This is a genomic window from Mucilaginibacter calamicampi, assembly GCF_042676765.1.
Taxonomy (GTDB): Bacteria; Bacteroidota; Bacteroidia; order Sphingobacteriales; family Sphingobacteriaceae; genus Mucilaginibacter; species Mucilaginibacter calamicampi.
The window spans coordinates 228,794-286,464 of sequence record NZ_JBHTHU010000002.1 but is presented as its reverse complement, the minus strand read 5'-3'; the positions used below and the strand labels follow the sequence as shown (position 1 = coordinate 286,464).

The window sequence follows — 57,671 nt, the reverse complement described above, 5'->3', positions numbered from 1 at the left end:
GAAAGTTTACGTATTGGACAAAAACTATATCCCGGTGCCCGTAGGTGCCGAGGGGGAGTTGTATATAGGCGGCGCGGGCTTGGCGCGTGGTTATCTGAATCGCCCCGAACTGACAAATGAACGCTTTATACCAAATCCCTTTGCTACGGCGGATGACAAGGCAAAAGGTAATAACCGGATGTATAAAACCGGTGATCTGGTGCGCTGGACCGAAGAGGGGCGGTTGGAGTTTATCGGTCGCAACGATGGGCAGGTAAAAATACGTGGCTTCCGCATAGAGTTGGGCGATATCGAATCAGCGCTGTTAGAGGTAGACGGAATACGGCAAAGCTGCGTACTGGTGCGTGAGCGTGAAGGGCAGGACGGTGCGCTGAAGTATCTGGCAGCCTACTACACGTTGCAAGCGGGAAGAGCTTCGATCGATGAGGATAGCATTAAATCTGTTTTATTACAGAAACTGCCTGAGTATATGATCCCGCTTACTTTCATAGAAATGAAATCGTTCCCGCTAAATGTTAGTGGTAAGTTGGACAGACGGGCACTGCCGGAGCCGGGATTGATCTATCAGCCGGAAAGCTACTTAGCCCCGGAGGATGAAATGGAGATAGCATTTTGCCGCATATGGCAGGAGGTATTAGGGGTTGAACGTGTAGGGATAACAGACGACTTCTTCCGTATTGGCGGCGACTCGATGTTGGCTATTAAAGTGGTAAATCGTATGAATAAGGAAATGGGAACGGACATAGCGCTGGCCGATCTGTTCAGGCTAAATAACATAAGAGATCTGCTGGGCGAAAGCAGCGTAACGAAGTTAAATCCCGAGAACGAAGAGTGGGAAGCGTAACACAAAGTACCAAACAAAGCATGGAAAGTATCAGTGATTTTTTGAGCGAAATAAGACTGGATAACGGTGCCATCTGGCTTGCCGACGAATCACTTAAATTGTTTACGTCTAAAAAAATGCAAACCGATGAAACGCGGCAGTTTATATCCAATAATCGTAGTAGTCTGATCAGTATTCTTCGTGATAATTGCATTCTTTCAAAAGAAAAATTCGCGGAAGTAACTATTCTGCGCAATGATACAGAAAGCCATTACCCGTTAAGCGCCGCCCAGGAAAGATTGTGGTTCATTGAGCAACTTGAAGAGGGAACCAACGCCTACCATATTCCCACAGTGCTTGAACTTGGCCCTGGTACTGAAGCGGAGGGAGTTAAATATGCGCTGCAACAAATTGTTTTGCGCCACCAGGTGCTGCGAAGTACAATACAACAACCGGAAGATCTGGATTACCCTGTACAAAAAGTTAACAACCGACCCCTGGTTTTTGAAGAGACGATATTAAGCGATGCCGGTAATTTAAATGCACTCATCCGGGCTGATATTAACAGGCCGTTTGATCTGAGCGCAGAAAATCCTTTAAGAGCAAAATTTTATAAAGTTATATCGGTAGATGGCGAAAGCCGTACTATTTTGCTGATCAACATCCACCATATTGCTGCTGATGGCTGGACGCTGGATATATTCAAAAATGAGCTGTTTGCCTATTACGAGGCTTATATGGCCAACGATCATGAATTTACCTTACCCGCTCTTGCTATTCAATATAAAGACTTTGCATTATGGCAAAAAGCTTATCTGAAAAGAGAAGTTTTACAGGGACAGCTAAACTATTGGAAGAACAAACTCTCGGGCTTTCAAACACTTGATTTTCCAGCTGATCATGCCCGTCAGATTAAGAACGATTACAGGGGCGCTAGCCTGCAATTTACAATAGGTGCCGAAGCAAGCGCCAATTTAAGGGCGTTGGCACAAAGCACCGGTACGACACTCAATAGTGTTTTGCTGAGCGGCCTCAATATTTTACTGAGTAAGTATACCGGGCAGCAAGATATTGTTACCGGCAGCCCGGTGGCCAACCGGCACCTTGAGCAACTTGAGGGTCTGATAGGCTTTTTTGTGAATACAGTAGTTAACCGTACTATTCTTGGTAGAGAGCAAACCTTTCGCCAACTGGTTACGCAGGTGCATAACGAACAAGTGCAGATGCAGAAACACCAGGATATCCCCTTTGAAAAGTTGGTTGAGGAATTGAACGTAGAGCGCGACCCGGGTAGAAACCCGGTTTTCCAGATTCTTTTCAGCGTGCAGAATTTTGGAGCAGGCGAGGATATAACCCAGGCAAAAACCTACTTCCGCCCGTTTTCTGTTTTTGATTTTTACGATGTAGAAAAATTTGATCTTTCATTTACAATAGATAGCAGCAATGTGGAACTGCAGGGCCGGATAAGTTATTCTACATCATTGTTTGAGAAGAACACGGTTGAAAGTTTAGCTGCTCATTACGTAGGCTTGTTAACCCAGCTTTCGCGAACGCCGGATGCGTATTATAGCAAAATAGGACTGCTGGGTGCCCAAGAGTACAAACGGGTTATATACGACTGGAACGTTACAGAAAAGGATTTTCCGCGGGATAAAACCATTAACAAATTATTTGAGGAACAAGCCCGCCGCAATCCCAATAGTATTGCGTTGGTATGCAATGGTCAACAGTTAACTTATGCTGAACTGAACACGCACAGTAACCAATTGGCCAGGCGCATAAGGGCTGAATATTACAAAGCAAACTCGGTTCAAATACCTGTTGATACGGTCATTGCGCTTTACCTGGACCGTGGCTTCGAAATGATCATCGGCATATTAGGCGTATTAAAGGCCGGCGCGGCTTATGTGCCTATCAATATAGATCATCCTAAAGAAAAAACAGACTTTATACTTGCTGATACAGGGGCGCAAATTATCCTTAGTCAGCAGCGGCTATTGAGCGATGAAAAATTACCTGCGGAGAAAGTGATGCTGATCGATCTTACAGAAGGTTTTTATCAAACAGAGAGCGACACTAATTTAGAACCGAATGCCTGCAGCACGGATCTGGCATATGTAATATATACCTCAGGCACTACCGGAAATCCGAAAGGTGTAAAGATCGAGCATCATTCGGTAGTGAACAAAATCAGTTACTTTATAGCTAATCATGGTGTGAATGCAGCGTTTAATATTGGCGCTAAAATTCCGTACAGTTTTGACCCATCAGTCAGGGAGATCTTTATTGCACTGCTTTCAGGAGCGCGACTGACCATTGTAGCTACCAACCTGTATAATACTGATGAACTGATCGGTATTATACAGCAGCAGCAGATCAATCTACTGATATTTATACCTAGCCATCTCAATTTATTTTTGTTGAGTTTGAAGAATCATAGCAGCTACAGTGAGGCGCTGACATCTTTAAAAATCATCTATTCCTGTGGTGAAATACTTCCAGGCAGCCTGGTACTCGAGATTAAAAACCATCTGCCTGATGTAAAGTTGATCAATCAATACGGCCCTTCAGAAGCTTGTCTGTGCAGTTTTGAGTTTGATACCAGCAAAGTGGACAATATCAACTTAAGCCGTTCTGTTCCGGTTGGAAAAATAATCGATAACGGAAAAGCGTATGTGTTAGACACTGATTTCAATCCTTCGCCCATAAACGCTGTAGGTGAAATTTATATCGGGGGGGATGGGTTATCCCGTGGTTATTTGAATCTGCCTGAGCTGACGGAACAACGATTTATAGCCAATCCTTTTGCCACAGAGCAAGATAAAAAAAACGATTATACGCGTTTATATCGCACAGACGACCTGGGTCGCTGGTTACCAAATGGCGATCTTGAATTTATAGGCCGGAATGACGACCAGGTTAAAATACGCGGTTACCGGATTGAAATGGGTGAGGTAGAAGCCGCTTTACGACGCGTTGACGGTGTAGGGCAATGCTGTGTGATTACCAGGGACAGGGATACCGAAACCGGCCCGCTCAAATATCTTGTTGCGTATTATGTGACCAAGAAAAACAGCACTTTTCAGATTAACCCTAAAAGCATAACGGCAGAGCTGCAAAAAATGCTCCCCGAATACATGATTCCCGACGTTTTTATTGAGTTGGATTTTTTACCGCTTACCACTAACGGTAAGTTAGATAAACGCGCACTACCCGTTGCAAGTATTTCGCAGATTACTGAAGGATATGTTGAGCCCGTAACAGATAAAGAATTGGTATTGTGCGCTGTATGGAAGAACGTGCTGGGATTAGATCGTGTTGGCCTGACGGATGATTTCTTCAGAATTGGGGGTAATTCTATGCTTGCGCTGCATGCCTCAAGGGGAATGGCTAAGGCCCTGAACCAGGATTTTCGCGTGGCGGATCTTTTCAGGTTCAAATCTATTGGCGCTATTTTGAAAAACAGCGCTTTGCAACGGGATAATTTTAACGGATTGGCCAAGGAATATCACCCGGGTAGCGGAAGCGAACTCGAAAAAATGATTTTCGTACATCCGGGCGGCGCAGGAGCCGAAGTGTACCAGGACCTGGCGGATTTACTGGCCCAACGTTTTAAGTGCATCGGAATTGACAATTATAACCTGCATGCTGCCAACAGGATCACTACCCTGCATGAAATTGCGAAGCTGTATCTACGCGAAGTGGAACAAAATTATGTTTTAAGCCAACCTGTAAATCTGTTGGGCTGGTCGTACGGTGGATTACTGTCTTTAGAAATGGCATCCATATTAGAGCAAAGAGGCTTCAGCAACATTAACGTGTTTCTATTGGATACAATATTGAAAGACGCGGTTATGTGGAGCATACTGGATAGTGAAAATAAAGATGATGCGCGCTTGGAGATGAGCCTCGAGCTTAAAACAAATCTTCCCGAAGGTGTTAGCGAAAGTGAAATAGAACGATATCTGTCGTGCTTTGAAACCGACCGTGAAATTTCGCGCGCAAACATAAGCAACAGGTTGCAACATACACACGTTCTGTTGTTTAAAGCTTTGAAAGATAACCCGGTACGCAATGCCAGTTTAGACGAACCCTACAATCAGCATAAACGACGACTCGCTTATAATAATGTAGAACTGGTTGCAAATTACCTGCGGGTAATTAATTTAGACTGTCATCATCATGATATTTTGGAGAGTGCCGTTTTAATTGCGGATGCTTTATTAGAAGCATAAGTCAGCCACATGTAATTAATAAACATTTATTTAAATATGACCGTTCGGTCATTTATATTTGTACTGTAATTAAAGCAGATGACAAAGGCAGAAAAAACCAGGCAGTTTATTATTGAGAAGGCAGCGCCTATATTTAATACAAAAGGTATGGCCGGTACTTCCATGAGCGACATAATGGAAGCTACCAAACTGGCTAAAGGCAGCATGTACGTACACTTTGAAAATAAAGAGGACTTGTGCAACGCCGTTGTGGATTATAACCTGGATAGTTTATCTAAAAAAATATCGGCTGCTGTAAATAAGCAAAAAACAGCAAAAGGTAAGTTATTTGCCTATTTTGATTTTCTGAGCGACCCGCTTAACCCGCCAGTACATGGAGGGTGCCCGATGCTTAATTTTGGGATGGAGGCCGATGACACCAACCCGGTTATCGCTCAAAAAGTTAACAAAGTATTACAGATATCTATAAAAGGAGTGGAGTCTGTCATTCAGCAGGGCATAGCGGATGAAGAATTTAAAGCAGACTGGAACGCAAGCGAGTTTGGAGTAAAATCAATTGCTATGATTCAGGGCGGCACGCTGATGTCGCGTGTTTCGGGTAGTAACGCGCAATTGCAGGTCATTATAGAACTGCTAAAAAGGGAAATAGAAGAGCATATCAAATAATTTCTTTTAATAAATAAATGACCGATAGGTCATAAATAAACTCACAAATAAACTTAAGACGATGGAAAATCAAAGTATCGAAAAAGTGTTATACACCGGCAAAGTGCATACAACAGGTGGTAGAGAAGGCGGCTCAGCTCAAAGTTCTGATGGCCTGCTAAATGTTAAATTAGCGGTTCCCGGCAGTAACGGAGATGGAACTAATCCTGAGCAGCTTTTTGCGGCAGGTTGGTCGGCCTGTTTTTTTAGCGCGATGAAGATCGTAGCTGGTCAATTAAAAGTAAGGTTCCCGGCAGACGCTGCTGTTGACGCAGAGGTTGACCTGGTTAGCGGTACCGAAGGCTATGCATTGCAAGCCCGGCTCAATGTAAACTTGCCGGGTATTGAAAAAGATGTGGCCCAGGCTATTGCAGACGGTGCCCATCAAATCTGTCCTTATTCAAAAGCGACACGTGGCAACATCAACGTTAAAATAAAGCTAGTTTAAGCAAAAAGCCTGTAAATTTAAATTTACAGGCTTTTTAGTTTTATTGGTTGGGCCATTTTAGCTCTGTTCAATCTCTTTTAAACTATCCATTTTTTTATAGGCTAAAAACCCTTTAATATCCTCAAAATGTTCGCGAACCCGCTTGTGTCCAAATTCAAATACTTTCTTCACCAGTCCGTCTAAAAAGTCCCGGTCGTGCGATACCAGGATCAGGGTGCCATCAAAATCCTTCAGCGCATCTTTAATAATGTCTTTGGTTTTCATGTCTAAATGGTTGGTGGGCTCATCCAGTATCAGCAAATTTACAGGTTCCAGCAATAGTTTGATCATGGCTAAACGGGTTTTCTCTCCGCCAGAAAGCACTTTTACCTTTTTTGTAGTATCATCACCGCTAAACATAAAAGCACCTAAAAGATCCCTGATCTTGAGGGAATTGTCGGTTAAGGGAATCTGGTCAATCGTTTCAAATACAGTCAGATTCTCATCCAATAACGCGGCCTGGTTTTGGGCAAAGTAGCCGATTTTGGCGTTGTGGCCAATCTTTAAGCTGCCCTCAAAATCGATCTCGTTCATGATGGCTTTGATCATGGTAGATTTACCTTCGCCATTTTTACCAACAAATGCAACCTTTTCACCTCGCTCTATCACCATAGATGCATTTTTGAACACTAGGTGATCGCCGTAGCTTTTGGTAAGATCCTCTACCATTACGGGATATTGGCCCGAGCGTGGCGACGGCGGGAATTTCAGTCGCAAAGCGGATGTATCCACTTCGTCTATCTCAATAACTTCAAGCTTCTCCAGCATTTTTACACGCGATTGCACTTGCAATGTTTTGGAATAAGTTCCTTTAAAACGGTCTATAAATTCCTGGTTATCTGCAATAAAGCGTTGCTGCTCCTCGTAAGCCTTCAATTGATGGACGCGACGATCAGCACGTAGCTGCAAATAGTGGCTGTATTTGGCTTTATAATCATAAATACGCCCCATGGTAACTTCAATGGTGCGGTTGGTTATGTTATCGACAAAAGCACGATCATGCGAGATAACCATCACAGCTTTAGCAGAATTGACAAGAAAATCTTCCAGCCATTGTATACTTTCAATATCCATGTGATTTGTTGGCTCATCCAGCAGGATCAGATCAGGTTTTTTCAATAAGATCTTGGCCAACTCAATCCGCATGCGCCAACCGCCTGAAAATTCAGAAGTTTTGCGGTTAAAATCATTCCGCTCAAAGCCCAGGCCTTTAAGCACCTTTTCTACCTCCGCATCATAGTTGGTCTCTTCTACACTGTAAACTTTTTCGCTAAGTTCTGATACTCTTTCGATGAGCTTCATGTAGTCATCGCTGTCGTAATCGGTACGAATTGTCAATTGCTCGTTCAACTCATCCAGTTCTCTTTCCAATTTATTAGCCTCGTCAAAGGCCTTCATGGTTTCTTCAAAAACTGTCAGTTTATCTTCTGTGAGCAAATGCTGCGGCAAGTAAGCAATTACCGCCTCTTTGGGTCCTGTAACGTTACCCGTTGTAGGTTTGGCTTCGCCGGCAATTATCTTAAGGATGGTGGATTTTCCGGCGCCATTCTTTCCCATCAGGGCTATCTTGTCGTTCTCGTTGATGGGGAATGTTACATCACTAAACAGGGTTGTTCCGCCAAATGAAACGGAAATGTTATTTACATTGATCACAGTATACTAATATTGAAATGAGCGGCAAAGATAGCAGATATTAGCGCCAGCCCAAAGCCGGAGCGATATGTTGTAAAATAGCAGAAAGCACATGTACATTGTAATCAACACCTAAAGTATTCGGAATGGTCAGCAAGAGCGTATCCGCCTCTTGGATTGCTTCGTCCTGTGCCAATTCCTTAACTAATTTGTCTGGCTCGGCGGCGTAACTTTTGCCAAATACTGCCCGTTTTTCGGGTTCGATATAACCAAAACTATCTGTTGATTTACCCTGTTGCCCAAAGTAATATCTGTCCTGATCATTTATCAGCGCAAATATAGACCGGCTCACAGATACCCGGGGTTCGCGAGCGTGCCCGGCCTTTTTCCAGGCTTCTTTATATATTCTGATCTGTTCTGCTTGCTGAATATGAAATGGTTTGCCGTTTTCATCAAACTTGAGGGTTGAACTTTGTAGATTCATACCATTCTCTGCAGCCCAAACAGCGGTAGCATTTGAGGCCGCTCCCCACCAAATGCGTTCCCGCAAACCTTCTGCGTGTGGCTCCAGGCGCAACAACCCCGGCGGATTAGGAAACATAGGATAGGGGTTAGGCTCAGCAAACCCTTCACCATCCAGTCTTTGTAAAAACTCCAATGCCTTTTTACGTCCCATGTCTGCATCGTTTTCTCCTTCATCAGGTTTGTAACCAAAATAACGCCAACCCTCAATAACCTGCTCCGGCGATCCACGGCTAATGCCCAACTGTAAGCGCCCGCCTGATATAAGGTCGGCAGCACCGGCATCTTCTACCATGTAAAGCGGATTTTCATAGCGCATATCTATAACGCCCGTACCAATTTCTATTTTGCTCGTTTTAGCCCCTATAGCGGAAAGCAAGGGAAAGGGCGAAGCCAATTGACGCGCAAAGTGATGCACGCGGAAGTAAGCGCCATCTATACCTAATTCTTCTGCGGCAACAGCCAGATCTATTGATTGCAATAAAGTATCACCAGCCGTGCGGGTGCCATACGAAGGGTGGTCAGACCAATGCCCGAAGGATAGAAATCCTATTTTTTTCATAGTTCAAAGTTAGTATCAATGGCGCGACCTATTATCACGGTTTTGTCTGATTAAAACAAATGCATAATTTGTTTATTTTGACAATGTATGAACCGCAGACTTAAATTGATAAATTGGGTAAAGGCGCAGCATGATGGGCAGTTGATAAAAGATACCAATGCGCCATATTTTGATCATGTATTGGCAGTCGCTAATCATGTGGCTGGTACAGGTGCTCTAAATTACGAGATTGGGCTGTGCCATGATCTGCTGGAAAAAACAACAGTTACATCTATTGAATTGTTAGCACAAATAAAGGGGTTTGGCTATGAAGAGGAGGAAGCCGGACATATAAACAGCTGCGTTAACGAACTGACGCGTCAATTTACAAAGGCTGATAACCCATTACCCAAAAAAATGCGTAAGGCTTTAGAAGATGAGCGCTTATTGCAGATAAGCCCCGATTCGCAAACTGTTAAATATGCAGATTTTTCTTATAACGCAGGTTGGATGATGACACACGACCGCCACCACGCCAAAGACTATCTTACCAGACATATTGAATTGATAAAAGAAATGACAGACGGAAACACCGGTTTGCGCGAAGAAGTATTAAAACAATTATATAAACTATTAGCAGAAGTGATTTAACTTTCGGCGCAGCAGCCCCACCGCCAGATACAACCGGCTCAATAATTTTAGTTCAAAGCGTAACGCCGCACTTTACTCATAAAATCGGTCAAATCAAACGGCTTGGCAATATGATCATCTGCTCCACATTCTGTTTTGATCTTTTCCAGATCGCTGTTGGCAGATACCAGCAGTACAGGTATGTGCTTTAGGTCGTCCTGTCCTTTAATGTATTCGCACATGGCAAGGCCATTTTCACCTTTAAGTGTCAGATCAAGGAGAACCAATCCAACATCACCATTTTGCACTTTCTGCCTCGCTGATCTCACATCCGCTAAACTTATCACTTTTAATCCTTCAGTTTCCAACAGAATACAGATCATTTCGGCAATGATCGGTTCATCTTCAATTACAAGTACTTTTTTATCCATACCGCTACTCTGCAAAACAAGCGCCAAATATGTGTAAAATGATCAGCGTGGGAGAGCTTATAATAAAATCTGCATTACCAACCACCAAACTGTTACTGTAGCAAAACACAATAACATGCCTATACCAATAACAAGGTTAGCCAAACCGGGGTTGAGCTTATACTCACCGGCTACTATGCTGGCTGACATTAACGGAGGCATGGCCATTTCAAAAATGGTTACCTGTGTTACTACTCCGCGTAGCTGAAAAGCAAGTGCAATTAAAGTAAGAACGGCAGGTGCGATCAACAATTTGTATAACAGCGTTGCGGATATGTGTTTCAATTGATTTTTATAGCCCTTAAAACTTAATTGCAAGCCTATTGAAAACAAGGCCAATGGAGCTACCGTTCCTGCCAAACGATCAAACAGCGGGTCAAGTGCCGATATATCAATAAAGCGTGGTAAAATTAAAGCAAGGCCACAGGCCCAAAATGCCGGAAACGAAAGCATTTTTTTTACAAACACTTTAGGAGATACCTGCTGCGATGCAGATGACGAATGTATAGCTAACGCCACACCAAGTGTAGTTAATATTATAAAGCCAATCTGGTCGCATATAACGGCTATAGCAATATCCTTGTCAGAAAAAAAGGCGGCCACCATAGGGAAACCCAGGAATGATGTATTGCTTATTCCGCCTGTTAAGGTTAATCCTGCGGCAGTAGATTTGGACAGTTTTGCACGTGCCGAATAAAAGCGGATGTACGCGTAGGCACCCACCCAGACCAGTACCGGCGCTAATAGCGGAAAAAGTAAATGCAAGCTCCATTGGATGTGCGGCAGGTATTTAAAAGAAACTGCCGGCATAGCCAAATAAAGCAACCACGCATTAATGCCCTTGTGTGCATCTAAAGGTAAAATGTTTAATCGTCTTACAAATATTCCGGCAATTAGGCATATGCCGATTATTAAAAAGTTGGTCACAGACGGGAAAATACTATCTGCAAATTTAATAATTAAAATACTTATTGCGGCGTAGCCTCAGATGCAATAAATTATGCTTCAGTTCTATGTAACGACTTATAAAGCTTTTTTATTTTTTTAGCATCCTTTTCCAACTTTTCAACCAGATCATGCACATCGTTGGTCTTTATGCTTTTTAGTTTAAAGATTATCTGGTCTTTGGTTTCGTAAAGCGGGCGCAACTGATTATTATCATTATAAAATTCAACGCCTGCAAAAAACTTAGCCAGGTGGTCTTGATTTTTGTTACGAAGCCTGGTCTGCTCTTCGGCAACAATTACGTTTGTTATCAAACGGTCATAGTAGTCAAAATGGGCAATGAGGTCTGATACCTCCAGTGCCACCACATTAAAATCCATATTATTTCATCTAAAGCAGGCAATATAAGCATTGCATCAACAATGTAAACCGCCCTAACAAAAACTTAATATTGGCTTTAAGTAATCTGTTATTTCGCGATTATTCTTTCCCCTGCAAATAACTGTTGCTATAATAACTGATACGCTATTACAAAATAATTTGTTCGGGTTTATACAAACGAACAATAATTTTCGTCGCTACGTGTAATATTGTATCAAACTAAGCCACTAACTAAATAATATTAAAAAGGTGTAACAGAGTACTATGTTATACATCTAACTTATATATTAACTGGTTACGTTGTGTTTAAAAATTAGTTTATATTAAAACTTATACCCCTTACCGCAATTAAATGAAATTTACATTTTGGGCATTATTAGCCATTTTTCTCTTCGCGCAAACATCCTTTGCGCAAACCTCGCACACTGTGAAGGGCGTTACTATCGATTCCGTCACGAAAGCTAAATTTAGCGGCAGTGTAAGCGTTCTTAACGCCAAAGACTCGGTTTTACGCAAATTTACTTATGCTGATGATAACGGTGCTTTTAGCATAAGCGGGCTGCCGGCCGGCAAGTACCTGTTGTTTGTTACTTACCCTGGCTACGACAATAAAATGAGTCAGTTTACCCTGGCAGCACCCAATGATGTTAACGATCTGGGGAATGTTGGCATGAGCGTGATAGCAAAGACATTGGGTGAAGTAACCATAAAGAGTACCCCGCAGGAAATTAAAATAAAAGGAGATACGCTGGAGTATAACGCTAAGGCGTATGTTATACAGCCTAACTCAAAGGTAGAGGATCTGATAAGACAGATGCCCGGTGTAGTGATAGATAAAAATGGTAAAATTACTGTGAATGGGCAGGCCGTACCAAAAGTACTGGTGGATGGTGAGGAGTTTTTTGGTGATGACCCAACCCTTGTTACCCAAAACCTGCGTGGTGATATGGTTTCTTCTGTGCAGATATACGACAGGAGGAGCGATCAGGCATCATTTACCGGGATAGATGATGGACAGCGGATAAAAACCATAAATGTTAAACTGAAGGAAGACAAGAAGAGAGGCATCTTCGGCAAAATATCGGCGGGCGCAGGTACCGATGATTATTACGAGGCACAGGGCATATTTAATAAATTTACCGCCAGAAGTAAATTTGCCGCTTATGGCACCTTTGCAAACACCGGAAAAACCGGCCTGGGCGCAGCGGATAACAGCAGGATTGGCTCATCAAACAATTACGCGCAGATAGCCGATAATGGGGGCATATTTGTACAGGGCGGAGGCGATGATGATCTGGATGCCAGCTCAGGCAATTACAATGGTAACGGTTTGCCGGAAGTTCAGGCAGGCGGAGCGCATTATGATACGAAGATAAAAAATGATGCTACCTTAAACGCTAATTATAAAGTGGGTACGCTTGATGTAAAAGGCGTATATAACTCATCAACGCAGGTAACTATACCGGGTAATAAACAGGATCAAACCGCCTACCGCGATCTGCACAACAACACGTTCAGACAAAAGGCTGATCTTACTTATTTTACTAAGTTGGACACTTCATCAACACTGAAAATAGGTGTGGATGCAATAACAAAGCACTTAAGAGTTGATAATAACCTGTTAACAACCATAGTAGGCGAAACGGGTAATATATTAACGAATGAAAGAAGGATAACCAGTTCTGACAATCATCAGAAAGGGATAAATTTAAATGCCTTATACACCTATAAATTTAAAAAGCCTACGCGTACTTTTTCATGGGCAGTGTCTCAAACCTATGCCGAGAATATAGCAGAAAACTATTTGTACTCGGTACAGTACAGGACTAATAAACCTGATAGCGTAACAACCGACCAGTATAAACCAATTACCGCAAAAAACACATCATTTAGCAGTAACATGAATTATACCGAGCCCTTGTCAAAATACCTTGCGTTACAGCTTAATTACGGCTTGGGTATAAGCAATACAAATTCTGATAAACCAACCTTTGACAAATCAGGATCAGGGCTGTATAACAGCTTTAACAACATTTATAGTAACGACTTCAAGATAAATACATTGACCAACCGTTTTGGAGGTATATTCAATTACCGTAAAAATAAAACCATTTTAAACTTCGGTACCCGCGCATCGCTTGTTGATTATGAGCAGACTGAACGATATAGCGGCAGGGTGTTTAAACGCAGTTTTGTTAACTGGTCACCTCAGGCAACTTATCAATATCAACCGTCGGCACAAAAAGTGTTTTTACTTAGTTATTCAGGTAACATGTCGCAACCAAGTGTAGACCAATTACAACCGATACTTAATAACAGTAATACGTTAAACACAGTTATTGGTAATCCTGATCTGAAGGCACAATTCAGTCACAGTTTACAAACCATATATCAATCACAAAAAATTATAACAAGGCAGTCGCTGGCGTTGGTTGCTTCAGGTAATTTAACTGAAAACCAGATAGTGCCCAAAATAACCAATGACCCTAAGACAGGTAAAACAGTTACCCAATATGTTAACCTAAGTAGCGAAAGGCAATACAATGTAAACTTTACAGCGCAAGGAAGCCAACGCATAACCGGCACAGAGGTAGATATACGCTTAGCCCTTAACGGAAGCAGAAGCGCAAACTATAGCTTTATTAATGATAGCTTAAACCGGGTAGACCAAACCAGCTTTACGGTACAGGTAGGGATGCAAACCGTTAAATTTCAAAAATACGAATTGCAAGTTGGCGTAGCGCCTACCTACAGTTTTAATAAAAACTCGTTAATACCGCAAAATAATAATAACGCTGCGGGTTTGAATGTTAACGCGCGGGGCGCTCTTTATCTACCTCTGAAATTTATCTTAAATTCTGATGTGAATTACCGTTATTCTGCAAAAACACAGAATATTCCGGCTATTAATATGACCATATTAAATGCTTCGTTAAGTAAAACACTTCTTAAAGAAGACAAATTGAAATTGACGCTATCGGGTATAAATCTGCTGAATGCCAATCCAACGCTAAGCAGGAGTGTAACGTCAACTCAAATCTCGCAAAGTAGCTTTAACACCATAATGAGATACTTTTTGCTAAGCGTAAGCTGGGACTTTACAAAATTTGGAACATCAGCAGCAACAAACTAATTATCATGAAAAAGACAATCATAACGCTCATCACTATATTAATTACAGGCACTACTTTATTTGCGCAGCAAAGCGTTCGTTTTGTTACCAGCGGAACTATTGAGTATCAGAAAAGGGTTAACACTTTCCAGGTAATGGGGAACGTAGTTGCACCATCTGCCGATGCAAACATAAAAGCAAGAATAACACAGGTTGTAGATCAGTACAAAAAAACGCAATCACAATTTGCAACGTTTAACAGCAGCTTAAGCTTTAGCGGTAATAAAACCTTACTTACGCCTATTCTGCCTGTTACACCTTACCAGAGCTTTCAGTTAAACCCGATAACTGCCGAATCTAATACCATTTATACAGACCTTGCTGCAAGCAAAATTGTGATGGAGAAAGATGCCATGGGCGAGCAGTTTTTGCTAAGTGACAGCACACGTAAAGTAAAATGGAGAATAACTAACGAGACCCGCGATATATTAGGTTACAATTGTATCCGAGCTAATGGGATAATATCAGATTCTATATACGTTGTAGCGTTTTACGCAGACAAAATAAGAGTTAGCGGCGGGCCTGAACTGTTTACCGGCTTGCCGGGCATGATTTTGCAGTTAGCCATACCGCATGAGAATGTATCATGGGTAGCTACCAAAATAGTTGATTCGGAACCCGCTAAGGCAATAGCGCCTCCAAAAAAAGGAAAGCCGGTTACTACCCAGCAATTGATAGCCACCATAAAAAAAGGGATGGATGCCTACCGGGTAAGCGGTATAAATGTGGACTATTACCTTAAAATACTAGGACTACTGTAAAAAAAAGTGCCGTTAGTTATAACGGCACTTTTTTTTGACTGTTTCATCAGCGTTTTATAATTACAAGTATTGCCAGTAAGGCATCTATATTGGTTCTTAAATACCTAATGGCCTTGGTGAGATGGCTTTCGACTGTCTTTTCTGAAATTTGCAATTGTTTAGCTATCTCTCTGTTTGTTTTATGCTGATTGCGACTAAGTTCAAAAACCGATCGGCATTTTATCGGAAGCTGGCTAACAAACGCGTCAACGGTTTCTTTTAGCTCCTTATAATTTATATAGCTTTCGGTCGGGTTTTCAAGTTGATTGTCGTTTACAACTAAAAGCGACTCGTTATAACTGTTTTTTACAGCTTCTGCGCGCTTGTAATTTAATACTAGATATTTGATAGACGTATGTAAATACCCCGTTAACGAAGTGTGTATTTTTAGCTGGCGACGATTTATCCAAAATGTGGTAAAGAAATTTTGAACAATTTCCTGCGCGGCTTCCCTTTCTCTTAGTCTTTTATAAGCAGAGCTATAAAGCTCAAGCCAATAGCGGTTGTATATTTCTTCAAACGCCGCAATATCTCCACTTTGTAAAAGCGCTATTAATTCATCGTCTGAAAGGGCAGCTAACTTCGTCATTTTATAATTGAAGCAATTTGCTTTAAGCAGCAGTGTCTAAAAATTTCGGTTTGCGGATATATAATTAAATTCAATTTAGCTATTTATTTTAAATAATTGTTAATGTAACATTTATAAAAAAATATTTTGATAAAGACTAAGGGTAAGGCGCAGGTTAAGGTACATGCTTACATAGACCGATTTATTTCTGTATTAAAATTCTTCATGAAAAAAGACCTATCTGTAGCTCTACTTGAAAAATATTTCAAAGACGAGTGCAATGAAATTGAAATTGCCGAGATCAATTCATGGTATGATTCGTTTGATTCATCAAGCGACGATATCTCCCAGCTTTCTGAACAAGAACAACAATTGTTTAAGCAGTTAATGTTAGGCAATATTCTGGAAAATATCGGATATGGTGAAAAAGGGAAGGAGCGGAGTTTAGACCAGGTAAAACCCAGCCGCGCAAGAGTAGTTTTGTTTGCTACAAGTATAGCTGCTGCTGTGTTGTTGTGTTTTTTTCTTATCAATAACGGGGCACAAAGGAGCCTTAATGTAGCCGCAAGTAAGCAGCAACATGCTAATAATAACGTTGTGGCAAATAACATAACCAATGCCATCCAAAAAATTGTATTGTCAGATGGTAGCAGGGTATGGCTTAGCCCTAATTCAAAACTAACCTATCCAAAATCTTTTGCTGTACACAACCGGCAAGTGTCAATGACAGGGGAAGCCTTTTTTGAAGTAACTAAAGACAAAAAAAGGCCATTTTCAATTTTCAGCGAGAATACCGTGACCAAGGTATGGGGAACAAGCTTCCGTATAAGGGCCTATAAGAATGAATTGACCAAGGTAAGTGTGGTAACCGGTAGAGTGTCTGTAAGTGTTGCCGTTCAGCCTAAATCCACATCAGATGTAAAGCAAGTTGCTGTTACCGCTGTAAGACAGGAGCTGATGCTGACTCCTGATCAGGAAGCGATATACGACAGGAAATTAAACTTCCTTAAAAAGAACGTGGAAATTACCGATCCATCTATCAGCATTTGGAAAAACACAAGTATATCCTTTGAAAATACACCCATGCCGGAGGTGTTTAGAATACTCAGCAAAAAATTTAAAGTTAATATATCATCAACTGATAGTAAGATCAACAGCGATTATTTGAATGCCGATTTTACTAACGAAAGCCTTCCATCAATTATGGAAATAATAAATAAAAGCTTAAATGTTAGTTATACCGTAAAGGGTAACCAATTTATTTTACAAAGCAATTAATATCAGCCAATTATAAAAAAAACCAGTTATAAAATCAGTTAACCTAAATTAACCCGTATGGATAAAAAAATAAGCTAAATATTCTTTTACTAAAAAAAAGGAACAGGAGTGCTGGAGACACTTCTATTCCTTAAAGTTTAGACCCTGTTGAACGCCTTTTTCAAGGTGAAGTGGTCTTTTTTGTTTCATTTTTTTTAAAAAACTAACATTTAAATGTATGAAAATTTATTTACCAAATAATTTTTCCTGGAAAATTATGAAAATCACTTTTGGTCAGATTGTACTAATTCTCTTTTTTACAGGAATGTCCTATGCAAATCCAAGCATAGGGCAAGCTTTGTTAGAGCGGCGGGTTGATTTTAATATTCAAAACTCAAACCTTAAAACCGCTTTAACGCAACTGGAAAAGCAAACCAGCTATAGATTTGTATACCGCAACAGCCTTGTTGAAAAGGAAGCGCAAATATACGTCGAAGCAAAAAACGAAAAGCTTGGGGATATCCTTGCGAAGTTGTTAGTACCACGAGGCATTGCATTTGAGGTAATTAGCAACCGTATTGTATTGAGTAAAATTAAGGTTGATGGAGCCTCTGCAGCAGAAAAGCCCGGTTCAGTAATAGTAGAGCCTATTGCCGTAACTGTAACTGGTAAGATAACCGACAGTAAAGGCGAGCCACTTGTTGGCGTTAGTGTATCTGAGCAGGGTACATCAAGCGGAACTGTTACCAATCAAAATGGTAATTATAGCATTGCGGTAGCCGGCAACAACTCTGTGCTGGTGTTTCAATATATAGGCTACGAAAGCAAAATCGAAACTGTTGGGGCCCGCACTGTTATAAACGTTGTATTGCAAACACAAACAAAAGCCCTTGACGAAGTTGTTGTAACTGCTTTAGGCATAAAAAAGGAATCTAAAAAGCTGGGCTATGCAGCAACCTCTGTGAAAATTGACGAGATAACCCAAAACCGCACTACCAACGTAATGACTTCTTTAGAAGGTAAAATAGCTGGTTTGGATATCGCTCCGCCGGCCGCGGGTGCCGGTGCAAGTAATCGCATTCGTTTGCGTGGGCAGTCGGGGTTTTCCGGTCAAACCAATTCGCCGCTAATAGTTATTAACGGTTTGCCAATGGATCAAGGTTCGCGTAGCGCAGAGGGTGCGCCGGGTATAGATCAGGGCGACAACCTGCAACAAATAAATCCGGATGATATTGAGTCTATGACGGTGCTCAAAGGTGCAACATCTGCTGCGCTATATGGCTCACGAGCCGCAAACGGCGCGATTATTATAACCACCAAAACAGGTGCTAAAAATTCAAAATTCGGTGTAGAGATCTCTTCAAATTTTTCATCTAACCAGGCGTTGGATTATACTAACTACCAAACTGTATATGGTACAGGTGTTGGTGGCAACCGCCCGGTATCGGTGTCAGATGCAGTAGCAAACGGCAGCCAATCATGGGGTGCAAAATATGATGGCGTTCCAACAATACAATATGACGGTGTTTTGAGACCATATTCGCCCGATAAAAACCGCATAACAGAATTTTACAGGACAGGTAATTCGCTCACAAATACAGTAGCCCTTTCTGGCGGAAATGCTTCAACAAGCTTCAGAATTTCGTTTTCCAACCAGGATGCTAACGGTATTTCGCCTAATAACGATTATCATAAAAAGATATTTAACCTTGGCCTAAACAGCAAGATAACTGAAAAGCTATCACTTGTGGCCAATATTAATTATACACACGAAGAAAACAATAATCCTCCGATGGTTGGTGTTCAGGGCATTGGGTTTTCAAGCTTTCTTCACCGTATGCCTTTAACACTTTCTAACGAGACGCTGAAAGCGAGTGCTGTTGGTCCTGACGGTAACCTATATCCGAATAACCCTTTTGGCGCGCTATTAACCAACCCTTATTATCTTATTGGCAGAATGTTCAATTATGCTAAAAGAGACCGTTGGCTGGGCACCATTTCGGCCAGGTATGATTTTACTAAGTGGTTGTACCTGCAGGGACGTGTAAACGCAGACTTAGGCTACAACACCAACGAAAGCAATTTGCCTCACGGCGTAGGCGTTCCGCTGCGTAACAGTACAAACACGGGCTGGGCCGGAACTTACAATATTAACACCGGTTTTAACAGGCAAATGAATATGGATTTCCTGTTAGGAACCAGTCATAAGATCGGCGACTTTTCAATAGACGCGAGTGTTGGTGGTAATATGTATACAGTTAATAATAACAACACTACCCAAGGGGTAACAGACTTTATTGTGAAAGACCTCTATAGTATAGGTAACGGCGTTACTAAAACCCAAAACTACGGTATCAGCAGATCGCAGGTAAACTCCGCTTACGCGTTTGCAGATTTTGGCTATAAAGATTTCTTGTATTTGAATGTTACCGACAGGGTTGACTATTTTTCGGTACTTACACCACCAAGTTCAATAGTGGCTAATCCTAAAAATTCGTTCAATTACCCATCTGTAAGTGCAAGTTTTATTTTTTCTGAATTGTTGCCCAATATCACATGGTTAAACTATGGTAAATTAAGAGCAAGCTATGCAGCTGTAGGTAATGCCAATGGCGTTAATCCTTTTAGCAGCCAGCTTACTTATTCAATAGCGCAACAGCTTTTCGGAACCTATCCTATTGGAAGCATTGCTAACGGAAGCAACCCGAACCCATATATAGCGCCTTTCAGTGTTACCGAAAAGGAGATTGGTTTGGAAATTAAAACCCTAAATAGTCGGTTAAACTTTGATATAGCCGTTTACGACAAAAGAACTAATAACCAGATATTACCGGTTGACTTGTCTCCCGCTTCGGGCTATGGCAGCACAATTGTCAATATAGCAAAACTGAAAAACACCGGTTTGGAAGTTGCAATTGACGGAACTCCTGCAAAGAGCTCAAATTTCTCGTGGACCATATCAGCCAATGCCGCTTATAATACCTCAAAGGTATTGGAACTAAACCCGGGGCAAACCCGGCAGACAGTGGTGTATTTTAATGGCACAGGCAACGAGTTTCTGGGCAATTTAACTTACGATGTAGGCAAGGAGATGAACCAATTGGTCGCATACACCTATCTGCGTAACGCTGCCGGGCAGATCATGTTAAGTAGCTCCGGCAAACTATTGCAATCAGCTAACATGGTAAATTTTGGTAGCGCAAATTCAAAGGTAATTGGCGGCATATCAAATACTTTCCGCTACAAAAGCCTGAGCTTATTGGTGAGCATTGATGGTAAATTTGGCGGTAAAATGTTTTCGTCAACAGCCCTGAACGGCTTAAGATCGGGCATGAGCCAGGCATCTTTAGTGGGCCGTGACGGTGTTGTTTTTGATGGCGTGTTACCTAATGGCAATAAGAATAATGTATCTGTTGATCCCAGAATATTTTACGCTGATTATCGCACCCTGCAAATTGCAGATCCATTTGTATTCAGCAGCGACTTTATCAAGTTAAGAAATATTACCCTTACCTACGATTTTACCAAACTAATGAGCAAAAATGTAAAGTTTGTTAAAGGGTTATCCGTTTCTGTTTTTTGCCGGAATGCAGCATTATTGATGAAACGCATACCTGATGTTGATCCGGAAGCCTTCGCGTCAACAAGCGACAGCCGCTTAGGATATGAGCAACATACCGAACCAACTACCCGCACATTAGGGCTTAACTTAAATGTAAAATTTTAATAGCACAGATCATGAAAAGAATTAGTCATATAATCTCCCTTATAACAATACTTTGCCTGGTAAGTTGCACAAAGGGCTTTGTAGAGAAGAACCAGGACCCATATGCCATTACAAAAATAGATCCCGGTTTGTTATTTACCGGTGCGCAACGCGGGATGAATGCAGGCGGCTGGGATGGTGAGCAAACCATTGTACAACAATACATGACTGCTTATAACGCGGGCGCAACGTCAGGTTTTAATTTTAACGAAGATATAGATGGAGTTAACAGCCCGCGTTGGGGTATTTATAACGGAGTAATTAAGCCCTTGGTACAAATTATAAGCCTTGTTAAAAATGATGCGGCCAGTAAAAATCTGTACCAAATGACACGGATTTGGAAAGCGTACGCCTTTATGACCCTGGTTGATACTTATGGCGATGTGCCTTATACAGAGGCAGGTAAAGGTTACCTTGAAGCGATAAATTATCCTAAGTACGATAAAATGGCCGCTATTTACACTGACCTTTATAACGAACTTAAATCTGCTACTGCCGCCTTGTCTACATCAGGCGAATATGTAACCAGCGATTTGTTTTTTGGTGGTGCAACGGCCTCAAGTCCGGCGCTGATATCAGCACAGATAGACCATTGGAAAAAAATAGGATATTCGCTAATGCTGCGTTTAGGTATGCGCTATTCAAAAGTTGACCAGGCCAAAGCGACGAGCATTGTACAGGAGGCATTTGCAGGCGGTGTAATACTGTTAAACAGCGATAATGTTGTAGTTACTCAGTATAGCGCTGCGGTGCCCAACGGTTTTTCTAACTTACAGCGCACGGTTAGTCCGTATTTTTATTACCTGGCCGAACCTTTTGTTAATCAGCTAAAAGGAACTAACGACCCCCGTTTGAAGTATATAGGAGCCAGCTATGCCAAACCGCAAGATTTTACAACTACGCGTGATACTATAACTGCCAACCAATACGGTTTTCCGGTGGGTTATGATCAATCAACAGTTGTAAATTATCCGGGTTACAGAGGCGTTAAAGAGGGCGGGCAAAACTATACCCAACTTAATTATGGTGTAGTGGCAAATAGTGTTGCGCCGGCAGTGTTTATAACCGCTGCACAAAGCCAATTATTATTAGCAGAAGCTAAATTTAGAGGGTGGATAACCGGTGGTTCAACACCTCAGCAATATTATGAGGCCGGTGTAAGGGCATCTATGGATGAATGGGGTTTATATCCGGGCGTGCAAAGCCCTGCGGTTTCTGAAGCTTCTAAGAGTTCTTATCTACGCCAGCCTGCTGTTCTTTACAATGATGCAAACGCGCTTAAGCTTATCAATATACAATACTGGATAGCAAACGTAACAAATGGCCCCGAAGCATTTGCTAACTGGCGGAGAAGCGGATTCCCGGTATTGCAACCCAATATGTACAACGATAAATTAAAGGGCGGCTTCGCCAGGCGTATGGCTTATCCAAACGCGGAGGAATCTCAAAACCCTGAAAACTATAAAGCGGCGGTTGCCAGCATGGGCGGTGATGGATTAACACAACGCGTGTTTTGGGATATACCGTAAAAACACATAACATTTCATAACACAAAAAACCCGGATGGCTTCCGGGTTTTTGTGTTATGTTGGGTACATTATTTTATTAAAATATTCTCAGATGCTATCATTTCCAAAAGAGCATCTTCTTTTAATATCCGGATATGTTTACCAATTAATTTTATCAGGTCAGCCGCAACCAACTCATTTACCGCCCTAAAAAGACTTTCATACACTGTACCCGAAAATGACGCCAGATCCTGTCGTGAGAGCTCAATATTAATACAGCCCTCATTATTCACCCCAAATTGCTTTTGAAGCGTGATCAGCGCTTGCGCCACCCTTCCTTTAACAGGCATGTGAACAAAGTTGCGCATACGTTTTTCTGATTCATGCAATTCATTCGCAAAAAAACGCATTAGCTTGGTGGCAAAACCATGGTTTATATTAAGCGTCGCTTCAAAGAAAGCCATCGGTATGTAGCAAACCGTAACCGGCTCTATGGCGGTTGCAGAAACGGGGTAAGCGGGTTCATCGCCCAGGCCCAAATGGCCTACAATATCTCCGCGCTGTGCAAATCTCAGTATGATCTCTTTTTCGTGATCCCACCTTTTATGCACTTTCAACTTTCCGCTGTAAACAAAGAACATTCCTGTTACCGGGTCGCCTTCTTTAAATAATGTTTGCGATTTTTTGACAGTAATGTTTTTTCTTTCCTGGCCTATTACCGATACCCATTCAGTTAAACAGGAGCTGCAAAGAAAGCAACTTTTTAGATCACATAAATTTGGTTGGCTCATCCTTTTTTATTTGAAATTCTTATTTACCTATTGCTATATATTGTTTGTGCAATATAAATTATCATATTTAAGCTATAAAATTATATATTTTTATTGTTTAAGTTATATAATGCATTAAAAACATATAAATTTGCAAAAAAATCTACCTGTTACTCATGGAAAAAATTAATAACGCCGCCGGCATCCCCATATCTCCATTGTTAGCCAATATGGAAAACAGTTTATCTGCGGATAATACAATGCAGTTGGTTAAGCAACGCCTCTTAAAGATATGCGTATTATCTGTAATTGTGTCTGTAGCTATCAGTTTGATCGCTAAAGTTTTGATAACCCTCATCAATATTGTAACCGGCGTGGCTTTTTTTGGAAAATTTATGACGGATTACCACAGTCCGGCAGAAAATCACCTGGGATGGTGGGTTGTAATTATACCCGCTATAGGTGGTCTGTTAGTTGGCTTTATGGCGCTATACGGGTCAAAAGCAATTCGCGGCCATGGCATACCAGAAGCAATGGAACAAATTTTAACTAATCAAAGTAAGATCAAACCATCCATTACTTTTCTTAAGCCGTTATCATCAGCTATAGCAATCGGCACGGGTGGGCCTTTTGGCGCGGAGGGGCCAATTATAGCAACAGGCGGTGCCCTGGGTTCAACATTGGGGCAATTGATGAATATTACTTCAAACGAACGAAAGATAATATTAGCTGCCGGTGCCACCGCCGGGATGTCTGCTATATTCGGTACGCCAATAGCTGCCGTGTTTTTAGCTATCGAATTATTACTTTTTGAATTCTCGCCACGGTCAATACTACCGGTGGCACTTGCCTGCATTACGGGTGCGGCCGGCCATCATATATTGTTTGAAGCTGGCCCGGTATTTCCAATGCCAAATATTGAACTTCCATCAAATGGTGCTTTGGCTATTTACAGTGGAATAGGCTTAATTATCGGTTTTATTTCTATGGGCGTCACCAAAATAGTTTACCTTATAGAAGACGCGTTTGATCACCTTCCTATCAAATGGCAGTGGTGGCCGGCTATGGGCGGATTGGCCGTTGGATTGATAGGCTATTTTGCACCGCATACTTTAGGGGTAGGCTATGATAACATTGTTAATGTTCTGTCCGGAGCAACGGCCATACTTATCGTTTTACGACTGTGTCTGTTTAAGTTCCTTTCCTGGGCCATCGCTCTCGGAAGTGGCACATCGGGCGGAACACTTGCTCCGCTGCTAACCATTGGTGGAGCAGCAGGGGCATTGTTGGGCTATGTTGTGCTGATGTTATTCCCGGATAGTGGTATTAATCTTCCGCTTGCGGCGCTTATAGGCATGTCTGCTATGTTTGCCGGGGCTTCAAGGGCTTATTTAACCAGTATTGCCTTTGCATTGGAGTCTACAGGTCAGTTTAACGCGTTGCTGCCATTGCTGGGTGGATGTACCGCTGCGTACATAGTCTCGTTTTTTCTGATGGAAAACACCATCATGACAGAAAAAATAGCACGCCGCGGTGTAGTAACGCCAGATTCGTACGAACCGGACCTGTTAGTTAAGATATCTGTAGGGCAGGTTAATAACACAGCAATTAATATCCTAAACCCTGAAAATAAAATAGCAAACATCAGGGACATGATCAGATCGGGACAGATTGGTGCAGAAGAGTATTTTGTCGTTTCAGATGACAACGGTAACTACGTCGGTATTGTCGGTCTTCATGATATAAATGATCATCAAAATGAGCCGGAATCGATATTAGAGGACATAATACAACATGTTAATTTATATGTAAGGGCAAATGATAGCTTAAGAAAAGCAGTTGAAATTATGTCAGCAGAAAATTTAAAAGCTATACCGGTACTTGCCGATGAAAGAATTGTAGGGCTGCTTAGCGAAAGTGACATTATTCAGGCCTATAAAGACGAGCGTAAAGAAAACGAACAGTCAACGGTTCATATCTCATTAAAAAGACAAAAGTTAAAAGTTATGAGCCGCGGAAAGAACATGTTCAAACCGCAATCTTAACTGAGCTTTACACTTATTATTAATCTAAGTGTATTGTTTTTTAATGGCTATCTTTTTTATTAGGCACAAGTTACCTTGTATGGGCAGCTATTGAATTGCAATTGATGTTTATATTAAGCATCTTTAAATACAATCATTCAGTACCTGATATTCTCTCAAAAAATGAAAAGATATTTATTGCTTTTGCTGTGCACAACTATGGCTATTAATACATGGGCGCAACAGCCCGATCCTAATTTTGAGCTTTATATATTGGCCGGGCAGTCAAACATGGCGGGCCGGGGGCCTATAACCGATGCCTATGCAAATGCCGGAAGCGAAAAAGTGTTGATGCTTAATAAAGAGGGCAAATGGGTGCAGGCCAAACATCCCTTACATTTTGATAAGCCTACAGCAGCGGTTGGACCGGGCCTGGCCTTTGGTTTGGAAATGTTGAAAGCTAATCCAAATGTTAAAATAGGGCTGATACCAACAGCTGTTGGCGGATCGCCGATAGAAAGCTGGTTACCCGGCGCGTTGGATGCTGCCACCGGAACGCACCCTTATGATGACGCGGTTGCGCGTATTAAACTGGCCATGCAGTCCGGCGTGATAAAAGGTATTATATGGCACCAAGGCGAATCAAACAGTAACAGGCCCGAGCAGGTGAAAGCTTATCTTGAGCAATTGAAAGAACTGATAGGCCGTTTCCGAAAATTAACGGGCAATGACAATATTCCCTTTGTGGCCGGTGAGTTGGGACGCTACGCCACGTTTGGCAATATTAATGACGAGATAGACAAGTTGCCGTCGGTAGTGCCTTTTACTGCTGTGGCTACTACAGAGAATTTGGTGCATCGCGGTGATAACCTGCATTTTGACAGCTCATCAGCAGATGAATTGGGCAAAAGGTATGCTGCTAAAATGTTGATGTTGCAAAAAAAGAAATAGCAATAAAACACAGTCGCGTAACATTTTTAGGCTGGCCGTATCTAACCCCGCATTAAGTAGATTTGACAACACTTATGCAGGATTTTGAGACCATTTATACACTTTATTCTCCCCAGATTTTCAGGGTATGCATGGGTTATGTTAACGATAGTGAGCAGGCCAAAGATCTTACGCAGGAAACCTTTATATCAGTTTGGAAAAATCTTTCTTCATTCAGGAACGAATCAAAAATAAGCACCTGGATCTATCGTATCGCTACCAATAACTGCCTGCGGGCGTTAGAGGTGGGGAAGCGGATGGTTAAAACTGAACTGCCTTTACATCTGCCCGATATCCCTGATGAAAGCCCGGAAGAAAGATTGAGATTTTTATACAGGGCAATTTCTGAACTGGAAGAAACCGAACGCATTATTATTTCGCTGCTACTGGAAGACCTGCCGCAGGGTGAGATTGCGGATATTGTAGGCCTTAACCCGGGAACGGTGCGTGTAAGGATACATCGCATTAAAGAAAAATTAGCTATTAAATTCAGGGAGCATGGACAATTTGAATGAACTGAAAGCCATTTGGCAAACGGCAAAAACCGATGGACTGCCTACAACCGCAGAAATAGTTGAGATGGCTAAGAAATTTCGCTACCAAAAGCTTCGCAATAAAGTATTGTCAATAGTGGTAGGAGTGGGCGCTATAGTTTTGATGTTTGCTTTTTACCTCAATAAGCCTGACCTGGCAATAAGCACTATTGGAGGGATAATTTGTACCGTATTGGCATGTTCGATATTGATTTATACCAACGCCCGGTCAATGAAACGGTTTATTGATATGCATGATTTAAGTAACAAGCAGTTTATTGAATTTTTAGAGCAAACCCGCCACAATCAATTGTATTACTACAAATATACCCAGGTGTTTGGCTTGCTGTTCAGCTCAATAGGTTTGCTGTTATTCCTGTATGAATTTGTACAGAAAAACACTGCAATGTCTGCTGCATTTTATACGATAGCTGTGTTGTGGACATTATTTATGTGTTTTTACATGCGACCGCGTAATTTCAAAAAGCAGTCTGCAAAAATGGAAAGAATGTTAGCATCATTAAAAAAAATAAACGATCAGCTTCAATGAAAAAAAGAACTTTAAACTTGTGGCTTGTTTGCACATTACCATTAGTTCCGTCTATTGTGCTTTTGGTAAACATCCCCGATTTTTTACGCGGGGCTTTAACCGGCGTTTGCATCGGTTTGCAATTGATGTTTTGGATTCTGTTGAAAAAGAAAAACATTAATTGCAGAACAAATGGAAGCGGATTGTTTTAAGGATATTAAAAGCAAAAACTTTTATAGTTTTGAAAATTGCTTTTAATCAATGTGCTATGAAAAAGATATTTATAACTGCCCTTATTTTTTCGATATACACAGCAACGCTTTTTGCGCAGGTCACCAAATCTTCAAAGATGGTTAGTCCGCAATGGTCAAGGGCCAAAGCCGAGGGCTGGTACAAACAGCAGGCGTGGGTAAGGGGTGCCAATTTCATCCCCAACACCGCGATTAATCAGTTAGAAATGTGGCAGGCGTCGACATTTGATCCTGCAACAATAGACAGGGAGTTAGGATGGGCAGAAGGTATCGGTTTCAATACCATGCGCGTTTATCTTCACAGCTTAGCCTATCAACAGGATCCCGTGGGTTTTAAAAGCCGGTTAAATCAATACTTGGGTATCGCTTCAAAGCATCAAATTAAAACCATTTTCGTTTTTTTTGATGATTGCTGGAATCCTGATCCTAAAATTGGAAAACAGCCTGAACCTAAAACCGGAACACATAACTCCGGTTGGGCACAAGATCCGGGCAGGCATATCACTACAGAAGCTGATTTTGCAAAACTTTCTGTTTACGTTAAAGATGTAATGACAACGTTTGGGCATGATAAACGAATCCTGCTTTGGGATTTGTATAATGAACCGGGCAATACAAAAAAAGGTAATGAATCATTAGAATTGTTAACAAGAGTGTTTAGCTGGGCGCGCCAAACCGTGCATGATCAACCTATTTCATCAGGACTTTGGGCGTGGAACCTAACTGATCTGAACACTTTCCAGGCTTTAAATTCTGATATTATTACTTACCACGAGTACGAGGACCCGGATCGTCACCTTCGTATCCTGAATTTGTTAAAAACACATGGCCGCCCTTTAATATGCACAGAATATATGGCAAGGCGCAATAACAGCTTATTCAGTAATGTCTTACCAATGCTTAAAAAGCAAAACGTTGGTGCCATAAACTGGGGATTGGTATCAGGCAAAACAAATACCATATATGCTTGGGACACGCCGATAGCAGATGGTAGCGAACCGCCCCTATGGTTTCATGATGTGTTTAGAAAAGATGGTACCCCTTACAAGCAGGAAGAAGTGGATGTTATAAAGGAACAAACCGGGAAGAAGTAAAAACACCTCAGATTAAACTTATTGGAGCGCCATATGTCATAAATACATTAATTCCAATAATTTATGAAGACAGCGGTAAAATATTCCACCTTTTTATTTCTTGCTGTAGTAATAGTATTCTCGTCGGCATTTATTTTTATGCCCGGTGCAGACTTGCAGGCTCCCGTATTTCCGTATAAAAAAGCAGGCTTAACACAGAGGCAGGCCGCTGCGCATTTATTGAATAGATTTACTTATGGCGCCACACCCGGCGAGGTAGATAAAGTGGTAAAAATGGGCATTGAGAAATGGTTCATGCAACAACTGGATGGCAATTTACCCAACGATTCATTAAACCAGATTTTAGATAAATACGATGCGCTTAAGCTATCTAATACCCAAATTGTTGCCCAATACCCAAAAAACGCCGTTGTGTTACGCATGGCTGTGCGGGATGACGTCGTTGATAAGGATTCTGTAAAAACAGATCGTAAAGAATATCAGCAAGTGCTTCAAAATTACATGCAGCAACATGGGCTTAAGCCTGAGCAGGAGCTTTTAAGGCAACTATTTAATCAAAAAGTTTTACGTGCAGCTTATAGCAATAACCAACTGCATGAGGTTTTAACTGATTTTTGGTTTAACCATTTCAATGTTTCTTTAACCAAAAATCAGTCTGCCCAGTTCATAGCTAACTATGAGCGCGATGCCATTCGCCCCAATGTTACTGGCAATTTTGATGCTTTATTGTTGGCTACTGCTAAATCCCCGGCAATGCTATATTACCTTGATAATTTTAACAGCACAGGCACAAATGTTCAGCGCCCGCGTGCGTTAATCAGAAACGCCGCTAATAATAAGCCCGCGAAAAAAGCGCAGGGATTAAACGAAAATTATGCCCGCGAAGTAATGGAACTGCATACGCTGGGCGTTGATGGCGGGTACACGCAGCAAGATGTAACACAAGCAGCAAGGGTTTTAACAGGATGGACGGTTTTTCCGATGGGTGCATACGGCAATGCCGACGCTGTACAGAAACTGGTTGATAATATAGGTGAAAAAGGGCTTAAGCAACGGGGTTTTGTACATGATGGCGATTTTTTATTTACGCCTAACAGGCATGATAACGACGAAAAAATTGTTTTAGGTAAAAAGTTTGACGAGGGGGGCGGATACCAGGAAGGGGTTGAACTGCTTGAATTGTTAGCGCATCACCCATCTACTGCGAAATTTATCACCAGAAAACTAGCTATCCGCTTTGTTAACGATGATCCGGCACAAAGTTTACTTGACAAAATGGCTAAGACTTTTACGCAAACTAACGGTAATATTCGCCAGGTGCTGATCGCTATGGTTTCCTCGCCTGACTTTTGGAGCGCTAAAGCGCTTCGCCAAAAAACTAAATCGCCGTTTGAGTTGGTTATAAGTTCTGCACGTGCATTAAATGCGCGAATAGATCAGCCTGTCCAGTTATATAACTGGGCCAATAAAATGGGGCAGCGTATGTATGCCTATCAGGCACCTACCGGTTTTCCTGACAGGTCGCAATATTGGATCAACAGCGGGGCGTTACTTAACCGGATGAATTTTGGCCTCGCTATGGCTACAGGGCGCGTTCCTGGTGTTAAGGTTAATCTGGCTGCGCTAAATAATAATCATGAGCCTGAGAGCCCCGAAGCAGCATTAGCGACCTATAGCAAGTTACTAATGCCTGAGCGAGATCTGAGCGCTACCATAAAACAACTTACCCCAATGTTGAGCGAGAAGGAGTTGGTTAATAAAGTAGAAGCAGCCGCGGCCAAGGTCCCGCAGGCCGGTAAGGGCGATGATATGATGATGGAAATGAATGATGCTCCAAAAAAGAACGCCAAAAAGAGCGTTGCGCGCACTAAAACAAACGGTAATAATAGCATGCTGGCGCAGGTAGTGGGCGTTATTTTAGGCTCGCCCGAATTTCAGAGGAGATAATTAACAATAAGGCAATGGTAACAAGAAGAGGTTTTATTAAATCAGGTGGGTTGGCTTTACTTGGAGTAGGGTTAATGGGCGGCATACCATCGTTTTTGGCAGAGGCCGTTGCCAGCGAGAAAAGTCGCGCACTTTACTCAAAAAAGAAGGTACTGGTTTGTATATTTCAGCGTGGCGCTATGGATGGCCTTATGGCGGTTACACCATTTACCGATAAATATTTGAAAGCGGCCAGGCCAACGCTATTCATGTCGGCCGCCAAAAATCAAAATACTAATTCGTTAATAGATCTTGATGGGCACTTCGGTCTGCATCCGGCCATGGCGCCCTTTGCCGATTTGTTTAATCAGAAGCAATTGGCAATAGTTCATGGTATAGGTTCGCCCAATAACACACGCTCACACTTTGACGCGCAGGATTATATGGAATCGGGCACGCCGTTCAATAAAGGCACGGCAAGTGGATGGCTCAACAGGGCGGTTGGTTTGTTGGGTCATGATGCTACACCTTTTCAGGCGGTAAGCCTTACATCATCTTTACCACGCTCTTTTTATGGCGATAACCCAACGTTGGCTGTTAGCAGTCTGCAGGATTTCGCCATACAAATGCGCGGCAATCCCGGCGGAGCAAATATAGCTGCAAAAAGCTTCGAAGATCTTTATCAGCAAACATCGTCATCGCTACTTAAGCAAACCGGAAAAGAAAGCTTTGACGCTGTTAAAATGCTGCAAAAAACAGACATCAAAAACTATAAGCCTGCTAATAATGTAATTTATCCTAACACACCTTTGGGTAATTCGCTTAAACAAATAGCGCAATTGATTAAAATGGATGTTGGGTTGGAAGTTGCATTTACCGAATCAAACGGATGGGATACCCATTTTAACCAGGGAACGGATAAAGGCTTATTTGCGCGTAACGTAGCTGATCTTAGCGCTTGTATTGCCGCTTTTTGGAATGATATAGGAGCTTACCAGGATGACGTTACGGTAATGACCATGACTGAGTTTGGCCGTACAGTAAAGCAGAATGGCACGGGTGGTACTGATCATGGCCGCGCATCATGCAATTTTATTCTAGGTAATGATGTAAAGGGCGGTATGGTACACGGGAATGTTAAGCCCCTGGCAATGGAAAACCTGGAGGATGGGCGCGACCTCGCCGTTACAACAGATTTTAGAAGTGTCTTCAGCGAAGTAGCTGACAGACATCTGAAATTGAATAATGACCGTGTGTTGTTTCCTGACTGGAAAGGAGATAAAATAGGGGTAATGCGCACTTAATGTTTAAGTATGGCTATTTGAAGCGCTTTGCTCAAAATATCCTCAATGTCTGCTAATGGCAAATCAACATTAGCATCAAACAGCATTATTTTCATGCGTGCGCGTTTCTCCATTATCAATGCCGGATGATCTATCAACTTACCATCAACAATACCCAAATAGGGCTGATGTAAGGTTTTATGCACCCACAAATAACACAGCATTTTGCCTTTGTAGCAAAACATGGGCATACGGTACTTCCATTCAGCCGTTATGTTTTTATCCTGATTTAAAATGATGGTCCGCAAGGCCAGCAAACAACTTTTAGTTGGCTCTGGCTGCTTAAGATAGAAATTGTCGAGATCGCCTGCCATAATAAAATGCCAAATATTGTTCCCCCTTCAGGGGGCTAGGGGGCTCAACCTTTGTCTTATAGCTTCGTATAAAATTACACCCGTAGCTACCGAAACATTCAACGATTCGATCTCGCCATACATAGGTATTTTGGCCAGATGGTCCGCTATGCGAATGATCTCATTACGTACACCATCTTCTTCAGATCCCATTACAATGGCTGTGGGTGCGGTATAGTCGGGTTGGTAAATATAATCTTTGGTTTTCTCGGTGCAGCAAACCAATTGCAGACCCGATTCCTGAATAAAACGAACCGTTTGTATAAAATTATCATGCCTGCAAACCGGGATCTTATACAATGCACCGGCGGAGGTTTTTATAGCATCGGGATTGATCTGCGCTGAGCCTTTAGCGGGTACGACAATAGCGTGCACTCCGCTACACTCAGCAGTACGGGCTATGGCACCCATGTTGCGTACGTCGGTAATAGAGTCCAGTATCAGTATAAGCGGTGTTTCCCCTTTTTCAAATATCTGCGGAATGATGTCTTCTATTTTTTGATAAATAATAGGCGATATAAAAGCTACAACACCCTGATGGTTTTTCATGGTGAGGCGGTTAAGCTTTTCAACAGGAACCTGCTGCGCAGTAATATTGTAGTGGTTAAGCAGTTCCTTTAGTTCGGCCATTAAGCCGCCACCTACACCACGCTGCACATAAAGCGACTCAATTTCTTTGCCAGAACGGATGGCTTCTATCACCGCGCGGGTACCAAATACCATTTGATTGCTTTCTCTGGGCTCCCTGCTCTCCCGGTTATTATACATCATTTTTTTATATAACTATCTGAAAAACAAAAGTAGCTATATTAATTGATTAAGCCTTTATTGAAGTGTTTTAACGGGACGTTGGGGGCTTTGGTTAACATGTTAAAAACGTTATCCACATTATATTAAGTGCCTGAATTTCAGAACGAAATTTTGCTATTCAACAAGTTATTAACAATGGGTGTTAATTAAAATCATTTAAAACGATATCAAAAATGCGGTTTTAATTTTATGGTGTTAACCAAATGTTAACGATAGTTGTCTATTTTTGATACATGATTTTTGAGAACGAAAATTCCAATTACAAGCCGAATACTAACGAAAAAAGAAGCCGGATAACTAACCCCACTCCTTACAGTGGATTAGGCAAATTACCGCCGCAAGCAGTTGACCTTGAAGAGGCTGTTTTGGGTGCTTTAATGTTGGAAAAAGATGCGCTTTCATCTGTTATTGATATTTTAAAACCCGAAGTTTTTTATCACGATAAACATCAGCGAATATTTCAGGCTATCCGTACGCTTTTTGAAAAGACATCCCCGGTTGATATCCTTACCGTAACCGCGCAATTACGCACGTTAGGCGAGCTGGAAATGATAGGGGGTGCTTACTATATTACTGAACTTACCAACCGCGTTGCGTCTGCAGCTAATATTGAATATCACTCGCGTATCATCATTCAGAAATTTATTCAGCGCGAATTGATCAGGATATCTACGGAGATAGTAAACAGCGCGTATGAGGATACTACGGATGTGCTTGACCTTTTAGACAAAGCCGAAAAGAATTTATTTGAGATAGCTCAAAATAACCTTCGCCGCGATTCACGTAAAATGGACGACCTGTTGCACGAGACGCTAAAGGAAATTGAATTACTTAAGGATAAAAAAGACGGTCTTACAGGTATAGCATCAGGCTTTACCGAGCTGGACAGGATGACCTCCGGCTGGCAAAAATCCGATCTGGTTATTATTGCAGCCCGCCCTGCGATGGGTAAAACAGCCTTCGTTTTAAGTTGCGCACGCAATGCCGCGGTTGATTTTGATAAGCCAGTAGTAGTGTTCTCGCTGGAGATGTCATCTATTCAATTGGTTAATCGTTTGGTATCCGGCGAGACTGAAATTGAACAGGAAAAGATAAGAAAAGGCACGTTGGAGGAGTGGGAGTGGCAACAGATCCACTCAAAAGTGGGAAGATTGGAACAGGCCCCGCTGATTATTGACGATACACCGGCATTGAATATTTTTGAGTTTCGCGCCAAATGCCGCCGTTTAAAATCACAGCACGATATCCAGCTGATTATAATTGACTACCTGCAATTGATGCAAGGTAAAGCCGACGGAAAGGGTGGGGGTAATCGTGAGCAGGAGATAGGTAGCATATCAAGGGCATTAAAATCGGTAGCTAAAGAGTTAAATGTGCCCGTTATAGCATTGTCTCAATTAAGCCGTGCGGTTGAAAACCGCCCCGGAGGTTCAAAACGCCCCATGCTGTCAGATTTACGTGAATCGGGATCTATTGAGCAGGATGCGGATATGGTATTGTTCCTGTACCGTCCGGAATATTACGGATTGGAAGTTGATGAAGACAATAACCCAACACAAGGCGTTGGTGAGGTTATTATAGCCAAGCACCGTAACGGTGAAACTGGACGCGTAAGACTTAAATTTGTGGGTAAATACGTTAAGTTCACCGACCTGGAAACTTCCGATAGCTTTGAAGCTCCAAGTCCGTTTGCGGGCCTTAATCCATCTCAAAATTTTGACAAGCCAAGCAATTTCATAATCCGGCCATCCAGTATGAATGATATGGAGGATGAACCACCGTTTTAATTGCTTATAAACCGTAACTAACTGACAAAGCCACCTTTTTGGGGTGGCTTTGTCAGTTAAAAGAATCTTAAAATCTTTTTATCCTACTAATCCTGGTCTAGTCCTGGTTAATAAAAGAACGCAGCATCCAGGTGTTTTTCTCTTTATACTGCATAAATTTATTGATCATGTCGTTGGTGCCATCGTCACCCGCTTTTTCGCTGATCTCCATTATTTCGCGTTCCAGCTCAATCAATTTAGCCATATCATCTATAACTGCTTTAACCAGATTGGAATCTTTAACGCCTATGGTATTTATCTCTTTTATTTCTGAAATTTTAATGTATTCGGCAAACGTGCTTACAGGTGGTTTGCCAAGCGTTAAAACGCGTTCAGCAATTTCGTCAATGGTTACCTGAGCTTGCGTATACAACTCTTCAAATTTAATGTGAAGGGTAAAAAAATTGTTCCCCTTAACGTTCCAGTGGCATCCCCGTAGCTTTTGATAATGAATATGGTAATTGGCCAACAGATCATTTAAATGGTCAACAACCGGTTTAACGGCTTTCTCGGTCAGGCTTATTTCTTTAGCGTCCATGATGTTTTTAGATTATTGTGATTTAACAGGGTTGTGGATGTTTTGTTTAATAAAAATACCACTCTTTTTATTAATAAAGGCATATTTGCATTTCTTATGACGCAGCTTTTACCATTCATCAGCAAGCAATTTAACGGCATAATCTGGCGTATGGAAATTGACGAAATAGGCGATACTATTTACCTTGAAGTGAGAAAAACTGAGGATAAACTGGTATCCTTCGCTGCAGTCGATCTTTTGTCAGGCCAAACAAATTTTGAAGACATTACTCTCCCTGAACGATGGCTGGCTGGTATTGAGGCAGCTTATAACAATATATTATTACTACATGGTTACCAAGGGCAAAATGCGCCGGTACACAGGGGGTTAACTGCTCTCGCCGAAGATGGCTCTGTGTTGTGGAGCAACTACAGCATAGTGTTTGATCACCTTAGCATAAATGGGCCGGTTACCTATGCAACGCAAATTCAGCCACGCAAACTTTTTTTAACAGATGTTGGCACTGGGGCCAATATCCGGCAGTTCGACAGCTTGTCGGACAGTGAGTACATTAATAACATTGTATTTCCGCAGAGTGTTAACGATAGTGAATTAAACTTTAAGCTCCCTGTAAAGTCGTATGACAACGTTGTGGATTATCTTACATACAATAATTATAGAGTTGTATCTTTGCACACGCTTAACGGGGAGCAGCTTGTACAAGTGATGTATGTTTGGGACGGCGAAGTTTTGGTTTACCAGGATATATTGAACGATAACATACAAAAAATGCAACCCGAGGCGTTTATCCTATGTAAAAACAGAATAATTTATATAAAAAACAAGACCGGTTTAAAGGTTATTTCTTTATAATTATCTGAATAATAATTTATTATGAAATTAAAAGGTTTGTTGTTAGTTGTACCTATGCTATCGTTGTCGGTACCGCTATTTGCGTTAGCACCGGTGGATTCGGTAGGGGTTGAAAACCTAAATGGCAAAAAAGTTGTGCTGCATAAGCTAGATCCAAAGGATAACTATTTTTCTGTTGGTCGCAAGTATAATGTAGCACCTAATGCTATCATCCAATTTAATAACAATATGGCGCTAAAGGTTGGGGGCATTATTAAAGTGCCAACAGAGCAGCCATTTTTAGCGCCTGCCGCACAGGCGGTGGTATCGCAAGGTGCACCGGTAGTATCACAAGCTACCCCACCAGCCGTTACTGCTGATGCTAACGTTCAGCAATACAAAGTGTCAGCAGGAGAGACCCTGTACTCCATTTCCAAGCGCTTTAACACTACTGTTGATGATCTTGTTAAGCTGAACAATCTCCCAAATACCAACACCACGCCAGGGCAACTTTTAAAAGTAAAGCTTAATTCGGCTAACGTGCCTGTACCTGTTCCGGTAGTTACAGCTCCAATGGTTGTAAAAACAGATTCTTTTAGCTACAGCAGTCCGCAGGATAGCATGAATGCCGTTAAGTTCGGTGCCAATAAATATGGTTTGTTTGAAAAGGCAGAAAAGGGCGTAGCTGTTTCTATGACCGATGAGGGCCTGGACCCATCTAAAAAATTAGCGTTGCACCGCACTGCGCCTGTAGGCACCGTTATTAAAATAACCAACCCTATGACGGGTAAAACCACTTTTGCTAAGGTGGTGGGGCGTTTTACTGATAGCGAGGCTACAAAAGATGCCATTATTGTAGTAACCAAAAACGTAGCTGATTCTATCGGCGCATTAGATAAACGAGTTCATGTAAATATCAGCTACGGAACCCCAAATGAGTAAACCTTATATTATTGGAATTGCCGGAGGAAGCGGGTCGGGAAAGACTTTTTTTTTGAACCGTTTTTTAGATCATTTTAGTAAGGAAGAGATTTGCCTGGTCTCTCAGGACGATTACTACATTCCCGTAGCACATAACATGACCCCGGAGGAGAATAAGTTGTACAACTTTGATCTGCCCCGTACCATTGATGCGGAACATTTTGAGCGCGATGTGTTGGATTTGATAGCCGGGAAAACCATTTTAAAAAAGGAATATACGTTCAATAATCCTAACACCATTCCTAAGATGTTAGAGATAAAGCCCGCTCCAATATTAATTGTTGAGGGACTTTTTATTATGCATTTTAAAGGCATAGCCGATCTGATCGATATGAAAATATTTATTGAAGCAGATGGTGCTACCGCTTTAGAACGCCGCCTTAAACGCGATCTGCTTGAACGCGGCTACTCTAACGAGGATGTGATGTATAAATGGATACACCATGTTGTGCCGGCTTATAACGAGTATTTATTGCCTTATAAAGATGGATGCCACAAGGTTATAATTAATAACACTAACACCACAGCTAATATTGTTAAAATAACAGAGGAAATATCGGCGGAACTAAGAACAACCGTTTTCGGGAACTAAGCGTTAAATACCTTCTTTAATACTTCTAAAAGGTTTTTCAGGCTCATCAATGCTGAACATGGTAAGGATGCTGTCCTTCAAAGTCATATAATCGCCACGCGGGCTTACCACCAGTTTTTGTATGCCATTATGGGTAATTGCCATTGGTTGTATTTTAGAAGTTACCTTGCCATCGCCGTCCAATTCAATAACGTAGTATTGTTCGTCTTTTCTATCGTCATAAATAATGCTGATAGTGCCAGCGGCATCATCAATAAATTTTCCTAAAACCAATTTACCCACCATTTCCTCCGGGCTAAGCGATAGTAAGTGCTGTGCAGCTTCGGGTGTAAAACCTATAAATTCAAAATTCATCACCCTGTTATCATAGTCGCGAATGGTATCTTTTTTGGCTACAACACCGGCTTTAGGGTAACCCGCAATTGCATAAACAATAACACCGCCTGTATTTTTGTAACTGTTGCCCGGTAGTAAAAAATTGAGTTCGAGCGCAGCGTATTGGGCGCTATCGTTACGAATATTACCTGCTATATCCAGCATTTGCTGCTTGCTAATGCGGCCTTTAAGCTGAACATCCATTTTTGCGCCGTCCGGATTTTTGGCAACGTTTGTTATACTATAAGGTTCAGTAGGTTTATTTGAACTACAGGCAGACAAAACAACTAATAAAGCAAAAAGAACCTTTTTCATATACAAGTACTCATTATTTGGTGGCCACAAATATATCCCTAAAAAAATACCCGGGCAATAGGCATTCTTCTTGCAGGATGGCTCAGACAGGTTTTTCGGATGAGTTTTTTCTTCCCTGCTTTAATTTTTCTATCATTTTGGCTAACCTTTCCTCACGCGTTTTCTCTTGTTTGGCTGTTAGTATCCAAAGCACATATTCCTTTTTATTGCTGTAGGATAGGCTATTATAAAAGTTAAATGCGCCCGGGTGTTTTTCCAGCACAGCAGCCATAACCGGCGGTAGGGTTATCTTTTTATTATCTACATCAATATAAGCCAGGTATTCGTTCTGGCGAATGTTTTGGTTGCTGCCTTCTGATGATTTAACTTCCTCAAAGGGTTTAAACCGGAGTGCGGTCCACGTTTGGTCTATCGCTGCCGATGCTACGGGGCGAAGCCCGTATTTTTTGCATATATCCCAACTGCTCATCATCTCCAGATCGCTTTCTATACCCGAATTTTTCTTGGGATATATTATCCAAAAAATAGCTCCGGGTTTCAGCAGTTCTGCAATTACCTGGAGTGATTGTGTAAGCTCTGCATTATCTTTAACAAATAACAGCGCGTTATCAAATTCCCCATCCGCATGGTGTTTGATAACAACGTCTGCCGGAAATAACTCCAGCAGAGCGGGATAGTTTTCCGGAAAGCCAAACAGCAGCCAGGTACTGCCGGGTTTCATTTTTAGTTTTGCTGCCAGATTGCTCATACTTAAACAAAGGTTTTAAGAAGCAATAAGGAGGTTTTACTGCTTCAAATTCAATTTAGCAAAAAAATCCCAAAGCACTATACCTGCCGAAACTACCACGTTAAAAGAATGCTTGGTGCCGAACTGTGGTATTTCTATACAGTCATCTGCCATAGCCATTACTTCGCTGCTTACCCCATTCACCTCATTGCCAAATACCAGAGCGTACTTTTCATTTTCCGCAGGGCTAAATTCATTTAGCATGGTGCTATTCTCGGCTTGTTCTATAGCTATAATTTTGTATCCACCAGCTTTTAGCTCATCCATGGCTTCTGTTACCTCAGCATAATATGTCCAATCAACAGACTGTGTGGCTCCTAAAGCAGTTTTTTCTATCTCGCGATGAGGAGGCTGGGCAGAAATGCCGCATAAAACTATTTTCTCTACAGCAAAACCATCGCTGGTTCTAAATATGGAGCCTATATTATGCATACTGCGCACATTGTCTAACACAACTACAACCGGCAGTTTTTGTTGTGTTTTAAACTCGGCTACTGATGCGCGGTTTAGTTCGTCTAATTTTAATTTGCGCATCAATCAGACCTTATTATTTTCCTGCAAATTGACGGTTATACTGCCAACGCCACCACCTATACGCTGCTGGTAAACTGAAGGAGCGTAGCCTATCTTACTGGTATAATACGCCATTACCTCATTACTGAAGGTGTCAAAGCTATCTTTCTTAACCAATGCGATGGCGCAACCGCCAAATCCTGCACCAGTCATACGTGCGCCTGCTACATTGGGGTTAGTTAGCGCGTAATCAACAATAGTATCCAGTTCAACGCCGCTAACCTCGTAAAGATTACGCAATGAATCGTGTGATGCGTACATGAGTTGTCCAAACTCGGCCAGGTTGTTTTTTGATAACACGTTTATAGCTTGTTTCACACGTTCATTCTCTTCTACAACGTGCCGGGCCCGCTTAAGTATTGTCTGATCTGCTATAAGGTGCATATTTTGTGTAAAGGCAGCCAGGTCAATATCACAAAGGTCGTCAATGTCAAGTTGTTGGCGTAAAGCCGTTAAAGCGACTGAACATTCCTCCACTCTTTCATTATATTTCGATTCCACCAGTTTACGGGGCTTATTTGTATTTATTACCGCCAGGATATAATCGCCAAGATTGGCGTTAACCAGGTCATAATCTAAAGTATCGCAGTTTATAGCCATTGTTTTATCCTTCTCACCGAACGTTACTGCGAATTGGTCCATTATACCGCTGTTTAAACCTATAAAATTGTTCTCTACCGCTTTTGATAACTTAACAAGATCAAGTTTTGAGTAACCGGCGTTAAACAGTTCATTAAACGCATAAGCTGTTACCACTTCAATTGAAGCTGAAGAGGAAAGGCCTGAACTGATAGGCACATCACCGCAATAAAGCATATCAAGGCCCTGTAACTTATGGCCGTCCCTTATAAAGTAGTCAGCTACCCCTAAAGGGAAATTATACCAGCTATCACCATTTTTTGCATACCCTGGCTGCAGCGGTATCTCTGCAAATTCATCAAAATTAAGGCTTCTTAAACGCAGCACATTATTGTTGTTAGGTGCTGTTAACACTGTTGTGCCAAATTCAATAGCACAAGGCAATACCAGCCCTCCGTTATAGTCGGTATGTTCTCCGATCAGGTTTATCCTGCCCGGAGCAAAGAAAGCGTTTGTGGCTTCCTTTTGATAGATTTGAACAAATTTTTGAGAAAGATCGCTATTCATTTACCCTACTGGTTTTGAGCTGGCAAATATTGTAATTATTACACTATTAACCTTAATATTGCTTTAATAAAAACACCTTAGCGTTTTACTTTGTTCACAACAATAGTTTAAATAATAAACAACATGCAATACATAGTAACCGGATATGATTTTACAGACGATGGTGCAGTACAACGCAGACTAAATGTTAGGCCGCATCACCTTGATTTTGCCCGTGCCACCAAAGCCGCAGGTAATTTGATAGCTGCTGTGGCCATTTTAAATGAAGAAGGTAATGCCGTAGGCTCAATAATGGTACTTCAGTTTGAAACAGAAGAAGAACTGGAAGCATGGAAAAGCAATGAGCCTTATGTTACCCAGGGTGTATGGGAAACTGTTGACGTTAAACCAGGAAGGGTTGCGGAGCTATAGCAGCAGCGGTTTTAACTGCTGCTGCTACAGCTTAACATTACTCAACTTTATACCGGTAAATTGAACGGCCGATATTGCCATCGGCATCAAAGCCCTCAATAATGGCTTTATAACTGCCCTTTCCGTCTGCATTAAAAAAGTCAAAAGTAGCAGCACCGGTAGTAGGGTCAGTGTTTACCCGTGGATTCCAGTAGATTGTAGTGCGCAAGTCGCCGCCAACATAGGTATCTTTTGATACATCATAGCGAGGGCTATAGAACGTTCTGGCGGCACTAAACCCTTGGGGCTTTATCTTTACACCGCTGTTGGCAGGCATAAAATCATCTAATACAGCAGCTATCTGGTCCTTGCTCATTTTAGCGTTTTCAACCTTTTTTGAGTTTATAACAACCACGCCTGTGGTTCCGGTCATACGGTTAATGCTACTAACCCCGTCGTTCAAAAATACTTCTACAGATTCTACTGTCTTAGGATCAATGGTGCGTAAAGTGCTAAAATCAACCATAAAGTTATTTAAGTATATAGCAACAGGCCTGTTATCACCCTGCGTTTGGTTTCGGGTAAGGGTCAAAGTTTGGGTCTGCTGGTCAAAATTTAAACCTCCTTGTCCCTGTAAGCAATCAAACAAGGTGGCACAAGCGGCAAACATGGCACCATCAATAGTACGGCTTGCCATCATCGGTAATCCGGTAAGGGCAGAGTTATCGCTATGACTTGCCTTTTTTACTTTAGGCGCTACATTGGCACGAATGGTTACTTCGCTAAGTACACGAGAATTATCAGCCATTTTTTTGCTGTTTAGCAGGTAGGGGCGCATTGCGCTGTCTATATTTACAAAAGCAGCCGGAGCATTTACACTTGCAGTGATAGGCTGAAAAGAATCTTTGTTTAGAATGATCATGAAGTTGCTGCTGTTTACATTTCCTTTAGCACTCACAACGGCTTGAAGCGAATCGGGGAAATAAAGCTTTGAGAAGGCAAATTCGCCTACGGTGTTAGCTTGTGTATTAACAGACATGCGCCTGTCTTTTATTTCCAGGTTAACGTTTCCGCGATTTACGGGCAATCCCACTGATGTGCGCAATGTACCTGATATGGTTATGCCATCTTCCGGTTGAAATTTAACATTGGGCGGTAATTTATTAGCGGCTATGTTTTTATATACAATCCGGCTATAACCCTGTGTAAGCATCAAAGCATCCAGGTCAGCATTGGTTTTATCTGTGGGGGCATTGAAATAGTAGTTAGGTTTTTCAATATACCCTTTCAGGTCTGATGTTAACAGCAAATGGGTTAGAATAGTTGTTTCATCGCTTTCATCATAAGGTACCTTTGCTTCATCAATTACGGTAACTGAAAGGTCGGCTGCTACAGGTTTATCAGCATTTTTTGCAGACACGTTCATTACAACATTATCCCGGCTTGTATAAACAGGTTTTGCCGTATTCAGCGAAAGTAACAACTGATCGTCCTTTTTGTTAATAAATACAAGCCGTTCAGACAAAGCATCTCCGTTACTGCTTAACACGCTTATTTTGGCTACGCCTGAGGGTAGTTTATTGGTTATTGACAACGGAAAAGTAGTTGCGCCTAACGCGCCGGTTTGTGCAGCGTAAAAAACTGCCTGCCCGTTTTGGGCAATAATATAAAATCGCTTCCCTTTATTTTTTTGGAGATAAGCGTCATTGCATAATAAGTTCAACACTAAACGTTGGGGAGATACACTTACAATGCTTATCGTAATATCCTGGGCACTTACTTTCGGCAAGTCATAAGTGTTTTTGGATCCGTCAGCAAATGTTACGGCAGCCTTATAAGTTTTACCCGCAGCAGGGGTGAGGCTAAATGTACCCATGCCCAAATGTTGCGATGAAAAATTAACAACAGTGGCTCCCGTATTATCGGTAATTATACCTTTAATGTCTGCGCCCATTCCGTTAGGGGCTACGGCTTTAAATGCCACTTTACCGGCTACACCTTCAATAAGATCGCCACCCTCCGGAAAAAACTGAACGTCCATTGCAGCAGCCGTATTTTTCAGCGAAAACTGCGTGGTTATCTCTTTGGGGCTTGCGTCAATTTCCGTAAAGAGGTCACTCGTTGGCAGGTCAGCTAGTTTATTTGTAGTAAAACTGACAGTTATATTGCCGTTAGCATCAGTTGTTTCTTTACTTTTTGACAATACTTCATCGTTTTTGGTTTGAACGCGCCAGTTTACTTTTTTGCCGGCAATGGCGCTTCCATCAGGGTTGCGGTAATTAATACGCACCAAAACTTTAGCAGTATTGTTTTGGGTAGACGATGTTATTGAAATATTTGTAAGTATTTTTTTATTAATGGCATCGCCTATACTCAAAGTTTTATCAAAAAAGTAAGCTGCATCAAAATTGCGCATCCATTTAGTATACGCCCTTATCTGGTAGTTTCCCTGCCTGTATTGTGCTTTGGTTATAGCTATATTACCAAATGCCACGCCTTTAGTAACTGCTAACTTAAATTTTTGTACAATGGTGTCTTTGCCAATTACGTCTACATATACCACATTGCTTATTGCAGACGGTACACGCTGCTTTAAATCGCTATAGCTATCTGCAGTAACATAGGCTTTAAACCAGATGGTGTCGCCAACCGCGTAATATGGTTTGTCAAAATGCAGATATACTTTTTCTACAGGGTAGGAGTTATTGTATTCGGCTGTTTTTTGGGCAAGCGTTACTAACGGAATAGAATCTGTTTGTGAAAAAGCGGAAAAGCCGGTAACTAAAAACAGCGAAAGTAAAAAAGTAAATCTCTTTAGGTTCATCTTGCAATTTGACTAATAAAATTGGTTAAATATAGATATTTACACCCGCAGGCGTTAAAACATGCTATTTTAACATTTTTTTACAAATTATAGTATGCTGTGTAGCGTAACTTTTTCAGGAAGTTTAAATAAAAAAAACTCCTATAAAAAAACAAGGCAGAATCCTACATAGAATTCTGCCCTGATGCCTTGTGGCTTAATGGTATTTTTATTTACCAGCCGCTTCCTTTTTTTGCGGCACCGCTGCTGATATGACCTTCTGCTGTAGCTTTGCTCATAATTGCAGCCATTTTGTTTCCTGCACCATCAGTACCGGTTGCAATGTATCTGCCTGATTTTACATCAATAACAGGATTAACCATTGGTACGTTTTTGGTTTTTGTTTTCACTGAATAGGCGGTAATGCCGCCACTTGTAGGTGTTGCCATGATAAGTTTTTAATTGTTTAAAAAAGTTTAACTCTTGTCAGGTAATAATTGTTTGTACAAACATAATGTATTGTTATTAACATGTACAACGTGCTAAGTAAAACTTGTTCTCAAAATGTTAAAAAAGGGCTGTTTTTTACTCTTTTTTTGCGATTTGTGGAAAACTTCTTACTTAGGCGATATGAATTTTATAGTTTGAGGTTATTTTATGCTTGTATAAGAGATAGGTCCCGCTTGTTTTTAAAGCAAAAAACACCGGCAAAGTTATACGCTGCCGGTGTAAATAATTTGCTTTGTTCTTTTTCAACTACCACAGTGGTGCCCTTAGCCAGCACTTTCGTATGGCGCCGTTTATTTGTATTTACACAAATAAGACGTTTGTGCAGATGCTTTTACCTTAAATGAAGAGTTAGCAGGTACTTCAAACGATTGGCCGTTTGTAAAGCTTTTCCATTCCGTTTCACCAGGAAGCAAGGCTACCAGTTCTCCTTCAATTACCACCATTGTTTCATGGCTCGACGTGCCAAACTCGTAGGCTCCGCTTTCAATTACGCCAATAGTTGATTTGCCCTCGGCAGATGTATAGGCAAGTGATTTTACTGCCCCTTCAAAATATTCGTTTACGTTGATCATTGTGCTTTTGTTAAAGTGCCCGAATATGGGAATTTTAGTTAATAGTTCATAGCGGGTGGTTAATCAACTATTACCATTAGCAAAGTCACTTAACCCCGCCAAAAGCCGCGAAGTAGGAATTTTTATGTAATACCTCCACCTGCTTAAATCCAACTTTGGTTAAAAGCGCGGTTTGATAGTTTAAAGACCGGGGTGTATCTTCATATGCGACATAATCCAATACTTTTTGCCGGTATTCAGGTCCGCCTAAAGTTTCCAGGTAATCGCTGTAGTTTTTATAAAACAAACGGTTAATTGGTTCCGAATCATGCGTTATCAGGTCTGATATCCAAAAGCTGCCGCCGGGTTTAAGCATACGGTACATATTACTAAAAACGTTTTCCCAGTCCGCATCGTCTCGCAAATGATGGAGCGTTGCCGCGGCTAAAATTATGTCTAAGCTTTCATCAGGCAGTTGCAGATTGCGCATATCGTCCTGGATGATACTTACTTCGCCGGTTGTTTCTGCACCCACCCGCTCTTTTGCCCTTAAAAGCATTGGCATGCTCAAATCATTTAATGTGCAGTTAAGGTTATTTATTTTACTCAACATTTTTAAAGTGTAGTTGCCTGCACCGCAACCTATATCAAGCAGGTATTTGGCGTTAGGGTTGATATACCTGGCGGCTTCGGTACATAATTCCATGGTGAGTGGCGCGTCTATAGTAGTGAGCTGGCCGGTATCCAGATTAGAAAAGCGTTCAACATCATTATCAAAACGATGCTTTATTTCATCGTTCCCTGCTTTTTTTGAAAAATCTGTATTCATATTTCTGTAATTGATATTGCCAAATTTAAACGCTTTTATAATATTTGAAAAATATCAATTTTATCAAATATTGATATCTATAAAGTATCATAACAATGGAAATACGACACCTTATTTACTTTAAAACTGTCGCTCAGCATCTGCATTTCAGGAATGCTGCGGATGCGCTTTTCATTTCTCAACCACCACTAAGCAGGCAGATAAAAGAACTAGAGGAAGAGTTGGGCGCGCGCCTGTTTACAAGAAACAACAAACGCGTGGCGTTAACCGATGCCGGAAAATACTTTTTGGCCCAAGTACATACAATACTGGCAAGCCTTGAAGAAAGCAAGCACACTGTAAAACAAATACACGAAGCGGAAAGCGGGGATTTAAAAATAGGTTACATAAGTTCTTTATATCAACCGCACATGGCCGGAGTTTTAAAAGCTATGCGCATAAATTTCCCTCACGTTAAAACAAGTTTATACGAAAGACCCACCGTTAAACAAATAGAAGCGCTTGAGCAGGGTAAATTGGATGTGGGGATCCTCAGGGCACCTGTGCATTCAGATAAACTGAAAGTTCATAGTCTGTTTTTTGATCCGTTTATGGTAGTAATGCCTTCAGGAAATGGAAGATTTAAAAATTATGAAGAGCTGGCGGCTCAAATTAAAAACAAGCCCTTCATTTTTTTCAATAAGGAATACGCGCCGCATTATCATAGCTGCTTGTTAGAGATCTGCAATAGGTTAGGCTTCAGTCCTACTATCGTTCACGAGGCGAATAATGTGCATTCTATTCTACAGTTAGTAGAAGCAGGACTAGGTATTTCCATATTACCGTTATCAGTAAAAAACGAGAATGCCAGCCTTTCCTTTATACCGCTGGATAAGATCCCTGTTAAAACCGAAGTAGTTTTGGCTTACCGGCCAGGCCCGGGTAATACCGCGCTTAATTGGTTTGTAAAAAATTATCCAAAATAAAAATTGGCAAATAATTTGCGTTAAGGGATAAAACCCTATACTCCTAAAAGACGTAAATAAAGAACTAAACTTTGAAAAATATGCCGAATGCACCTATCCCAAAAAATGAATTTGAACGAATAATTGATCTTTCAGAATATGATCTGGACTATTCAGCGTTGGAAGACAATTTTAAAGATCTGGCAAAGCTTGCAGCTAATGTTGCCGGAACAAAAATATCCCTGGTAAATTTAATAGACTCTTTTACCCAATGGAGCATATCCAATCACGGCCTGCCGCTTGATCAGATGCCAAGGGAAGACTCTGTATGCCAGTACACCATAATGGATGAACATCCGTTTGAGGTTGCGGATCTGTCTGCTGATGATCGTTTTAAAGATAAAACTTACGTTACTGACGACCCGAACCTGAGGTACTATTACGGCCTTCCGTTAACCACATCTGAGGGCCATAACATTGGCGCTTTATGCGTGCTTGATAAGGAAGTAAAAAATATATCGCCTGAAAAAACAGAGCTGCTTAAAATAATTGCTAATGAGATAGTAAGCCGCTTAAAGGCACTTAAAGTAATTAATGACCTGAGAGGGCAGTTAAGATATGCTGATGAAACAAAAAAGAAGGTTGCCCATGATATACGGGGACCGCTTGGCGGCATTATAGGGTTGGCACAAATAATTAGCGAGCAGGGGAACAACAGCCAGATAGATGAGGTGCTTGAATTTATTAACCTGATACAAAAAAGCGGCAGGTCTATACTGGAGCTTGCTGATGAAATTTTAACAGCCGAAGAAACAAAAGCACCTGGTGCAGATGAATTTAACCTGGTACTGCTTAAGGATAAATTAGAAAAACTTTACCAGCCCCAGGCCCTCAATAAAAATATAAGGTTTACTGTATTTATATCGCCCGAAACGGCAACGGTACCATTCTCAAAAAACAAATTGCTACAAATAATTGGTAATTTGGTATCCAATGCAATGAAGTTTACGCCCGAAAGCGGGCAAGTACGTGTTTCGTTAACACTTAAAACAGAAAAGGACACACCGGTATTATTGCAGATAAATGTTAGCGACAGTGGGGTAGGTATGTCTGACCAGGCAATTGAAAAAATACTTGATGGAACAGCCTCTTCAACTGATGGGACGAGTGGTGAAAATGGTTACGGGTTCGGTTTGGCACTGGTTAAACATCTGATAAGTGGTTTAAACGGCACTATGCATATAATTTCAAAGCCCGGTGAGGGCGCGACATTTGAAGTAAGCTTACCGCAAATTGCCTCATAGCTAACGCCTCATTGTTTTTATAAACATAATAAGGAGTATAAATAGTACAGCAATTTCAACGATTTTCATTAGGTATTATAACGGTATCTTGCCAAATATAACAACAAAAAAACCCGCCATGAGCGGGTTTTTTGTTTGTGGTGTTACGCTTTAATTAGTTTTCGCCTATTAATTTAAACCCTACCGTTGTATTTGTGCTACCTGATATATACAGCGTGTAAATGCCGCCTACTGTAAGCGTTACAGGAATGGCAAGCAAAACACTTGAAGAGCCTCCTGTGTAAAGAGAATAGCCACTAGTAGGGTCAACATCCTGATAGGCTGATGCAGATCTGTAGGTTAGTCCTGAAACTATTTTTGCGCCGCCGGCTATTCCAAAATCTGCATTTGAGCCTACGCCACTACTTAAATTAATAAACCGGATACGCGCTTTACCTGATTGTGGAGGAGTAAGATCGTTTTCATAAACTGTAACGTTTTTATCGTCGCTAAGAAAAGCGTTATAATACTTGCCCGGTGTTAAGCTGGTTGTACCAGAGCCATACACATCCGTAGTGTTGGCTGTTCTGAATGAAATTGTGGGGCTGCCCGCTACACTAAAATAACCAGCGGTTTGGGTATAGGCCAATGCCGAAGCTGTAACTCTTTGATTATCAAAATAAACATCTTGGGCGGCCGATGCTGATGCCGCGTTGGTAACAGCTAGGCCCGCCACAGCCATAGGCTTATTTTCTTCAGTTTTACTACATGATGAGAAAATAGTAGCCAGCGACGCAAAGGCTAGTAATATTGATAAGGTACGGTTTGTTTTAGTTTTAAAAGTGCTTGTCATAATCTGTCTTATTTGTTAACAATATTAGTAAATAAACAATTGTTATGATAATTGGTTTGATGGTATTTATAACGCAGGTACGTAAGAAAAAATGCTTTAGCTGGTTGTCTATAGAAAGATATTTACTTGTGAAAGGCATTATTTTCTATACAGGCTAATTTCATTCTGTTGTGTTACAGCGAGTTTGGTTTGTTTTAACATTTTGTTAACCGTAAAGCAAAGCTTTTTCTATATTTGCGGCGGGTAAGTCTTTTACGGCCAGCTCCTCTTGAACTCCCCCAGGGTGGGAACGCAGCAAGGGTAGAGAGTTGAGCGGCGCGATAAAAGTAGCTTACCCATTTTTTGTGCCCCAAATTTTCTGATGATCTATAAAATGTAAATTTTAACGTTTTGTAAACCCCGATCTTTAATCTTCAATAACTAATCTTAGCAAAATCTTATCTTAGCACAATGCTTGATGTACTTATTATTGGAGGCGGGCCCATCGGAATTGCCTGCGGGCTTAAAGCCCAAAAGGCGGGATTAAGTTTTCTGATTATTGAAAAGGGCTGCCTTACCAACTCCATTTACAATTACCCTGTTACTACAACATTCTTCTCAACTTCAGAGCGCTTGGAGATAGAGAATATTCCTTTTACTACGCTCCACGCCAAGCCTAACCGTGCCGAAGCGTTAGAATATTATAGAAGAATAACACTTGCAAACGCCTTGCCCGTAAAATTATTTGAAGAAGTAACTGAAGTTAAGCAAATGCAAACAGGTTACTCTGTAACCACAACCAAAGATAAGTACGATGTAAAAAACGTAATTATAGCTACCGGTTTTTATGATGTATGCGTTAATCTTGACATACCCGGCGAGGAACTGCCAAAGGTGAAACATTATTTTACCGACCCGCATTATTACGCTATGCAAAAGGTTGTTGTTGTGGGTGCCAGCAACTCGGCTATTGATGTTGCGTTGGAGACTTTTAGAAAAGGAGCAGAGGTGACATTGGTTGTGCGCGGCCCCGAAATAGGTCCGCGGGTTAAATATTGGGTTAGACCAGATGTTATTAACCGCATTGAAGAAGGAACCATAAAAGCGTATTTTAACTCGGCCCTAAAAGCAGTTCGGGCTGATGAGGTTGATATTGAAACCCCGGAGGGACCGGTTACCATCCAAAACGATTTTGTTTTGGCCATGACCGGCTATCAGCCTAACTTTTCTCAATTGAAAAAGTGGGGTTTAAAAATGGATAATGATCTGCTTATTCCTACTTATAACCCTGAAACAATGGAAACACATTTGCCGGGTTTATACCTGGCCGGTGTAGTTTGCGGTGGCCTGAATACGCATCTTTGGTTTATTGAAAACTCTCGTTTTCATGCCGAAATGATAGTGAATGATATTGTAGCTAAAAAGTGAGTGGTTTATCGGGCTGGTTTTGTAACTGGTTGCGGTTTTCAAACTATATAAACTCCTTAAAACACAAAGTTTTATTAAGCAATTGTAAACTTAACTTAATCAACTGCTCACATAATCAACTAAATCACCTTTTTACTTGTATAAATAAAAAATAATGCAAACTTTTGCATCAAATTTTAAATAAAGCAAACAACTATAATAATGAACCTTCAAAGCTTAAATAAGCCCGCTACCAGAGCAATAAAAGCTCCGTTTGCCGCTGCTTTGGTTGCCACTGTTTTATTTACCCCGTCTCGACGAAGGCTCTATATCCCCAGAGTTTAATTGCAGGTTGTTATTGCCTGACAAAAAAACCGGAGTTTAAATTAAACTTCTCTGTTAAAAAACACTTTAATAACAAAGGCCTCACCGCCAAATGTTAACAGTTATTTTTTTCTATCCATAATGACCATACAAGATTTTGATATACAGGTTGCATCGGCACAGCACGTTGACTACGCTCAACAGATCTGCGACGAGATGGCCGAATCGGCTAAGGCGCGCGGCACAGGCATTGCACAACGCTCGCCGGAATATGTTGCCAATAAAATGCTGGAGGGTAAAGCGGTTATTGCTTTACATAAAGACGGCACCTGGGCAGGCTTTTGCTACATAGAAACCTGGAGCCATGGCGATTTTGTGGCCAATTCAGGATTGATCGTCTCTCCGGAATTTAGAAAAGTAGGATTAGCTAAAGCCATCAAACATAAAATATTCGAACTTTCGCGCACCAAATATCCCGAAGCTAAATTGTTTGGCTTAACTACCGGATTGGCTGTAATGAAGATAAACTCTGAGTTGGGTTACGAGCCTGTAACTTACTCTGAACTTACACAAGATGAAGAGTTTTGGAAAGGCTGCAGAAGTTGCGTTAATTACGATATATTAACAAGTAAGGAACGTAAAAACTGTATGTGCACCGCTATGCTTTTAGATCCGGCTGAAAAGAAAAAAGAATCAGAGGATAAACTAAATAAAATAACGCACAAAGCCAATTTATTTAAGCGCATAGAAAGTGCCATCAAGAGTTTCGGACAAAGCCTGGACGAAAGCCTTAAATGAGGTTAAAGGTAAAAGACCAAAGGAGAAAGCTTAAAATAGTAAAATGAGAGGCTTGTTAAAAGCACTAAGAAAATAAAAAACACGGATAGGTAAAGCTTTCTGCTTTAGTCTTTCCGCTTTCAGCAAAAAAAATGAAGAAAAAAGTAGTATTAGCTTATAGCGGAGGTTTGGATACCTCGTTTTGTTGTATTTATTTAACCCGCGATTTGGGTTATGAAGTGCATTCAGTAATTGTAAACACTGGTGGTTTCAGCGAGGAAGAACTTAAAATAGTTGAAAAACGAGCTTACGAAATGGGCGTTACCTCTCACCATGTTGTTGATGAGACCGAGAACTTTTACAATACCTGTGTGCGCTACTTAATTTACGGTAACGTATTAAAAAATAATACTTATCCGCTTTCTGTAAGTGCCGAGCGTGTTAGCCAGGCAACAGCCATAGCTAATTACGCTAAAAAGATAGGTGCAGAGTTTGTGGCCCACGGTAGTACCGGCGCTGGTAATGACCAGGTTAGGTTTGATATGATCTTCAATATCCTCATCCCTAATGTTGGCATCATTACCCCGATACGTGATTTAAAACTGAGTCGCGAAGCTGAGATTGAATACCTGAAGAAACATGGTGTTGAAATGAACTTCGAAAAAGCGAAGTATTCTATCAATAAAGGTATCTGGGGCACATCAGTAGGCGGTAAAGAAACGCTTACTTCTAACCTGGGCATGCCTGATGACGCATGGCCAACACAGGTTACGGAATCAGAGACTAAAAACGTTGAGCTGGAGTTTGAGCAAGGCGAATTGGTAGGATTGAACGGCGTTAAATACGATCATCCAACTAAAGTTATACAAGAATTGCAAGCCATTGCAGGCCCTTATGGTTTAGGCAGGGATATTCACGTAGGCGATACTATTATTGGTATTAAGGGTCGTGTTGGTTTTGAGGCTGCGGCGCCGATGATAATTATTAAAGCGCACCACACTTTAGAAAAACATACGCTAACCAAGTGGCAATTAACATGGAAAGATCAGCTTTCTATGTTCTACGGCAACTGGCTGCACGAGGGACAGTTTCATGACCCTATTATGCGTAACATGGAGGCTTTTTTAACCGATACGCAGAAACAGGTTACAGGTAAAGTGTTTGTACAGTTGCAGCCATACCGTTTCCAGATAGTGGGTATTGAATCTGATCATGATCTGATGTCGAACAAGTTTGGTACTTACGGCGAAATGAACAATTCATGGAGCGGCGAGGATGTAAAAGGTTTCTCAAAGATATTTGGAAATCAAGTAATGATCTATCATAAGGTAAACGGCGGGGAATAATGAACATGGTATTTTCAAAGGGCGAATGTTTGCAGCATTATACCTGGGGCGATGATTGCCACGGGTGGACCTTTGTTGATACCGAAGCATTATCAGTTAAGCAGGAGCTTATGCCGCCAGATACGGCTGAGCAATTGCATTACCATGAAGTAGCCAGGCAGGTGTTTTTTATTTTGAAGGGCCGGGCTAAGTTTACAATTGACGGTGAAGAAAGTGAATTGCGGGAACAGCAGGGGATAGAAATTTTACCCGGACAGCAGCATTTGATAGCGAATACCCAGCAGACAGATCTGGAATTTATTTTATACAGTTATCCATCAACAAAAAATGACAGGGTTAACTGTTAAGCGGATAACTGGAAGCGAGGCCGAACTGGTATTTGAACTGTTTGATAAATACAGGATATTTTACAAACAGGCATCAGATATTAACTTAGCTGAAAGCTTTATAAAAGAGCGGCTAAATAATAATGAATCAGTTATTTATGTTGCTTTTATTGGTAGCAAACCGGTAGGTTTTACGCAGCTATATCCTAAGTATTCGTCAATGCGGGCGGTGAAGAATTGGATACTGAATGATCTGTATGTGGACGAAGTACACAGAAAGCGGGGAATAGCCGGGAGATTGATACAGGCAGCTATGGATTTCGCTAAAGACAACAATGCAAGGTTTGTTCAATTAGAAACACAAACAGATAACTATACGGCTCAGAAATTATATGAGTCGGTTGGATTTATACAACAGCAACTGGATACAGAATTTATAGTGTACCGTAAAACTGTTGACTAATGAATAAAGAGATGACAAAAGTTAGAGCAGGAATTATTGGAGGAGCAGGTTATACCGGCGGCGAAATGCTGCGGATATTGATCAATCACCCCGATGTGGATATTGCCTTTGTGCATAGCAACAGCAACGCGGGTAATCACGTTTACGTGGTGCATACTGATTTGTTTGGCGATACTGAACTACGCTTTACCGGCGAACTCTCAACCGATATCGACGTGCTGTTTTTGTGCCTTGGCCATGGCGATGCGCGTAAGTTTTTAGAAGCAAATGATATTCCGGATAGTGTAAAGATCATTGATCTTAGTCAGGATTTCAGGCTGTCTGCCACATCAACCATCGGCAATAAAAAATTTGTTTACGGTCTGCCGGAGTTGAACAGGGAAGCTATTAAATCCGCAGAGAATATAGCTAATCCGGGTTGTTTTGCTACCACTTTGCAATTAGGTTTATTACCATTGGCGGCAAAAGGTTTATTGAACAGCGAGGTTCACATTTCGGCAACTACAGGCTCAACAGGAGCAGGGCAGAGCTTGGCGACAACCTCGCATTTTACGTGGCGGAATGACAATCTTTCGGTTTATAAAGCATTTGGTCATCAGCATTTAAATGAAATAGGCCAATCGCTTAACCAGCTGCAGCCTGATTTTGGGCAGACCTTGAACTTTATTCCTTATCGTGGCGATTTTACCAGGGGTATTTTTGCTGCCATTCATTTAGATAGTGAATCAGAGGAAGATGAAGCGCTAAAGCTTTACCACGATTTTTATGCTGAGCATCCGTTTACCCATGTAACCAGCAGAAATATCGACCTGAAACAAGTTGTAAATACCAACAAGGTGTTTTTGCAAGTAAAAAAACACGGTAATAAACTATTTATTATAAGCATTTTAGACAATTTACTTAAAGGCGCGTCGGGCCAGGCGGTTCAAAACATGAATCTGCTGTTTGGTCTGGATGAACGCGCCGGATTACGACTAAAAGCAGCAGCTTTTTGAGTAAACGGTTAAGTAAATTAAATAATAACAAGGCGTCATTGCGAGCAGCGAAGCAATCTCTAAACGATAGTTCGTGCGGACATCAATTTTCAATGACGACAAATTCTAATAAAATGAAATTATTCGACGTATATCCAATTAATCCTATCAACATTGTAAAAGGTGTTGGCAGTTTAGTATATGATGATAAAGGACAAGAATACCTTGATCTTTATGGCGGCCATGCCGTTATTTCAATAGGGCACACCCATCCGCATTACGTAAAACGACTGGAAGATCAATTACATAAAATTGGTTTTTATTCTAACTCGATTGAAATTCCTATTCAGAAGCAGCTGGCTGAAAAATTAGGTCAGGTTTCAGGCAGGGAAGATTATCAGTTGTTTTTGTGCAACTCAGGTGCCGAAGCCAATGAGAACGCCATGAAACTGGCTTCGTTCTATAACGGCAAAAAGAAAGTTATCGCTTTTACAGGTGCATTTCACGGTAGAACGTCTTTAGCCGTTGCGGTTACAGATAACCCAAAGATAGTACCCCCCGTAAATGAGAGCGATAATGTAGTTCGTGTATCATGGAAAGACGAAGCCGCTTTAGAGCAGGCTTTTGCTGATAATGAGATCTCGTCTGTTATTGTTGAGGGCATACAAGGTGTAGGTGGGATCCAGGTTGCCCCCGAAAGCTTTTTGCAAAAGATCCGTTCGCTTTGCGATGAACACAATGCTGTGTTTATTGCAGATGCTATTCAATGTGGCTACGGTCGTTCGGGCAAATTTTACTCACATGATTATGCGGGTATTGACGCTGATATTTATACCATGGCCAAGGGCATTGGCAACGGTTTCCCGATAGGGGCCATCAGCATATCGCCAAAAATACAACCGGCTTATGGTATGTTGGGTACCACTTTCGGCGGTAACCATTTGGCTTGCGCGGCTGCATTGGCTGTGTTGGAGGTGATGGAAGAAGATAGCCTGATACAAAACGCTGCCGAAGTAGGCGGGTATCTGATAGACGAGTTGAAGAAATTTAAACAGGTAACTGAAGTTCGCGGCAGAGGCTTAATGATAGGCATTGAACTGCCCGCCGAATTTGCTCAGGCCAAAAAAGATCTGCTGTTTAAGCACCACATATTTACCGGCGAAGCCAAACCAAATGTGATAAGGCTGCTACCGGCATTAAATTTAACCAAAGCACACGCTGAACAGTTTTTAGAGGCGTTTGATAAAGTATTGAATAACAAATAAACTGTCATCTCGAACGCAGTGAGAGATCTATGCACGGGTAGTCAGCGGGCTTGCTTATGTATAGATTTCTCGCTGTCGCTCGAAATGACAGAACTGATTAAGGCTTATGAAACTTTTTACATCCGTACACGACGTAACCGATATTAACGCCCTTGTGGCTGATGCATTGGCGCTAAAGAAAGATCCTTTTGCGCACCAGCATCTGGGTAAGAACAAAACCATCGGACTGGTTTTTTTAAACCCCAGCCTGCGTACCCGTATGAGCACACAAAAGGCAGCTACCAATTTGGGTATGAACGCCATGGTGCTGAATATAGATAAAGAGGGATGGGCCTTGGAGCTGCGCGACGGCGCGATAATGAACGGCACCACAGTAGAGCACATCCGTGAAGCTGCGGCTGTGCTGGGGCAGTATGTGGATATTATCGGCGTGCGATCGTTTCCGGGTTTGAAGGATAGGGAAGAGGATTACACCGAAACCGTATTTAATAAGTTTGTTGAGTTTTGCGGTGTGCCTGTTGTGAGCTTAGAATCGGCCACGCGCCACCCGCTACAAAGCCTGGCCGATCTGGTTACCATTACCGAGCTAAAAACCCGTACGCGCCCTAAAGTGGTATTAACCTGGGCACCTCATATAAAGGCACTTCCGCAGGCTGTACCTAATTCTTTTGCCGAATGGATGTGTAAAGCTGATGTGGATTTTACCATAGCGCACCCGGCGGGTTACGAGTTAAATACCGATTTTACCAATGGCGCAACCATCACGCACGATCAGGATGCTGCTTTGGCAGATGCAGATTTCATCTACGTAAAAAACTGGTCGGCTTATGAGCCTTATGGACAGGTTTTGCCGGGTAATGAAGATTGGATGTTGACTAATGAAAAGCTAAAAAGCACTAATAATGCTAAGGTAATGCATTGCCTTCCTGTACGCCGTAATCTTGAGCTATCTGACGAGATATTGGACGGACCTAACTCAGTGGTTGTACACGAAGCGGGTAACCGTGAGTGGGCAGCGCAGGCGGTGTTGAAGAAGATGCTGGAAAGTTTGTAGTATTTCTTGCGCCCGCTGCCATGCTGAACTTGTTTCAGCATCCCACACGCTAAGTTATCCGCTTAACAGATTGACGGGGTGCCGAAACAAGTTGGGCATAACTTATGGTTTGGTATTGCCACTATCAATCTTATTTCTTGACTCTTATTTCTTGCTTCTTAAAAAATGTACATTCCCAAAATTAACTTAATGACAGAGCCGCAGGAAGCAATCAGCTTTATGCAGCGGTACAATTTTGCTACCATAGTTACGGTGAAAGATGGTGTGCCTAATGCCACGCACCTGCCCTTTGTTATTGAGCAGCGGGGTGAAAAGATAGTTTTGATCTCGCATTTTGCCAAGGCAAACCCTCAGGCTGATGAACTATTAGGCTGTAAACCCCTGGTTATTTTTGCCGAGCCGCACGCCTATATTTCTACCCGGCATTATGAGCATGATGTTAACGTACCCACCTGGAACTATATAGCCGTACATGCCTACGGCCATGCTGTTTTATTGGAGAGCGAGGAAGAAAAAATAGCTGTGTTAGAACGCAGCATTAACGCTTTTGAAGCGGAGTACATG

At 41.6% G+C, this 57,671-nt stretch carries 52 protein-coding genes and 1 other RNA gene (2 of these 53 running past the window's edge); 34 read left to right on the top strand and 19 right to left on the bottom strand.

Annotation, left to right across the window (positions count from 1 at the left end; translation table 11 throughout):
* The 4 genes from ACFQZS_RS05495 to ACFQZS_RS05480 all read left to right on the top strand — a co-directional run.
* Positions 1–844: the end of a non-ribosomal peptide synthetase gene (locus ACFQZS_RS05495; protein WP_377098083.1), read on the top strand. 3,020 nt of this gene lie to the left of the window's left edge; only the last 844 of its 3,864 coding nucleotides appear in the window; the start codon falls outside the window, past its left edge; its stop codon occupies positions 842–844.
* Positions 845–864: 20 nt separating this feature from the next.
* Complete coding sequence (locus ACFQZS_RS05490) at positions 865–5,058, top strand: non-ribosomal peptide synthetase (protein ID WP_377098081.1); 4,194 nt, start codon at positions 865–867, stop codon at positions 5,056–5,058.
* A 78-nt stretch (positions 5,059–5,136) separates the two neighbouring features.
* Complete coding sequence (locus tag ACFQZS_RS05485) at positions 5,137–5,724, top strand: TetR/AcrR family transcriptional regulator (RefSeq protein WP_377098079.1); 588 nt, start codon at positions 5,137–5,139, stop codon at positions 5,722–5,724.
* A gap of 61 nt (positions 5,725–5,785) precedes the next feature.
* Complete coding sequence (locus ACFQZS_RS05480; RefSeq protein ID WP_377098077.1) at positions 5,786–6,211, top strand: organic hydroperoxide resistance protein; 426 nt, start codon at positions 5,786–5,788, stop codon at positions 6,209–6,211.
* A gap of 57 nt (positions 6,212–6,268) precedes the next feature.
* Here the strand turns inward: ACFQZS_RS05480 and ACFQZS_RS05475 are convergent, their stop codons facing one another.
* Both ACFQZS_RS05475 and ACFQZS_RS05470 read right to left on the bottom strand, forming a co-directional pair.
* Complete coding sequence (locus ACFQZS_RS05475) at positions 6,269–7,903, bottom strand: ABC-F family ATP-binding cassette domain-containing protein (RefSeq protein ID WP_377098075.1); 1,635 nt, start codon at positions 7,901–7,903, stop codon at positions 6,269–6,271.
* Positions 7,904–7,943: 40 nt separating this feature from the next.
* The gene (locus ACFQZS_RS05470) at positions 7,944–8,966 is read right to left on the bottom strand and encodes an LLM class flavin-dependent oxidoreductase (protein ID WP_377098073.1); all 1,023 of its coding nucleotides are present in this window, start codon (positions 8,964–8,966) and stop codon (positions 7,944–7,946) included.
* An 87-nt stretch (positions 8,967–9,053) separates the two neighbouring features.
* On the opposite strand from ACFQZS_RS05470, the gene ACFQZS_RS05465 reads away from it, so the two are divergent.
* Entirely contained in the window at positions 9,054–9,596 is a 543-nt protein-coding gene (locus tag ACFQZS_RS05465) for a hypothetical protein (protein ID WP_377098071.1), read from the top strand.
* A 47-nt stretch (positions 9,597–9,643) separates the two neighbouring features.
* Here ACFQZS_RS05465 and ACFQZS_RS05460 read toward each other — a convergent pair whose 3' ends face one another.
* From ACFQZS_RS05460 to ACFQZS_RS05450, 3 genes are all read right to left on the bottom strand, one after another.
* Positions 9,644–10,006 (bottom strand): response regulator, encoded by a 363-nt coding sequence (locus ACFQZS_RS05460; RefSeq protein WP_377098069.1) that lies wholly within the window; start codon positions 10,004–10,006, stop codon positions 9,644–9,646.
* A 57-nt stretch (positions 10,007–10,063) separates the two neighbouring features.
* On the bottom strand, positions 10,064–10,972 hold the full coding sequence (locus ACFQZS_RS05455) for an AEC family transporter (RefSeq protein ID WP_377098067.1): 909 nt from the start codon (positions 10,970–10,972) through the stop codon (positions 10,064–10,066).
* 71 nt (positions 10,973–11,043) lie between these two features.
* A complete protein-coding gene (locus ACFQZS_RS05450) occupies positions 11,044–11,370 on the bottom strand; it encodes a hypothetical protein (RefSeq protein WP_377098065.1) in 327 nt (108 codons plus the stop codon).
* A gap of 353 nt (positions 11,371–11,723) precedes the next feature.
* On the opposite strand from ACFQZS_RS05450, the gene ACFQZS_RS05445 reads away from it, so the two are divergent.
* On the top strand, positions 11,724–14,504 hold the full coding sequence (locus tag ACFQZS_RS05445; protein ID WP_377098063.1) for an outer membrane beta-barrel protein: 2,781 nt from the start codon (positions 11,724–11,726) through the stop codon (positions 14,502–14,504).
* 5 nt (positions 14,505–14,509) lie between these two features.
* The gene (locus tag ACFQZS_RS05440; RefSeq protein ID WP_377098062.1) at positions 14,510–15,304 is read left to right on the top strand and encodes a GLPGLI family protein; all 795 of its coding nucleotides are present in this window, start codon (positions 14,510–14,512) and stop codon (positions 15,302–15,304) included.
* A 46-nt stretch (positions 15,305–15,350) separates the two neighbouring features.
* On the opposite strand, the gene ACFQZS_RS05435 is transcribed toward ACFQZS_RS05440, so the two are convergent.
* Complete coding sequence (locus tag ACFQZS_RS05435; RefSeq protein ID WP_377098060.1) at positions 15,351–15,932, bottom strand: RNA polymerase sigma-70 factor; 582 nt, start codon at positions 15,930–15,932, stop codon at positions 15,351–15,353.
* Between the two features lie 126 nt (positions 15,933–16,058).
* Here ACFQZS_RS05435 and ACFQZS_RS05430 point away from each other — a divergent pair, with 126 nt between their 5' ends.
* The 3 genes from ACFQZS_RS05430 (at position 16,059) to ACFQZS_RS05420 (ending at position 22,463) form a co-directional block, all read left to right on the top strand.
* On the top strand, positions 16,059–17,189 hold the full coding sequence (locus tag ACFQZS_RS05430; RefSeq protein ID WP_377098057.1) for a FecR family protein: 1,131 nt from the start codon (positions 16,059–16,061) through the stop codon (positions 17,187–17,189).
* A 256-nt stretch (positions 17,190–17,445) separates the two neighbouring features.
* Positions 17,446–20,895 (top strand): SusC/RagA family TonB-linked outer membrane protein, encoded by a 3,450-nt coding sequence (locus tag ACFQZS_RS05425; RefSeq protein WP_377098055.1) that lies wholly within the window; start codon positions 17,446–17,448, stop codon positions 20,893–20,895.
* Between the two features lie 11 nt (positions 20,896–20,906).
* On the top strand, positions 20,907–22,463 hold the full coding sequence (locus ACFQZS_RS05420) for a SusD/RagB family nutrient-binding outer membrane lipoprotein (protein WP_377098053.1): 1,557 nt from the start codon (positions 20,907–20,909) through the stop codon (positions 22,461–22,463).
* A 68-nt stretch (positions 22,464–22,531) separates the two neighbouring features.
* On the opposite strand, the gene ACFQZS_RS05415 is transcribed toward ACFQZS_RS05420, so the two are convergent.
* The gene (locus ACFQZS_RS05415; RefSeq protein ID WP_377098050.1) at positions 22,532–23,233 is read right to left on the bottom strand and encodes a Crp/Fnr family transcriptional regulator; all 702 of its coding nucleotides are present in this window, start codon (positions 23,231–23,233) and stop codon (positions 22,532–22,534) included.
* 155 nt (positions 23,234–23,388) lie between these two features.
* Here ACFQZS_RS05415 and ACFQZS_RS05410 point away from each other — a divergent pair, with 155 nt between their 5' ends.
* The 7 genes from ACFQZS_RS05410 to ACFQZS_RS05380 all read left to right on the top strand — a co-directional run bounded on the left by ACFQZS_RS05410 (position 23,389) and on the right by ACFQZS_RS05380 (position 31,863).
* Positions 23,389–25,257 (top strand): chloride channel protein, encoded by a 1,869-nt coding sequence (locus ACFQZS_RS05410; RefSeq protein ID WP_377098048.1) that lies wholly within the window; start codon positions 23,389–23,391, stop codon positions 25,255–25,257.
* A gap of 162 nt (positions 25,258–25,419) precedes the next feature.
* Positions 25,420–26,187, top strand: coding sequence for a sialate O-acetylesterase (locus ACFQZS_RS05405; RefSeq protein ID WP_377098046.1), 768 nt, complete (start codon positions 25,420–25,422; stop codon positions 26,185–26,187).
* Between the two features lie 74 nt (positions 26,188–26,261).
* Positions 26,262–26,741 carry an RNA polymerase sigma factor gene (locus ACFQZS_RS05400; protein ID WP_377098045.1) on the top strand — a complete coding sequence of 160 codons (480 nt, stop codon included), beginning with the start codon at positions 26,262–26,264 and terminating at the stop codon, positions 26,739–26,741.
* A complete protein-coding gene (locus ACFQZS_RS05395) occupies positions 26,725–27,309 on the top strand; it encodes a hypothetical protein (protein WP_377098043.1) in 585 nt (194 codons plus the stop codon). The genes ACFQZS_RS05400 and ACFQZS_RS05395 overlap by 17 nt, the downstream gene beginning before the upstream one ends.
* A gap of 247 nt (positions 27,310–27,556) precedes the next feature.
* Positions 27,557–28,633, top strand: a complete 1,077-nt coding sequence (locus ACFQZS_RS05390) for a 1,4-beta-xylanase (protein ID WP_377098042.1) — start codon at positions 27,557–27,559, stop codon at positions 28,631–28,633.
* A gap of 63 nt (positions 28,634–28,696) precedes the next feature.
* A complete protein-coding gene (locus ACFQZS_RS05385; RefSeq protein ID WP_377098040.1) occupies positions 28,697–30,580 on the top strand; it encodes a DUF1800 domain-containing protein in 1,884 nt (627 codons plus the stop codon).
* 14 nt (positions 30,581–30,594) lie between these two features.
* The gene (locus ACFQZS_RS05380) at positions 30,595–31,863 is read left to right on the top strand and encodes a DUF1501 domain-containing protein (protein WP_377098039.1); all 1,269 of its coding nucleotides are present in this window, start codon (positions 30,595–30,597) and stop codon (positions 31,861–31,863) included.
* Here ACFQZS_RS05380 and ACFQZS_RS05375 read toward each other — a convergent pair.
* Together ACFQZS_RS05375 and rlmB are read right to left on the bottom strand one after the other, a co-directional pair.
* Entirely contained in the window at positions 31,860–32,216 is a 357-nt protein-coding gene (locus ACFQZS_RS05375) for a DUF1801 domain-containing protein (protein ID WP_377098037.1), read from the bottom strand. The two genes, ACFQZS_RS05380 and ACFQZS_RS05375, sit on opposite strands and share 4 nt — an antisense overlap.
* 27 nt (positions 32,217–32,243) lie before the next feature.
* The gene (rlmB, locus tag ACFQZS_RS05370) at positions 32,244–33,023 is read right to left on the bottom strand and encodes a 23S rRNA (guanosine(2251)-2'-O)-methyltransferase RlmB (protein WP_377098088.1); all 780 of its coding nucleotides are present in this window, start codon (positions 33,021–33,023) and stop codon (positions 32,244–32,246) included.
* Between the two features lie 275 nt (positions 33,024–33,298).
* Here rlmB and dnaB point away from each other — a divergent pair, with 275 nt between their 5' ends.
* Positions 33,299–34,852 carry a replicative DNA helicase gene (gene dnaB, locus ACFQZS_RS05365; RefSeq protein ID WP_377098035.1) on the top strand — a complete coding sequence of 518 codons (1,554 nt, stop codon included), beginning with the start codon at positions 33,299–33,301 and terminating at the stop codon, positions 34,850–34,852.
* A gap of 97 nt (positions 34,853–34,949) precedes the next feature.
* Here dnaB and ACFQZS_RS05360 read toward each other — a convergent pair whose 3' ends face one another.
* Positions 34,950–35,429 carry a Dps family protein gene (locus tag ACFQZS_RS05360; protein ID WP_377098033.1) on the bottom strand — a complete coding sequence of 160 codons (480 nt, stop codon included), beginning with the start codon at positions 35,427–35,429 and terminating at the stop codon, positions 34,950–34,952.
* Between the two features lie 96 nt (positions 35,430–35,525).
* Here ACFQZS_RS05360 and ACFQZS_RS05355 point away from each other — a divergent pair, with 96 nt between their 5' ends.
* Genes ACFQZS_RS05355 through ACFQZS_RS05345 form a run of 3 tightly spaced genes read left to right on the top strand, consistent with a single transcriptional unit; the run spans position 35,526 to position 37,833 of the window.
* Positions 35,526–36,281, top strand: a complete 756-nt coding sequence (locus ACFQZS_RS05355; RefSeq protein ID WP_377098031.1) for a DUF4905 domain-containing protein — start codon at positions 35,526–35,528, stop codon at positions 36,279–36,281.
* A 21-nt stretch (positions 36,282–36,302) separates the two neighbouring features.
* A complete protein-coding gene (locus tag ACFQZS_RS05350) occupies positions 36,303–37,202 on the top strand; it encodes a DPBB and LysM peptidoglycan-binding domain-containing protein (protein WP_377098030.1) in 900 nt (299 codons plus the stop codon).
* Positions 37,195–37,833 carry a uridine kinase family protein gene (locus tag ACFQZS_RS05345; RefSeq protein ID WP_377098028.1) on the top strand — a complete coding sequence of 213 codons (639 nt, stop codon included), beginning with the start codon at positions 37,195–37,197 and terminating at the stop codon, positions 37,831–37,833. Before ACFQZS_RS05350 ends, ACFQZS_RS05345 begins: the two co-directional genes overlap by 8 nt.
* Before the next feature lie 3 nt (positions 37,834–37,836).
* Here ACFQZS_RS05345 and ACFQZS_RS05340 read toward each other — a convergent pair whose 3' ends face one another.
* The 4 genes from ACFQZS_RS05340 to ACFQZS_RS05325 all read right to left on the bottom strand — a co-directional run bounded on the left by ACFQZS_RS05340 (position 37,837) and on the right by ACFQZS_RS05325 (position 41,029).
* Complete coding sequence (locus ACFQZS_RS05340) at positions 37,837–38,523, bottom strand: hypothetical protein (protein ID WP_377098026.1); 687 nt, start codon at positions 38,521–38,523, stop codon at positions 37,837–37,839.
* An 82-nt stretch (positions 38,524–38,605) separates the two neighbouring features.
* Positions 38,606–39,271, bottom strand: a complete 666-nt coding sequence (locus ACFQZS_RS05335; protein ID WP_377098024.1) for a YdeI/OmpD-associated family protein — start codon at positions 39,269–39,271, stop codon at positions 38,606–38,608.
* 36 nt (positions 39,272–39,307) lie between these two features.
* Positions 39,308–39,844, bottom strand: a complete 537-nt coding sequence (locus tag ACFQZS_RS05330; protein WP_377098022.1) for an RNA methyltransferase — start codon at positions 39,842–39,844, stop codon at positions 39,308–39,310.
* 3 nt (positions 39,845–39,847) lie between these two features.
* On the bottom strand, positions 39,848–41,029 hold the full coding sequence (locus ACFQZS_RS05325) for a galactokinase (RefSeq protein WP_377098020.1): 1,182 nt from the start codon (positions 41,027–41,029) through the stop codon (positions 39,848–39,850).
* Positions 41,030–41,152: 123 nt separating this feature from the next.
* Here ACFQZS_RS05325 and ACFQZS_RS05320 point away from each other — a divergent pair, with 123 nt between their 5' ends.
* Entirely contained in the window at positions 41,153–41,440 is a 288-nt protein-coding gene (locus ACFQZS_RS05320) for a YciI family protein (RefSeq protein WP_377098018.1), read from the top strand.
* A gap of 37 nt (positions 41,441–41,477) precedes the next feature.
* Here ACFQZS_RS05320 and ACFQZS_RS05315 read toward each other — a convergent pair whose 3' ends face one another.
* The 4 genes from ACFQZS_RS05315 to ACFQZS_RS05300 all read right to left on the bottom strand — a co-directional run bounded on the left by ACFQZS_RS05315 (position 41,478) and on the right by ACFQZS_RS05300 (position 46,112).
* Entirely contained in the window at positions 41,478–44,243 is a 2,766-nt protein-coding gene (locus ACFQZS_RS05315) for an Ig-like domain-containing protein (RefSeq protein WP_377098016.1), read from the bottom strand.
* Between the two features lie 212 nt (positions 44,244–44,455).
* Positions 44,456–44,671, bottom strand: a complete 216-nt coding sequence (locus tag ACFQZS_RS05310; RefSeq protein WP_377098015.1) for a hypothetical protein — start codon at positions 44,669–44,671, stop codon at positions 44,456–44,458.
* Between the two features lie 351 nt (positions 44,672–45,022).
* Positions 45,023–45,304, bottom strand: a complete 282-nt coding sequence (gene ppnP / locus ACFQZS_RS05305; RefSeq protein ID WP_377098013.1) for a pyrimidine/purine nucleoside phosphorylase — start codon at positions 45,302–45,304, stop codon at positions 45,023–45,025.
* Positions 45,305–45,389: 85 nt separating this feature from the next.
* Positions 45,390–46,112 carry a class I SAM-dependent methyltransferase gene (locus ACFQZS_RS05300; protein WP_377098012.1) on the bottom strand — a complete coding sequence of 241 codons (723 nt, stop codon included), beginning with the start codon at positions 46,110–46,112 and terminating at the stop codon, positions 45,390–45,392.
* Positions 46,113–46,207: 95 nt separating this feature from the next.
* Here ACFQZS_RS05300 and ACFQZS_RS05295 point away from each other — a divergent pair, with 95 nt between their 5' ends.
* Complete coding sequence (locus tag ACFQZS_RS05295; RefSeq protein ID WP_377098010.1) at positions 46,208–47,077, top strand: LysR family transcriptional regulator; 870 nt, start codon at positions 46,208–46,210, stop codon at positions 47,075–47,077.
* Between the two features lie 80 nt (positions 47,078–47,157).
* Positions 47,158–48,360, top strand: a complete 1,203-nt coding sequence (locus ACFQZS_RS05290) for a GAF domain-containing sensor histidine kinase (RefSeq protein WP_377098008.1) — start codon at positions 47,158–47,160, stop codon at positions 48,358–48,360.
* Between the two features lie 154 nt (positions 48,361–48,514).
* Here ACFQZS_RS05290 and ACFQZS_RS05285 read toward each other — a convergent pair whose 3' ends face one another.
* A complete protein-coding gene (locus ACFQZS_RS05285) occupies positions 48,515–49,192 on the bottom strand; it encodes a DUF4397 domain-containing protein (protein ID WP_377098006.1) in 678 nt (225 codons plus the stop codon).
* A 241-nt stretch (positions 49,193–49,433) separates the two neighbouring features.
* Here ACFQZS_RS05285 and ffs point away from each other — a divergent pair.
* The 10 genes from ffs to ACFQZS_RS05235 form a co-directional block, all read left to right on the top strand.
* Positions 49,434–49,532, top strand: an RNA gene (ffs, locus tag ACFQZS_RS05280) — signal recognition particle sRNA small type.
* Between the two features lie 110 nt (positions 49,533–49,642).
* Entirely contained in the window at positions 49,643–50,599 is a 957-nt protein-coding gene (locus tag ACFQZS_RS05275) for a YpdA family putative bacillithiol disulfide reductase (protein WP_377098004.1), read from the top strand.
* Between the two features lie 444 nt (positions 50,600–51,043).
* Positions 51,044–51,700 (top strand): GNAT family N-acetyltransferase, encoded by a 657-nt coding sequence (locus ACFQZS_RS05270; RefSeq protein ID WP_377098002.1) that lies wholly within the window; start codon positions 51,044–51,046, stop codon positions 51,698–51,700.
* 131 nt (positions 51,701–51,831) lie between these two features.
* Positions 51,832–53,025: an argininosuccinate synthase gene (gene argG, locus ACFQZS_RS05265; RefSeq protein WP_377098000.1), complete on the top strand. Its 1,194-nt coding sequence runs from the start codon at positions 51,832–51,834 to the stop codon at positions 53,023–53,025.
* 5 nt (positions 53,026–53,030) lie between these two features.
* Entirely contained in the window at positions 53,031–53,372 is a 342-nt protein-coding gene (locus ACFQZS_RS05260) for a cupin domain-containing protein (protein ID WP_377097997.1), read from the top strand.
* On the top strand, positions 53,353–53,814 hold the full coding sequence (locus tag ACFQZS_RS05255; RefSeq protein WP_377097994.1) for a GNAT family N-acetyltransferase: 462 nt from the start codon (positions 53,353–53,355) through the stop codon (positions 53,812–53,814). The genes ACFQZS_RS05260 and ACFQZS_RS05255 overlap by 20 nt, the downstream gene beginning before the upstream one ends.
* An 11-nt stretch (positions 53,815–53,825) precedes the next feature.
* Positions 53,826–54,809, top strand: a complete 984-nt coding sequence (argC, locus tag ACFQZS_RS05250) for an N-acetyl-gamma-glutamyl-phosphate reductase (RefSeq protein WP_377098087.1) — start codon at positions 53,826–53,828, stop codon at positions 54,807–54,809.
* A 113-nt stretch (positions 54,810–54,922) separates the two neighbouring features.
* A complete protein-coding gene (locus tag ACFQZS_RS05245) occupies positions 54,923–56,053 on the top strand; it encodes an aspartate aminotransferase family protein (protein WP_377097992.1) in 1,131 nt (376 codons plus the stop codon).
* 106 nt (positions 56,054–56,159) lie between these two features.
* Complete coding sequence (locus ACFQZS_RS05240) at positions 56,160–57,107, top strand: N-acetylornithine carbamoyltransferase (protein WP_377097990.1); 948 nt, start codon at positions 56,160–56,162, stop codon at positions 57,105–57,107.
* 165 nt (positions 57,108–57,272) lie between these two features.
* Positions 57,273–57,671, top strand: partial view of an FMN-binding negative transcriptional regulator gene (locus ACFQZS_RS05235; protein ID WP_377097988.1) — the 5' portion only. 204 nt of this gene lie beyond the right edge of the window; the window shows 399 of its 603 coding nt (coding positions 1–399); its start codon is at positions 57,273–57,275; its stop codon lies beyond the right edge, outside the window.

What these genes read in the sequence shown, in the direction of transcription:
- ACFQZS_RS05490 (WP_377098081.1), top strand. Translation starts at nt 865, where the DNA reads ATGGAAAGTATCAGTGATTTTTTGAGCGAAATAAGACTGGATAACGGT.
- ACFQZS_RS05485 (WP_377098079.1), top strand. Translation starts at nt 5,137, where the DNA reads ATGACAAAGGCAGAAAAAACCAGGCAGTTTATTATTGAGAAGGCAGCG.
- ACFQZS_RS05480 (WP_377098077.1), top strand. Translation starts at nt 5,786, where the DNA reads ATGGAAAATCAAAGTATCGAAAAAGTGTTATACACCGGCAAAGTGCAT.
- ACFQZS_RS05470 (WP_377098073.1), bottom strand. Translation starts at nt 8,966, where the DNA reads ATGAAAAAAATAGGATTTCTATCCTTCGGGCATTGGTCTGACCACCCT.
- ACFQZS_RS05465 (WP_377098071.1), top strand. Translation starts at nt 9,054, where the DNA reads ATGAACCGCAGACTTAAATTGATAAATTGGGTAAAGGCGCAGCATGAT.
- ACFQZS_RS05460 (WP_377098069.1), bottom strand. Translation starts at nt 10,006, where the DNA reads ATGGATAAAAAAGTACTTGTAATTGAAGATGAACCGATCATTGCCGAA.
- ACFQZS_RS05450 (WP_377098065.1), bottom strand. Translation starts at nt 11,370, where the DNA reads ATGGATTTTAATGTGGTGGCACTGGAGGTATCAGACCTCATTGCCCAT.
- ACFQZS_RS05445 (WP_377098063.1), top strand. Translation starts at nt 11,724, where the DNA reads ATGAAATTTACATTTTGGGCATTATTAGCCATTTTTCTCTTCGCGCAA.
- ACFQZS_RS05440 (WP_377098062.1), top strand. Translation starts at nt 14,510, where the DNA reads ATGAAAAAGACAATCATAACGCTCATCACTATATTAATTACAGGCACT.
- ACFQZS_RS05435 (WP_377098060.1), bottom strand. Translation starts at nt 15,932, where the DNA reads ATGACGAAGTTAGCTGCCCTTTCAGACGATGAATTAATAGCGCTTTTA.
- ACFQZS_RS05425 (WP_377098055.1), top strand. Translation starts at nt 17,446, where the DNA reads ATGAAAATCACTTTTGGTCAGATTGTACTAATTCTCTTTTTTACAGGA.
- ACFQZS_RS05420 (WP_377098053.1), top strand. Translation starts at nt 20,907, where the DNA reads ATGAAAAGAATTAGTCATATAATCTCCCTTATAACAATACTTTGCCTG.
- ACFQZS_RS05415 (WP_377098050.1), bottom strand. Translation starts at nt 23,233, where the DNA reads ATGAGCCAACCAAATTTATGTGATCTAAAAAGTTGCTTTCTTTGCAGC.
- ACFQZS_RS05410 (WP_377098048.1), top strand. Translation starts at nt 23,389, where the DNA reads ATGGAAAAAATTAATAACGCCGCCGGCATCCCCATATCTCCATTGTTA.
- ACFQZS_RS05405 (WP_377098046.1), top strand. Translation starts at nt 25,420, where the DNA reads ATGAAAAGATATTTATTGCTTTTGCTGTGCACAACTATGGCTATTAAT.
- ACFQZS_RS05400 (WP_377098045.1), top strand. Translation starts at nt 26,262, where the DNA reads ATGCAGGATTTTGAGACCATTTATACACTTTATTCTCCCCAGATTTTC.
- ACFQZS_RS05395 (WP_377098043.1), top strand. Translation starts at nt 26,725, where the DNA reads ATGGACAATTTGAATGAACTGAAAGCCATTTGGCAAACGGCAAAAACC.
- ACFQZS_RS05390 (WP_377098042.1), top strand. Translation starts at nt 27,557, where the DNA reads ATGAAAAAGATATTTATAACTGCCCTTATTTTTTCGATATACACAGCA.
- ACFQZS_RS05385 (WP_377098040.1), top strand. Translation starts at nt 28,697, where the DNA reads ATGAAGACAGCGGTAAAATATTCCACCTTTTTATTTCTTGCTGTAGTA.
- ACFQZS_RS05380 (WP_377098039.1), top strand. Translation starts at nt 30,595, where the DNA reads ATGGTAACAAGAAGAGGTTTTATTAAATCAGGTGGGTTGGCTTTACTT.
- ACFQZS_RS05375 (WP_377098037.1), bottom strand. Translation starts at nt 32,216, where the DNA reads ATGGCAGGCGATCTCGACAATTTCTATCTTAAGCAGCCAGAGCCAACT.
- rlmB (WP_377098088.1), bottom strand. Translation starts at nt 33,023, where the DNA reads ATGTATAATAACCGGGAGAGCAGGGAGCCCAGAGAAAGCAATCAAATG.
- dnaB (WP_377098035.1), top strand. Translation starts at nt 33,299, where the DNA reads ATGATTTTTGAGAACGAAAATTCCAATTACAAGCCGAATACTAACGAA.
- ACFQZS_RS05360 (WP_377098033.1), bottom strand. Translation starts at nt 35,429, where the DNA reads ATGGACGCTAAAGAAATAAGCCTGACCGAGAAAGCCGTTAAACCGGTT.
- ACFQZS_RS05355 (WP_377098031.1), top strand. Translation starts at nt 35,526, where the DNA reads ATGACGCAGCTTTTACCATTCATCAGCAAGCAATTTAACGGCATAATC.
- ACFQZS_RS05350 (WP_377098030.1), top strand. Translation starts at nt 36,303, where the DNA reads ATGAAATTAAAAGGTTTGTTGTTAGTTGTACCTATGCTATCGTTGTCG.
- ACFQZS_RS05345 (WP_377098028.1), top strand. Translation starts at nt 37,195, where the DNA reads ATGAGTAAACCTTATATTATTGGAATTGCCGGAGGAAGCGGGTCGGGA.
- ACFQZS_RS05340 (WP_377098026.1), bottom strand. Translation starts at nt 38,523, where the DNA reads ATGAAAAAGGTTCTTTTTGCTTTATTAGTTGTTTTGTCTGCCTGTAGT.
- ACFQZS_RS05335 (WP_377098024.1), bottom strand. Translation starts at nt 39,271, where the DNA reads ATGAGCAATCTGGCAGCAAAACTAAAAATGAAACCCGGCAGTACCTGG.
- ACFQZS_RS05330 (WP_377098022.1), bottom strand. Translation starts at nt 39,844, where the DNA reads ATGCGCAAATTAAAATTAGACGAACTAAACCGCGCATCAGTAGCCGAG.
- ACFQZS_RS05325 (WP_377098020.1), bottom strand. Translation starts at nt 41,029, where the DNA reads ATGAATAGCGATCTTTCTCAAAAATTTGTTCAAATCTATCAAAAGGAA.
- ACFQZS_RS05320 (WP_377098018.1), top strand. Translation starts at nt 41,153, where the DNA reads ATGCAATACATAGTAACCGGATATGATTTTACAGACGATGGTGCAGTA.
- ACFQZS_RS05315 (WP_377098016.1), bottom strand. Translation starts at nt 44,243, where the DNA reads ATGAACCTAAAGAGATTTACTTTTTTACTTTCGCTGTTTTTAGTTACC.
- ACFQZS_RS05310 (WP_377098015.1), bottom strand. Translation starts at nt 44,671, where the DNA reads ATGGCAACACCTACAAGTGGCGGCATTACCGCCTATTCAGTGAAAACA.
- ppnP (WP_377098013.1), bottom strand. Translation starts at nt 45,304, where the DNA reads ATGATCAACGTAAACGAATATTTTGAAGGGGCAGTAAAATCACTTGCC.
- ACFQZS_RS05300 (WP_377098012.1), bottom strand. Translation starts at nt 46,112, where the DNA reads ATGAATACAGATTTTTCAAAAAAAGCAGGGAACGATGAAATAAAGCAT.
- ACFQZS_RS05295 (WP_377098010.1), top strand. Translation starts at nt 46,208, where the DNA reads ATGGAAATACGACACCTTATTTACTTTAAAACTGTCGCTCAGCATCTG.
- ACFQZS_RS05290 (WP_377098008.1), top strand. Translation starts at nt 47,158, where the DNA reads ATGCCGAATGCACCTATCCCAAAAAATGAATTTGAACGAATAATTGAT.
- ACFQZS_RS05285 (WP_377098006.1), bottom strand. Translation starts at nt 49,192, where the DNA reads ATGACAAGCACTTTTAAAACTAAAACAAACCGTACCTTATCAATATTA.
- ACFQZS_RS05275 (WP_377098004.1), top strand. Translation starts at nt 49,643, where the DNA reads ATGCTTGATGTACTTATTATTGGAGGCGGGCCCATCGGAATTGCCTGC.
- ACFQZS_RS05270 (WP_377098002.1), top strand. Translation starts at nt 51,044, where the DNA reads ATGACCATACAAGATTTTGATATACAGGTTGCATCGGCACAGCACGTT.
- argG (WP_377098000.1), top strand. Translation starts at nt 51,832, where the DNA reads ATGAAGAAAAAAGTAGTATTAGCTTATAGCGGAGGTTTGGATACCTCG.
- ACFQZS_RS05260 (WP_377097997.1), top strand. Translation starts at nt 53,031, where the DNA reads ATGGTATTTTCAAAGGGCGAATGTTTGCAGCATTATACCTGGGGCGAT.
- ACFQZS_RS05255 (WP_377097994.1), top strand. Translation starts at nt 53,353, where the DNA reads ATGACAGGGTTAACTGTTAAGCGGATAACTGGAAGCGAGGCCGAACTG.
- argC (WP_377098087.1), top strand. Translation starts at nt 53,826, where the DNA reads ATGACAAAAGTTAGAGCAGGAATTATTGGAGGAGCAGGTTATACCGGC.
- ACFQZS_RS05245 (WP_377097992.1), top strand. Translation starts at nt 54,923, where the DNA reads ATGAAATTATTCGACGTATATCCAATTAATCCTATCAACATTGTAAAA.
- ACFQZS_RS05240 (WP_377097990.1), top strand. Translation starts at nt 56,160, where the DNA reads ATGAAACTTTTTACATCCGTACACGACGTAACCGATATTAACGCCCTT.